47 protein-coding genes (2 of these 47 running past the window's edge) are annotated in these 57671 nt (G+C 70.9%); 26 read left to right on the forward strand and 21 right to left on the reverse strand.

The window, feature by feature from the left end:
* The 6 genes from AB0B90_RS15150 to AB0B90_RS15175 form a co-directional block, all read right to left on the reverse strand.
* A protein-coding gene (locus tag AB0B90_RS15150; protein ID WP_362922941.1) for a hypothetical protein crosses the window boundary here: on the reverse strand, positions 1–291 show its 5' portion. The gene continues 1335 nt to the left of window position 1, outside the view; only the first 291 of its 1626 coding nucleotides appear in the window; its start codon is at positions 289–291; the stop codon falls past the left edge of the window.
* Between the two features lie 183 nt (positions 292–474).
* The gene (locus tag AB0B90_RS15155; protein WP_350946628.1) at positions 475–1029 is read right to left on the reverse strand and encodes a YbhB/YbcL family Raf kinase inhibitor-like protein; all 555 of its coding nucleotides are present in this window, start codon (positions 1027–1029) and stop codon (positions 475–477) included.
* A gap of 231 nt (positions 1030–1260) precedes the next feature.
* Positions 1261–1494, reverse strand: coding sequence for a hypothetical protein (locus AB0B90_RS15160; protein WP_350946629.1), 234 nt, complete (start codon positions 1492–1494; stop codon positions 1261–1263).
* A gap of 1 nt (position 1495) precedes the next feature.
* Positions 1496–4750 carry a DEAD/DEAH box helicase gene (locus AB0B90_RS15165; protein ID WP_362922943.1) on the reverse strand — a complete coding sequence of 1085 codons (3255 nt, stop codon included), beginning with the start codon at positions 4748–4750 and terminating at the stop codon, positions 1496–1498.
* Positions 4751–4835: 85 nt separating this feature from the next.
* On the reverse strand, positions 4836–5645 hold the full coding sequence (locus tag AB0B90_RS15170; RefSeq protein ID WP_350946631.1) for an ABC transporter permease: 810 nt from the start codon (positions 5643–5645) through the stop codon (positions 4836–4838).
* Entirely contained in the window at positions 5642–6628 is a 987-nt protein-coding gene (locus tag AB0B90_RS15175) for an ATP-binding cassette domain-containing protein (RefSeq protein ID WP_350946632.1), read from the reverse strand. Before AB0B90_RS15175 ends, AB0B90_RS15170 begins: the two co-directional genes overlap by 4 nt.
* 178 nt (positions 6629–6806) lie before the next feature.
* On the opposite strand from AB0B90_RS15175, the gene AB0B90_RS15180 reads away from it, so the two are divergent.
* Positions 6807–7406, forward strand: a complete 600-nt coding sequence (locus tag AB0B90_RS15180) for a PH domain-containing protein (RefSeq protein WP_350946633.1) — start codon at positions 6807–6809, stop codon at positions 7404–7406.
* 377 nt (positions 7407–7783) lie between these two features.
* Positions 7784–9466, forward strand: coding sequence for a PH domain-containing protein (locus AB0B90_RS15185; RefSeq protein ID WP_362922946.1), 1683 nt, complete (start codon positions 7784–7786; stop codon positions 9464–9466).
* A gap of 252 nt (positions 9467–9718) precedes the next feature.
* On the opposite strand, the gene sepH is transcribed toward AB0B90_RS15185, so the two are convergent.
* The 3 genes from sepH to AB0B90_RS15200 all read right to left on the reverse strand — a co-directional run bounded on the left by sepH (position 9719) and on the right by AB0B90_RS15200 (position 14929).
* Entirely contained in the window at positions 9719–11692 is a 1974-nt protein-coding gene (gene sepH / locus AB0B90_RS15190) for a septation protein SepH (RefSeq protein WP_362922947.1), read from the reverse strand.
* A gap of 593 nt (positions 11693–12285) precedes the next feature.
* Positions 12286–13599: a D-arabinono-1,4-lactone oxidase gene (locus tag AB0B90_RS15195; RefSeq protein ID WP_362922949.1), complete on the reverse strand. Its 1314-nt coding sequence runs from the start codon at positions 13597–13599 to the stop codon at positions 12286–12288.
* 133 nt (positions 13600–13732) lie between these two features.
* Entirely contained in the window at positions 13733–14929 is a 1197-nt protein-coding gene (locus AB0B90_RS15200) for an MFS transporter (protein ID WP_350946637.1), read from the reverse strand.
* A 126-nt stretch (positions 14930–15055) separates the two neighbouring features.
* Here AB0B90_RS15200 and AB0B90_RS15205 point away from each other — a divergent pair, with 126 nt between their 5' ends.
* Positions 15056–16411 carry a lytic transglycosylase domain-containing protein gene (locus tag AB0B90_RS15205; protein WP_362922951.1) on the forward strand — a complete coding sequence of 452 codons (1356 nt, stop codon included), beginning with the start codon at positions 15056–15058 and terminating at the stop codon, positions 16409–16411.
* 137 nt (positions 16412–16548) lie between these two features.
* Here AB0B90_RS15205 and AB0B90_RS15210 read toward each other — a convergent pair whose 3' ends face one another.
* The gene (locus AB0B90_RS15210) at positions 16549–17511 is read right to left on the reverse strand and encodes a ferrochelatase (RefSeq protein WP_350946639.1); all 963 of its coding nucleotides are present in this window, start codon (positions 17509–17511) and stop codon (positions 16549–16551) included.
* Between the two features lie 129 nt (positions 17512–17640).
* Here AB0B90_RS15210 and AB0B90_RS15215 point away from each other — a divergent pair, with 129 nt between their 5' ends.
* Both AB0B90_RS15215 and AB0B90_RS15220 read left to right on the forward strand, forming a co-directional pair.
* The gene (locus tag AB0B90_RS15215) at positions 17641–19626 is read left to right on the forward strand and encodes a S9 family peptidase (protein ID WP_362922953.1); all 1986 of its coding nucleotides are present in this window, start codon (positions 17641–17643) and stop codon (positions 19624–19626) included.
* Between the two features lie 175 nt (positions 19627–19801).
* Positions 19802–20596, forward strand: a complete 795-nt coding sequence (locus tag AB0B90_RS15220; protein WP_350946641.1) for an inositol monophosphatase family protein — start codon at positions 19802–19804, stop codon at positions 20594–20596.
* 89 nt (positions 20597–20685) lie between these two features.
* Here AB0B90_RS15220 and AB0B90_RS15225 read toward each other — a convergent pair whose 3' ends face one another.
* On the reverse strand, positions 20686–20868 hold the full coding sequence (locus tag AB0B90_RS15225; protein WP_350946858.1) for a hypothetical protein: 183 nt from the start codon (positions 20866–20868) through the stop codon (positions 20686–20688).
* Positions 20869–21075: 207 nt separating this feature from the next.
* Here AB0B90_RS15225 and AB0B90_RS15230 point away from each other — a divergent pair, with 207 nt between their 5' ends.
* The 5 genes from AB0B90_RS15230 (at position 21076) to AB0B90_RS15250 (ending at position 26195) form a co-directional block, all read left to right on the forward strand.
* Positions 21076–21729, forward strand: coding sequence for a response regulator transcription factor (locus AB0B90_RS15230; protein ID WP_350946642.1), 654 nt, complete (start codon positions 21076–21078; stop codon positions 21727–21729).
* Positions 21726–23129: a HAMP domain-containing sensor histidine kinase gene (locus tag AB0B90_RS15235; RefSeq protein ID WP_350946643.1), complete on the forward strand. Its 1404-nt coding sequence runs from the start codon at positions 21726–21728 to the stop codon at positions 23127–23129. The genes AB0B90_RS15230 and AB0B90_RS15235 overlap by 4 nt, the downstream gene beginning before the upstream one ends.
* Before the next feature lie 272 nt (positions 23130–23401).
* The gene (locus tag AB0B90_RS15240; RefSeq protein ID WP_030914836.1) at positions 23402–23701 is read left to right on the forward strand and encodes a DUF4193 domain-containing protein; all 300 of its coding nucleotides are present in this window, start codon (positions 23402–23404) and stop codon (positions 23699–23701) included.
* 81 nt (positions 23702–23782) lie between these two features.
* Positions 23783–24718, forward strand: a complete 936-nt coding sequence (locus AB0B90_RS15245) for a hypothetical protein (protein WP_350946644.1) — start codon at positions 23783–23785, stop codon at positions 24716–24718.
* A 55-nt stretch (positions 24719–24773) separates the two neighbouring features.
* Positions 24774–26195, forward strand: coding sequence for a trehalose-6-phosphate synthase (locus AB0B90_RS15250; RefSeq protein ID WP_350946645.1), 1422 nt, complete (start codon positions 24774–24776; stop codon positions 26193–26195).
* A 135-nt stretch (positions 26196–26330) separates the two neighbouring features.
* Here the strand turns inward: AB0B90_RS15250 and AB0B90_RS15255 are convergent, their stop codons facing one another.
* Positions 26331–26627 (reverse strand): DUF4235 domain-containing protein, encoded by a 297-nt coding sequence (locus AB0B90_RS15255; protein ID WP_362508873.1) that lies wholly within the window; start codon positions 26625–26627, stop codon positions 26331–26333.
* An 83-nt stretch (positions 26628–26710) separates the two neighbouring features.
* Between AB0B90_RS15255 and valS the strand changes: the two genes are divergently transcribed.
* The 7 genes from valS (at position 26711) to AB0B90_RS15290 (ending at position 34115) form a co-directional block, all read left to right on the forward strand.
* Positions 26711–29311: a valine--tRNA ligase gene (gene valS / locus AB0B90_RS15260; protein ID WP_362922956.1), complete on the forward strand. Its 2601-nt coding sequence runs from the start codon at positions 26711–26713 to the stop codon at positions 29309–29311.
* A 538-nt stretch (positions 29312–29849) separates the two neighbouring features.
* On the forward strand, positions 29850–31160 hold the full coding sequence (locus AB0B90_RS15265) for an AI-2E family transporter (RefSeq protein WP_362922958.1): 1311 nt from the start codon (positions 29850–29852) through the stop codon (positions 31158–31160).
* Positions 31161–31171: 11 nt separating this feature from the next.
* On the forward strand, positions 31172–31726 hold the full coding sequence (locus tag AB0B90_RS15270) for a PaaI family thioesterase (protein ID WP_350946649.1): 555 nt from the start codon (positions 31172–31174) through the stop codon (positions 31724–31726).
* Positions 31723–32166 (forward strand): dUTP diphosphatase, encoded by a 444-nt coding sequence (gene dut, locus AB0B90_RS15275; RefSeq protein WP_350946650.1) that lies wholly within the window; start codon positions 31723–31725, stop codon positions 32164–32166. The genes AB0B90_RS15270 and dut overlap by 4 nt, the downstream gene beginning before the upstream one ends.
* A gap of 136 nt (positions 32167–32302) precedes the next feature.
* Entirely contained in the window at positions 32303–32977 is a 675-nt protein-coding gene (locus tag AB0B90_RS15280) for a DUF3710 domain-containing protein (RefSeq protein ID WP_350946651.1), read from the forward strand.
* Between the two features lie 49 nt (positions 32978–33026).
* The gene (locus AB0B90_RS15285; RefSeq protein ID WP_350946652.1) at positions 33027–33419 is read left to right on the forward strand and encodes an OB-fold nucleic acid binding domain-containing protein; all 393 of its coding nucleotides are present in this window, start codon (positions 33027–33029) and stop codon (positions 33417–33419) included.
* Between the two features lie 33 nt (positions 33420–33452).
* Positions 33453–34115 (forward strand): DUF3159 domain-containing protein, encoded by a 663-nt coding sequence (locus AB0B90_RS15290; protein ID WP_350946850.1) that lies wholly within the window; start codon positions 33453–33455, stop codon positions 34113–34115.
* Positions 34116–34262: 147 nt separating this feature from the next.
* On the opposite strand, the gene AB0B90_RS15295 is transcribed toward AB0B90_RS15290, so the two are convergent.
* Positions 34263–34934 carry a TrkA family potassium uptake protein gene (locus AB0B90_RS15295; protein ID WP_350946653.1) on the reverse strand — a complete coding sequence of 224 codons (672 nt, stop codon included), beginning with the start codon at positions 34932–34934 and terminating at the stop codon, positions 34263–34265.
* On the reverse strand, positions 34934–35599 hold the full coding sequence (locus tag AB0B90_RS15300) for a TrkA family potassium uptake protein (RefSeq protein ID WP_350946654.1): 666 nt from the start codon (positions 35597–35599) through the stop codon (positions 34934–34936). The genes AB0B90_RS15295 and AB0B90_RS15300 overlap by 1 nt, the downstream gene beginning before the upstream one ends.
* 116 nt (positions 35600–35715) lie before the next feature.
* Between AB0B90_RS15300 and AB0B90_RS15305 the strand changes: the two genes are divergently transcribed.
* Entirely contained in the window at positions 35716–37758 is a 2043-nt protein-coding gene (locus AB0B90_RS15305) for an APC family permease (RefSeq protein ID WP_350946655.1), read from the forward strand.
* A 67-nt stretch (positions 37759–37825) separates the two neighbouring features.
* A complete protein-coding gene (locus AB0B90_RS15310) occupies positions 37826–39073 on the forward strand; it encodes a class I SAM-dependent RNA methyltransferase (RefSeq protein ID WP_362922961.1) in 1248 nt (415 codons plus the stop codon).
* 127 nt (positions 39074–39200) lie between these two features.
* Here AB0B90_RS15310 and AB0B90_RS15315 read toward each other — a convergent pair whose 3' ends face one another.
* The 3 genes from AB0B90_RS15315 to AB0B90_RS15325 form a co-directional block, all read right to left on the reverse strand.
* On the reverse strand, positions 39201–42410 hold the full coding sequence (locus tag AB0B90_RS15315) for an FG-GAP-like repeat-containing protein (protein WP_362922963.1): 3210 nt from the start codon (positions 42408–42410) through the stop codon (positions 39201–39203).
* A gap of 786 nt (positions 42411–43196) precedes the next feature.
* Positions 43197–43859, reverse strand: a complete 663-nt coding sequence (locus AB0B90_RS15320; protein ID WP_350946658.1) for a response regulator transcription factor — start codon at positions 43857–43859, stop codon at positions 43197–43199.
* A gap of 1 nt (position 43860) precedes the next feature.
* A complete protein-coding gene (locus tag AB0B90_RS15325; protein ID WP_362922965.1) occupies positions 43861–45108 on the reverse strand; it encodes a histidine kinase in 1248 nt (415 codons plus the stop codon).
* A 161-nt stretch (positions 45109–45269) separates the two neighbouring features.
* Here AB0B90_RS15325 and AB0B90_RS15330 point away from each other — a divergent pair, with 161 nt between their 5' ends.
* From AB0B90_RS15330 to AB0B90_RS15340, 3 genes are all read left to right on the forward strand, one after another.
* Entirely contained in the window at positions 45270–45512 is a 243-nt protein-coding gene (locus tag AB0B90_RS15330) for a hypothetical protein (RefSeq protein ID WP_350946660.1), read from the forward strand.
* 283 nt (positions 45513–45795) lie between these two features.
* Positions 45796–46833: a TerC family protein gene (locus AB0B90_RS15335; RefSeq protein WP_350946661.1), complete on the forward strand. Its 1038-nt coding sequence runs from the start codon at positions 45796–45798 to the stop codon at positions 46831–46833.
* A 204-nt stretch (positions 46834–47037) separates the two neighbouring features.
* The gene (locus AB0B90_RS15340) at positions 47038–48387 is read left to right on the forward strand and encodes a HAMP domain-containing sensor histidine kinase (RefSeq protein WP_362923158.1); all 1350 of its coding nucleotides are present in this window, start codon (positions 47038–47040) and stop codon (positions 48385–48387) included.
* A gap of 155 nt (positions 48388–48542) precedes the next feature.
* On the opposite strand, the gene AB0B90_RS15345 is transcribed toward AB0B90_RS15340, so the two are convergent.
* From AB0B90_RS15345 to AB0B90_RS15355, 3 genes are all read right to left on the reverse strand, one after another.
* A complete protein-coding gene (locus AB0B90_RS15345; RefSeq protein ID WP_362922968.1) occupies positions 48543–48725 on the reverse strand; it encodes a hypothetical protein in 183 nt (60 codons plus the stop codon).
* 104 nt (positions 48726–48829) lie between these two features.
* Positions 48830–49627: a Clp protease N-terminal domain-containing protein gene (locus AB0B90_RS15350; protein WP_362922970.1), complete on the reverse strand. Its 798-nt coding sequence runs from the start codon at positions 49625–49627 to the stop codon at positions 48830–48832.
* 65 nt (positions 49628–49692) lie between these two features.
* A complete protein-coding gene (locus AB0B90_RS15355) occupies positions 49693–50754 on the reverse strand; it encodes a hypothetical protein (protein ID WP_362922972.1) in 1062 nt (353 codons plus the stop codon).
* A gap of 148 nt (positions 50755–50902) precedes the next feature.
* Between AB0B90_RS15355 and AB0B90_RS15360 the strand changes: the two genes are divergently transcribed.
* The 4 genes from AB0B90_RS15360 (at position 50903) to mug (ending at position 57103) form a co-directional block, all read left to right on the forward strand.
* Complete coding sequence (locus tag AB0B90_RS15360) at positions 50903–51826, forward strand: LLM class F420-dependent oxidoreductase (protein ID WP_350946665.1); 924 nt, start codon at positions 50903–50905, stop codon at positions 51824–51826.
* Positions 51827–52059: 233 nt separating this feature from the next.
* A complete protein-coding gene (locus AB0B90_RS15365) occupies positions 52060–53811 on the forward strand; it encodes a 3' terminal RNA ribose 2'-O-methyltransferase Hen1 (protein ID WP_362922974.1) in 1752 nt (583 codons plus the stop codon).
* On the forward strand, positions 53804–56302 hold the full coding sequence (locus tag AB0B90_RS15370; protein ID WP_350946667.1) for a polynucleotide kinase-phosphatase: 2499 nt from the start codon (positions 53804–53806) through the stop codon (positions 56300–56302). The genes AB0B90_RS15365 and AB0B90_RS15370 overlap by 8 nt, the downstream gene beginning before the upstream one ends.
* Before the next feature lie 306 nt (positions 56303–56608).
* A complete protein-coding gene (gene mug, locus AB0B90_RS15375) occupies positions 56609–57103 on the forward strand; it encodes a G/U mismatch-specific DNA glycosylase (RefSeq protein WP_350946852.1) in 495 nt (164 codons plus the stop codon).
* 182 nt (positions 57104–57285) lie between these two features.
* Here the strand turns inward: mug and AB0B90_RS15380 are convergent, their stop codons facing one another.
* Positions 57286–57671 carry the 3' portion of a DUF1707 domain-containing protein gene (locus tag AB0B90_RS15380; RefSeq protein WP_350946668.1) on the reverse strand. It continues 199 nt past the right edge of the window, so the window shows 386 of its 585 coding nt (coding positions 200–585); its start codon lies off the right edge, out of view — the gene reads right to left on this strand; it ends in the stop codon at positions 57286–57288.

A 57671-nucleotide genomic window follows, 5' to 3' on the forward strand; every position in this document is an offset into this window, starting at 1 on the left:
GCCGAACTCGTTCATCCCTCGCTTGCCCCGAGAGCTCGGCGGCCGCGGCTGGCGCGGCGGCTTCGGCTCGTCGAACGGGGTCAGATCGGGGGTGAAGTGGTTCATCTTCGGTTCTCTGGTGGCGAAGTCGTCGCTGGACATGGTCTGGGTCAGCGCCTCCTTCTCCGCCATCTCCCGCAGACGCTCCGGGGGAAGGGCGCTCTCTCTGCGGTTCATCGACCGCATTCCCAGTGCCACGACGACGAGCACGAGGAGCACGACGGCGACCAGGCTTACTACGACCGCGATCATTGCACCACCCTCAAGGCCATGGCCTTACAGCGGCGCCGGTGAGGTCGCGCGGCCATCGACGCGACCTTCCCCCATGCATCACCTGCGCTTGGACATTGGATCTGATTGTGTCGGACCACTATGAGCGTTGTCACACCCTAAGTGAAGAATTGGTAACCATTACTACCTCCGGTGTTTGGCCGGTCACTCGATGTGCGCCGCGGTGAGCCGTCCCCAGGCGATCGTCTTGTCCGCGATGCTCTTCAAGGTCTCCTCGAGGAGGGCTCCCTTACGAAGCTCGACCTTGCTGGTGAGCGCGTAGACAGTGAAACGATAGTTCTCCTGGGCGTCGCACGGAGGGCTATAGCCCACCTTGCCGTTCGTCGTGCTCCCTTCGACGGCGCCCACCGGAACGCTACCCTCTGGTAACTCGTTGGTGCGCGGATCGATGTCGAAAACGACCCAGTTCACCTCGCCACCCGTCCGGGAGTTGCTGTCCACCACGATCGCGACGGACTTCGTGCCCTCCGGCACACGCGACCAGCGCAGTGGAGGGTTGCCGACCGAACCCTTGCACGAGTAGTCGGACGGCAGGGGGCCACCGTCTCTGACCTGAGGACTGGAGACGCTGATCGGCTCCAGTTGCAACCGTTCGGCGGAGGCCATGCCGCAGCCCGAGGACATGACGACGAGCGCCGTGGCCACCGCCACTCTCGGGGTGTGCCACGGGCGGCGCGTAGACGTTTTCGGCTGCCCCATGCCCGATGATGCTACGCGTGTCTGGAAGATGCGCAGACCGGATCGCGAGGTTCGGCGGCGGGAAAAAAGCCGGAAATCAGGGTAAATCGAGGGATGGAAGGGGTTGGAGTGACTTCCAAAACGAGTTTCATCGGACCGCTCGAGGGCCACGGCGACTCGTCGGTGTCCCACCGGTGGCCCACCGGCGCCTACCGGTGGCCCATCGCTGATCCGAGGTGAGCCCTGAGGGTCTCAGTCGCCGCCCAGCTCTCGGTAGGGCTTCCTGAGCAGGTCGACCAACGGGATGTGCCGCACCTTGACCGCGGGTGGTTCAAGGGCCCGCAGCAGCAGGTCGGCGGGGGCTCCGGTGCTGTCGGGCCGGGGACGCAGGCGGTGCAGGGAGACGGCGGGGGAGTAGAAGTCCCCGATCCGCTCCTCGAAGGTCCGCTCGCCGAACGGCCTGTCGCCGGATCCGGAGTCGTCCACGTCAGCTCACCGCCCCGGGACCGAGCAGGAACAACTCGCGCAGCTGGTCGGTGGACAGGTCGGTGATCCAGTCCTCGCCGGTGCCGACCACGCTCTGGGCGAGGGCCTTCTTGCGTTCGATCATCTCGTCGATCCGTTCTTCCAGGGTGCCGAGGCAGATGAACTTTCTGACCTGGACGTTTCTGGTCTGGCCGATCCGGAAGGCCCGGTCGGTGGCCTGGTCTTCGACGGCGGGGTTCCACCAGCGGTCGACGTGGACGACGTGGGTGGCGGCGGTGAGGTTCAGGCCGGTGCCGGCGGCCTTGAGCGAGAGCAGGAACAGCATCGGCTCGTCGTCGTTCTGGAAGCGCTCGACGAGCGCCTCGCGCCTGTTCTTGGGCAGTGCGCCGTGCAGCCACAGCACCGGCCGGTCCAGGTGGGCGGCGAGATAGGGCTGCAGCATGGCGCCGAACGCGGCGTACTGGGTGAAGACCAGGGCCTTGTCGCCCTCCTGGACGATCTCCTCGGCGAGCTCCTCCAGCCGGGCGAGCTTGCCCGACCGGCCCGCCAGCCGTGAGCCGTCCTTGAGCAACTGGGCGGGATGGTTGCAGACCTGTTTGAGCTTCGTCATGGTCGCGAGCACGTTGCCCCGCCGCTCGATGCCCCTGGAGGCGTCGATCCTGTCCAGCATCTCGCCGGTCACCGCCCTGTACAGCTCGGCCTGCTCGGGGGTGAGCGTGCACCAGACCTTCATCTCCTGCTTGTCCGGCAGGTCGGAGATGATCGACCGGTCGGTCTTGAGACGCCGCAGCACGAACGGGCCCGTGGCCCGCTTCAGCGCCGCGGTGGCGTCGGGGTCACGCCGCGTCTCGATCGGCTCCTGGTAACGGGTCCTGAAGCGCCTGGCCGGGCCGAGCAGGCCCGGGTTGCAGAATTCCATGATCGACCAGAGCTCCGCCAGATGGTTCTCCACCGGCGTGCCGGTCAGCGCGAGCCGGGTGCGGGCCGGGATGGAACGCACCGCCCTGGACTGCCGCGCCGAGCTGTTCTTGATCGCCTGCGCCTCGTCGCAGACCACCCGCTCCCAGCCCAGGCCCGCGAGCGCCCCCAGGTCCCGCAGCGCGGTGCCGTACGTGGTGACGACCAGGTCGGCCTCCCGCACGGCGGCGGCGAGCTCCTCGTCGCGCCTGCGCGCGCCGCCGTGGTGGACGTGGACACGCAGCGAGGGGGCGAATCTGGACGCCTCCTTCTGCCAGTTGCCGAGCAGCGACATCGGGCAGATCAGCAGCGTCGGGGCGGGCGTACCGCTCTCGCGCTCGGAGAGCAGGAGCGAGAGGGTGGAGACGGTCTTGCCGAGCCCCATGTCGTCGGCGAGGATTCCCCCCAGGCCGAGCCCGGAGAGGAAGCTCAGCCAGGACAGGCCGCGCTCCTGGTAGGGGCGGAGAGACCCGCGCAGCGCCCGTGGCGTGGGCACCGGGGTGAGGCGGCGGTCGGCCTCGCCGGAGAGAAGATCGCCCAGAAGGCCGTCGGCGTCGACCGCGATCAGCGGCAGCCTCTCGTCGCCGCCCTCCACGACCTCGCGGATCACCTCGCCGACGGTCCTCTCGCCGCCGCCACGCTCCCCGATCACCTTCAGAGCCGCCTTGACCTGCTGGTCGTCCAGCTCCACCCAGCGGTCCTCGACCCGCACCAGGGGGATGCGGAGCCCGGCCAGCTCGGCCAGCTCCTCCGCGCCGATCGTATGGTCGCCGACGGCGACGTCCAGCCGGACGCTCACCCGCCCGCCGAGCCCGGCCCCCTCGCCCTCGCCGCCGGTGAGCGCGCGGGTGGTCAGCTTCAGGCCCAGCCCCTGGCGCCCGGCCCAGGAGGGCAGTCGTACGCCGTATCCCGCGGCCCTGAGCATGGGCGCGCCGTTGCGGAGGAACGAGAACGCCCACGCCGTCTCGACCGTGAGGGTGACCGTCTCGGGTGCGCGCAGCGCGATGTGGAGGTCGGGATGGAGACGCACGGCCCGGCCGAGATCGGCCCGGATCAGCTCCTCGGGCCGCTCGGGCAGCCACGGCGCCCGCTCGCCGGCGCGGATCCGCTCGACCGGCAGGTAGGCGTCCGGGTCGCCCGCTGGTGCGAGGCCGAACTCGACCCTCCAGGAGTCGCCGTCGCCGGCGGGCTCGATCAGCCGGAAACAGACCCTGACCGGCCCGCTCAGCTCGTGTGCCGCGTCGAACCAGCCGGTCAGGGCCTTGCCGAGCGCGGCCACCTCGTCCGGCCTCGCACCGGGGAGTGAGGCGTCCTCGGCGGTCAGCGCGTACAGCCAGCGATCGGCCAGGGCGGTCTTGGGGCCGGGACGGTTGCCGAGGATGAGCCGGCCGGGCAGCGACAGCCGCGCCGCGCCGTCGACCAGGGCGTCCAGTGCCTCGGCCAGCACCTCCCCCGGAGGTCTCTCGTGGGCCACGGCCCTGCACACCGGTGGCATCGCGCCGGCGAGGCCGGGCAGCGCGGCCAGGTCGGCGCCGGTCAGCACCGGGCGCCAGCGGGCCGCGTGGACGTCCCCCTCGAAGGCGAGCTGAGGCAGAATCCGGCCGCGCCTGACCAGGCCGCGAGCGTGCTCGGCGACCACGGCGAGGTAGCGCAGGGAGAGGGCGGGCTCCCACACGGGCTCCCACGTGGGGTCCTCCGCGCCGCGTCCGCTCCCGGAGACGAGATCGGAAGGGGTGGGGCCCGGATCCGGCAGCGAGCCGAGCAGACGGAGCGCGTCGGCCGGATGGAAGAGCAGGGCGGGCACCCGCCAGGCGGAGATCCTGGGTCTCCGCGCCCGGCTCGCGAGGCCGGACTCGGGAGAGGGCAGAGGACCCGAGGCCGAACCGGGAAGCAGGACGACGAGCTCCCCTTCGACGGCCGTGGTGTTGGTCAGGACCGTGACGGTCCCGGTGCCCGTGACGCCTGGGAGGTGTGCGGCGGCGGGGACGCCCGCGACGGCGGGGATGCCCGAGATGCCCGGGACGGCCCCCTGAGGCGCCGTCCCGCCCCCGCGGGCCCCGTCGGCACCTCGGGGAAGGGGGGCGTCCGAAACCTTGCTCAGAGTGGCATTTGGCGCCTCTCCGTAATGATCACCTGGAATTCCGCCGATTCCGCTCAGGGCCGCGGCCAGCGCGGCCGTGGACGCCGCGAAGGGATGCGGGCGAAGAGCGGCGCGGGAAACGGACGTCGAGGTCTGGGCGCTGTTCTCCGCCCAGACACCCACGAGCCCGTTCACCCACACGCCATGGACCACGAGCACCTGACCACACCCCTGGTTCTGCTGATTCCGGTTCGTCACCATGTGGCGGACGCGAACACCCCCGCGAGCCCGGCCTGCCGACAGATTAGACGTGGCTGCGGAACGCGCGGATCGCCAGAGGCGCGAAGACCAGGGCGAAACCCGCGGCCCAGAGCAGCGAGAAGAGGGTGGCCTGGCCGATGTCGCCGCCGATGAGAAGACCGCGGATGGCGTCCGCCAGGTGCGTGACGGGATTGATGTCCGACCAGGTCTTCAGCCAGGACGGGAAGGTGGCGGAGGGCACCAGCGCGCTGCTGGTGAAGGTGAGCGGCATCATCGTGGAGAAGGCGATCATCTGCACCTTCTCGGGACTGGAGGCCTTCAGGCCGATCAGCACCGACATCCAGGACATGGCCAGGGCGACCACGACCAGCAGGGCGAGGGCACCCAGCAGGCCGAAGACGCTGGTGGTCACCCGGAAACCCAGCACCATGCCGAAACCGATCAGCAGGGCGAACGCCCACATCTGCTTGACGGTGTCGGCGATGATGCGCCCCGACAGCGGCGCGGTGCGGGCGATGGGCAGGCTGCGCAGCCGGTCGAAGACCCCCTTGGTGATGTCGGTGTTGAGGCCGATGGCGGTGGACAGGGTGTAGAACAGGGCGTTCTGCACGAGCAGGCCGGGCAGGGCGAACTGCAGGTAGTCGCCGGTGGACCCGGAGATGGCGCCGCCGAAGACGTAGGTGAACAGCAGCAGGAACATGATGGGCTGGATGCTCAGGTCCAGCAGCTCCCACGGGTTGTGCTTGATCTGGACCAGACTGCGCCAGGCGAGCGTCATGGTCTGCTGCAGCGTGGCCAGGGGCGTGACGCGCTTGGCGGCCACCTGCGGGATGGTCGTCGTCAGCGTGGTCATGCGAAGGCCTCTTCCTTGCGCGGGCTGTCCTCGCCGCCGGGGGCACCGTCCTCGTCCGGCAGGTGGCCGGTGAGGGACAGGAACACCTCGTCCAGGCTGGACTTGCGCAGCGCGAGCTCCGAGGCGGTGACGCCCCGGTCGTCGAGGAGGCGCACGATCGCGGGGACGACGGCGGGGTCGTGAACGGCGGCGGTGGCCTTGCCCCCGCCGAGGTCGGGCATCTCACCGAGCACGTCGGCCATGATCGTGCCGACGAGCTGGAGGTGCTCGGTGAGCATGGGGCGCACCTCCAGGACCTGGGCGCCGGTGGTCGCCTTGAGCTCGTCGGAGGTGCCGGAGGCGATGACCTTGCCGTGGTCGAAGACGACGATGTCGTCGGCGAGCTGGTCGGCCTCCTCCAAATACTGGGTGGTGAGCAACACGGTCACGCCGTCGGCCATCAGGCCGCGCACCACGTTCCACAGGTCGGTGCGGCTGCGCGGGTCGAGCCCGGTGGTGGGCTCGTCGAGGAAGAGCACCTGAGGACGGCCGACCAGGCTGGCGGCGAGGTCAAGGCGGCGGCGCATGCCGCCGGAGTAGGTCTTGGTGGCACGTCCTCCCGCGTCCGACAGGTCGAAACGCTTCAACAACTCGCCGGCGCGCGCCCGGGACTCGGCACGCGTCTGGCCCAGCAGGCGGCCGATCATCATCAGGTTCTCGACGCCGGTGAGCATCTCGTCGACGGCGGCGTACTGCCCCGTCAGGCCGATCAGCGAGCGCACCTGGTGGGCCTGGCGCGTCACGTCGTAGCCTCCGACGCTGGCGGTGCCCGCGTCGGGGCGCAGCAACGTCGCCAGGACGCGCACCGCGGTGGTCTTGCCGGCCCCGTTGGGGCCCAGCACGCCCAGCAGGCGCCCTTGCGGCACGACGAGATCCACCCCGTCGAGCGCGCGGGTCTTCCCGTAATGCTTCACCAGGCCCTCGGCCTGGATCGCGTAGGTCATCGTTCACGCCTTTCCGTAGTCACGGGTCTCCAGCATGCCCTGCGCCACCGACACTTCTTCGACCTCCGGCCGGGGCGAAGGGGGTGAATCGCCCCGCCTTCTGCACGGTGTCCGCGGGAGCCCCCTTCCGTGACACGACCGGAACGCCCTTCGGGACAGGAGCGTTTAGGCTGACAGCGTGAGCGACCGAGTCGATGAGCACAGCGCGGCCCTCGGGGGAAGCGAGAGGGCCGAGGCGGGCGATCCGCCGGGTGGGCGCCGCATGGGTGTTCCCCTGCGCGCCCCCGCCAACCCGGTCTCCCGCAAGGCCATCGTTCTGTGGCTGCTGGACGGGCTGTTCTGGTCCGTGCTTCTGGTCGTGGGCTCCTTCACCCTGGCCGGGTGGATCGCCGACGACCGGTGGCCCTGGCTACCCGGCTGGGTGCTCGAGAACATCGGGTGGCTGCCGTGGCTGATGGTGTTGCTGCTGATCCCCGGCACGCTCGTCGAGCCGTTCTGGCGGTACGCCGTGCACCGCTGGGAGCTCAGCGGGGACGTCGTCTACGCCCGTTCCGGGTGGCTCAGCAGGGAGTGGGTGTTCGTCCCCGTCAGCAGGATCCAGACGGTCGACAAGGCACAGGGCTGGTTCGAGCGCATGCTGGGGCTGGCCACGGTCGAGATCCGCACCGCCTCGCACGCGGGCTCGTCCACGATCAAGGGTCTTGAGTACGGGGTCGCCGCCGAGCTGGCCGAGGGCCTCGCCCGGCGCGCCGAGGAGCTCAGGGACGACGCGACGTGACCGGCTCCTTCCCCGATTCCCCCGATCGTCCACCGGCAGGGCGTACGCCCGGCGAGCGCCCACCGGCCGGATCCGGTCCGCGGACCGGGCCGGACGGTCCAGAGGCGGGCGCGTGGGTCGCGCCCGACGGAGGCGGGCCGGACGCGCCGCATTCGCCGCCCGTCCGAACCGGTGCGGGACCGGAGCATCCACATGTGCCCGACGGTGACATGGGCGGTGGCGTGGAGGGTGGCATGGACGGTGGCGCGGCAGGCGTCCCACCTGGCCGAGACGGTGCCGGGCCACCCGGCCCACACCTCCAGGGTGGCGCCGGGCCCGGTGTCCCGCACGGCCGGGCCGGCGGCGGCCCGGGTTTCCCGCGTGGGCCGGGCGGTGACATGGCCGGACCGGGAGCAGGACCGGGAGTCCCGCCGACGGAGAGACCTCTGAGGCTCAGCCCGAAGGTCCTGCTGACCGATCCGATCCGGATGCTGCCCTCGCTGCTCCTGCCGCTCGCCGGTCTGCTGTTCCTCGGCGGCTTCTCCCCGGGATCCTTCGGGTGGGCCGGGACGGCGGTCGTCGGCTCCGTCGTGTTCGCGGCCGCGCGCTGGCTCACCTTCACCTACCAGATCGTCGGCGACCGGCTGGAGCTCACCCGGTCACTGATCAGCAGGTCGGTGCGGACGATCCCCCTGGAGCGGATCCGTGGCGTCGACGTCAGCGCCCCGCCGCTGCACCGTCTGCTCGGCATCGCCGTTCTCAGGATCGACACCGGCGCGAGCGGCGACGAGAAGCAGGAGGGCGAACTCGACGGGGTCACCGTCGAGGAGGGGGAGCGGCTCAAGGCCGTGCTGCTCTGGCACGCCCGTGCCCGGACGGCGAGACGCGTCCAGGCGCGTGGAGCGGCGCCGGCGGCCGGTGCCGGCTCCGATGAGCTCGCGGCAGGTGCGACCGATCCATCCGGTGTGTCCGCCGGGGTGCGGGAGGAGCTGGCCGGATCCTCCACCCGCCACGAGGTGGGCGACACGACCCCCGAGCGGGTGTTCTTCGTGATGCCGAGGAAGTGGCTCGTGTACGGCCCTCTCTCCGGCGCCTACCTGCTCACCCCCTTCGCGCTGGTGGCCGGTGCCGTGGGCGCGGCGTTCCAGTGGGGCAGCGAGCTCAGAGTCGACAGACGGGTCGTACTGGACTTCGGGGAGTGGCTCTGGGGGCATCCGCTCCTGCTCGTCGCGGCCCTGATCCTGCTGTTCCTGGCGATGCCGGTGATCGCCGCGATCATGTACGCGGTGTTCAACTGGAACTTCACCCTCCGCGCCGCCGAGGGATACCTGATCGCCGGTCGCGGTCTGGTCACGCACAGGAACGTCTCTCTGGAGCGGCGCAGGGTGCGGGGGTTCGAGTTCGTCGAGGGGCCTGCCGAGCGCTGGGCGGGGCTGGGCCGCGCGTGGGCGATCGTGACCGGTCTCGGCGACTCGGAGACCAGGGGCCAGCTGATGCCCGTCGCCCCGAGGGACACCGTGCTCAAGGTGGTGGGCGAGGCGATCGGTCCGATCGCCTCGGGGCTGCGGCCACACCCGCCGGCGGCGCGCAGGCGCAGGCTGTTCAGGGCGATCTTCCCGTGGCTGGTGATCGCCGCGTGTGCGGTGACGGCCGCCTGGACGTGGTCCGGGTTCTGGTGGGCGCTCGCGGTGCCGGCCCTGCTTCTCGCGCTGCTGGGCGTCCCGCTCGGTCTCGATCGCTACCGCTCCCTCGGGCACACGTACGACGGGAGCCGTCTGTCGGTCCGGTCGGGGTCGCTGCGGCGTTCCCAGGCGGTGGTGGAGCAGCGGGCCGTGGTCGGCTGGACCCTGAGGCAGACCTGGTTCCAGCGTCGCGCCGGTCTGCTGACCGTGATCGCGGGCGTGGGGGCGGGCACCGGGGGCTACCCGGCCGTCGACGTCGGCGAGGCGGAGGGACCGGCCTTCGCCGCCGAGGTCACCCCCGCCTGGCTCGCCCCGTTCCTCGTCCCGCACGCGCCCGCGACTCCGGGGACCTCCGGCAGTCCGGGGCCCTCCCCGTCCGGCGGGCGGCTCTCGCCCTGAGGGGGTCTTTCCGAGGCATTCTCGTTCTTGCGGCAGGCCGGGGTCTCGCGGCGCCGAAACCCGGAAGGCCCGCCTCTCGGGGACCTCTCACCCCCTCGTGTCCACGATCGTCGCCGAGGTCGTGGGGGCGGCCGCACGCATCCGGCGTCCCGGGTCGTCGCCGAGGTGGACGGCCCCTCGGGTCCAGGGCCTGAGACGACGAGGCGGGGGTGACCGGGAACCCCGGTCACCCCCGCCTCGGTGCGGCGCGGTTCAGTCCTGGCGGCGGGCGCCGAACATGATCTCGTCCCAGGTGGGCACGGACGCGCGCCGCCCCCTGGACTTCTTGGCGGGCCGGGCCGGAGCCGGTGCGGGCTTCGGCGGCTCCGCGGGCTTCGGCGGCTCTGCGGGCTTCTCCGCGGCGGGCTTGTCGGCCTTGGTCTCCTGCATCGCCCCCGTGTCCCCCTGTGTCTCCTGCTTGCCAGGCGCGGTCTTGGCCCGCTTGTCCACGCTGACGCGCGCCGCGGGTACGGCTATCGAGCCCTCCTGGGCCGTTCCGGTCTCGGGAACGGGTTCGGAGGCGGGGGTCTCCTTCTCCGCTTCAGAGGGGACCTGCTCGGTGGCATTGCCGGTCGCGGGGGAACGCTGGTCGGCGGGGTCGGACAGGGCGGCGGCCGGAGCGGTCACGGCCGGTTCCGGCGCGGCGGAGGGCGAGGGGTTCGCGCTCTCGGTGCTCTTGGGGGCCTCCGGAGCCTTCGCGACCTCCTCGGGCTCTTCGGCCTTCGTGGCCTCCGGAGCCTTCGCCGCCTCGGGAGGCGGCGTGACCTGCGACTCCTTCGTCGTCTCGGGAGCACGCTCGGTCTCGGCGGCCCTCATCGCGGCGGGCTCGGCCGTACCGTCCTGCCCCGGGATCGCCTCCTCGGGCCCCTGGGGAAGGAGATCTCCCCGCGCGGCGGCGGATCCGCGTGCGACGGTCGCCTGCTCCGGCGTGGTCGCCGTGGACGGCTCGGACGCCGTCACGGAGGGTTGCGAGGTGACGGCGGGTGCCGAGGGCTCCGGCTCCGGAGCGGACAGCGGCTCGTACGAAGCCGGCGCGACCGGCTCGTACGGAGCCGGGTACGCGGCGGGAGGTTCGGGCAGCACGGGCTCGGGAGGCTTGACCCGCGTGACGGGACCGGAGTCCTGGGCCGCGGGCTCCGGCGCCCTTTCCTGCTGGTATCCGGCGGGGTCGGGGGCGCGTAGCGGCGGCACCGTCACCCTTGGAGCCTCGTATCCGGCGGGGAGCGGGGGCATGGGCGGCTGCTGGTAGGCGGCCGGGGACGCCGGAGACGCAGAGGGCGCAGAGGGCGCAGAGGGCAGGGCAGGGGCCGCGGGTGAGGGGGATGCCTGAGGCGCCTGAGGTGTCGGGGACGCCGGGGACGCCGGGGACGCCGGGGACGCCGGGGACGCCGGGGACGCCGGGGACGCCGAGGACGCCGAGGACGCCGAGGACACTGCGGGGTCGGCCTGCGCGTAGGCGGGCCGGGGCTGGGCCGGGGTCTCGTGCCGCAGAACCGAGGGGAAGGCCACCGGAGGCTGGTTCAGCGGCTCCGGCGCCAGCGACGGCACCGGAGCGAGCTTGGCCACGCGCGGGACGAACGGTGTGACCGTGGTGTCCTCGAACGGCTCGACGTCCTCGCCGCTGGACAGCCGCAGCGCCTCGTCGTCGTGGGGCGTTATGTGACGCCGGCGCGGGTCGAAGAGCCACTCGGCGTTGCGCGTGTGACCGTTCCACACGAATCCGAGCTTGATGCGCCACATGTTGTCGTCCCGCTTGGCCGAATCCCACTCGATCTCGTCGGCGGGAACGCCTCGGCGGGTCAGCCGCTCGGCGACCAGGTCGCCGAGGGTGGGACCTGGAGCGGAGTCGCCCGGCAGGCGTACGGCGCAGCGCTGCGCCTGCTGTGCCATGTACTCACGTTCCTGGAGCACGGGGCCCTCGAACCACCGCACGCGCTCGACCGGGATGCCCGCCGTGTTGGCGATCTCCTCCGCGGTCTCGCCGGCACGGATCCGGGCCTGGATCTCCTTGGGGCGCAACGGACTCTCCACTTCGATCTCGTACTGGCCGAGACGGGAGAAGTTGCCGCGGACGGCAGCACGGAGCCGGTCGTCGACGGGCAGCGTGAACCGGGTACCCCGGCCGGCTGTCGCCAGCACGAGATAGGTCCCGTCCTCACTCACCGCGACGAGTCGGAGCTCCTGCATGCGAGTCCCTTCGTCGTCGTGCTCAATCTTCCCCCGGACCCTTGAGTCTCTCGCGTGTGCCGGTTGCCTGCCAGCACCGTACCCGGCATGTCCGAACATCGCCTTCCTGGATGGGGCTCGCAGCGATGTGACGCCGGTCACATTTGCTCCATTCATCTATTACAGGGCACCGGTCTGGAGCAGCGACTTCCGGGTCCTCAGGGGATTCTCACGGATAACTCCGGGAACCGCTGCGGACTTCCACCAAGAACCGGGAGATGGCGGTGAGGCCGGTCCGCCGGTTCGGGGGGGATATGCCGCGATCGCGGTGTTGTGCGGGAGCCGGTCGTCGCGCTCCGTGACGACGGGACGCGGCGGCGGCTGACATGGACGGCGGGAGAAGGTCATCTCCGGCGGACTCCCTCGGGGTCGAGCGGCGCGGGCGTCTGCGAATCTGCCCCTCGTACGCCTCGGGGGAACGACGGGACACGCGGACGCGTCACTCTTCGAGCGAGCCTTTGCGACATCCTTTACCGAAAGCCGGAGAGAAGCGGCCGATTGGGGGGAACGGTGCCCGGCCGACGGCCGTACGGTCACCAGAGGTCCGGGGAAGGTCACCCCAGCACGGTGTCGAGATGGTCGTTGGAAAAGACGCGCCCCGGGTCGAGGGCGTCGCGTACCGCGAGGAAGTCACCGAATCGGGGATAGACCCCGGCCAGGTAGGGCGCGTCCCGGGTGTGCAGCTTGCCCCAGTGCGGGCGGCCGCCGAGCCCGATCATGATCTCCTCGACGCCCTCGAAGTAGGCGGGGTTCGGCGTCGGCCGGTAGACGTGGCAGGCGATATAGGCCGAGTCCCTGCCGTAGGCGGTGGACAGCCAGGCGTCCGAGGCCGGGGTGACCCGCACCTCGACGGGAAAGCTGATCTTCCAGTCTCGCCGTTCCAGCAGGTCGCGAACCTCGTGGAGGGCCTGGCCGAGGTGCTCGCGCGCGACGGCGTACTCCATCTCCAGAAAGCGCACCTCCCGCACGCTCGTGAAGATCTTGTGTGAGGCGTCGACGCAGGAAGAGGCCGAGAGCGTCGCGGCCGAGAGCGCGTTGAGCCGGGGGATGGCGCGCGGGTAGCGTCCGCCGACGCCGCACACCGCGCCGAACAGGGTGTTCTCCATGAGGTGGTTGTCGAGCCAGTACTTCAGCGCGCTCGGCGGCCTGGCCGGTCCGGGGCTGCGGTTGTTGCGCTTGGTCAGGCAGGTGTCGGTGTGCGGCAGCCAGAAGAAGTCGAGATGCTCGTTGCCGGTGACGAGCGTGTCCAGGGAGTCGAGGATCGAGGTCAGCGCCATCGGCTCCCGCACGCTGCGCAGCAGGAAGGCCGGCTCGACCCGGAAGGTCACCGCGGTCACCACGCCGAGCGCGCCCAGGCCCACCCTGGCGGCGTCGAACAGGTCCCGCTCGGCCACCCCCCGGATCTTCCCCTCGCCGTCGCCGCGAACCGTGACGATCTCGCCGTCGGCGAGCACCATCTCCAGCGCCAGCACCTGGTCGGCGAGCCCGCCGACGTCCCTGCCGGTGCCGTGGGTGCCGGTCTGGATCGCCCCGGCCACGGTCTGCGCGTCGATGTCGCCCATGTTGGCCAGGGCGAGCCCCATCCGGTGCAACTCCCGGTTGAGTGCGCCGATCGTCGTCCCGGCCTCGGCCGTCACCCAGTCGTCCCCGGTCTCGCGGATCCCGGTCAGCGCGCCGGGCCGCAGCAGGAGGCCGTCGGTGAGCGCCACCGCGGTGAACGAGTGGCCGCTGCCGGTCATGCGCACCCGGCGGCCCGCCGCGGCCGCCTCCCGCACGGCCCGCGAGACCTCCTCGGCGGAGGAGGGCACCCGGACCTCCGCGGGGGTGGCGGCCTGGTTGCGGGCCCAGTTGCGGAAGGTCTCGCCCATGTTCACTCCTGCCCGGCGGGCGGTATCCCGCCTGCCGGGGGCGTCGACGCCCCGTTCGCGGGGGAGTCCCGCCCACGCTCAGGCGGGCCGCCGGTTCGTGTTCGCGTGCTTCTCCGGCGAATATGAACGATACTCACGATTGCTGCTGTGCGACAGGGGTTCGCAGCCAGGCGGAGCCGCCGACGCCGACCGCGACGGCGAGCAGGGCGCAGGCGAAGGAGAACCCGTAGGCGTTGGAGGCTCCGAACGTGTCGGTGAGCCTGCCCCCCGCCCAGGCGCCGATCGCCACGCCGAACCCGACCGACGTCGAGATCCACGCCATGCCCTCGGTGAGCAGGGCGGCCGGGACCAGCTGCTCGGTCAGGCTGTAGCCGGTGATGACGGTCGGGGAGATGGCCAGCCCGGCCAAAAACAGCGCGCCCGCCATGACCCTGATGTCGCCGATGAGCATGACCGGGGTGATACCGGCCGCGAACGCCGCGAGCGAGCGGACGAACCTGCTGCTCAGCGGGATGCTCCACTGTCGCGCGCCGTACCAGAGGCCGGAGACGAGGCTCCCGCCGGCGAACGAGGCGAGCAGCAGTCCGGCCGCGGCCCGGGAACCCCGCTCCTCGGCGAACGCGACCGTGATCAGGTCGACCGAGCCGAACACCGCACCCATCGCCAGGAAGGCGCACGACATCAGGGCCACGCCGGGAATGGTGATCGGGGTGCCGGAGCGCGCCTCCCTGCGGCGGACGGGCGGCTCCGTGCCGCGCTGCAGGGCGAAGGCGATGGTGCCCACGACCGTGCAGGTCAGAGCCACGACCAGGCCCGCGTACGGGTTGATCATGGTGGCCAGGGCGGTGACCAGCGCCGGGCCCGCGACGAAGATGATCTCGTCGGCGACCGACTCGAAGGAGAACGCCGTGTGCAGCCTCCCCGACCCGGCCAGCAGGTGCGACCAGCGGGCGCGCACGAGCGAGCCGAGTGACAGCGCGGTCGCGCCGACCATGACGCCGGTGGCGAAGAGCGTCCAGAGGGGAGCACCGTACTCGGCGCAGAGCATCATCGCGGTCAGCGTGGCGCCGTGCGCGAGCGTGAACGGGATGACTATCCTGGCCTGGCCGAACCTGTCCACCAGGCGTCCCGACAGCGGGGCCGCGACGGCGAAGGAGACGCTGACGGTGGCCGCGACCGCGCCCGCCGTCGCGTAGGAGCCGGTGAGTTCTTTGATGAGCAGCACGATGCCGATGCCGAGCATCGACATGGGCATCCGCCCGAAGAACCCGGCGACGACGAACCCCTTGGCGCCGGGCATGCTGAACAACCCTCTGTACGGCCCGACCACCGATAATCCCCTTGCTGATCTTCACACGTGGAACATGCCGACGATTTCGCACGGAACCGCCGGTCGGCAAGTGATTTTTTCCGTCAACGGCTCACGGAGCGGTCCGTTGGAGCTAACGTGAGCGCGGTGTCACGTCTTCCCGGGTTGCGGCTGTTTGTCCCAGTAGTGGTCGCGATCACCGCCCTCCTCGCCCTCGGCGGCGTCGCCCTCGCGATGATCAACGCCGGTCGCCCCGCCGCTCCCGCCACCTCCGCGGGAGGCGCCGTGGTGGAGTCCCGCGTTCGCGACCTGGCGGCGATCGCGCCGGTGGCGAGCCCTCCCGCGGCCCCGGTGAGCCCGGCGGACCCCGCCCCGACGGCCCAGGTGGTCCCGGCGGAACCCGACCCGACGACCCCGGCCGTTCCCGTGGGGGACGACCAGGCCCCGCGCGACCCCGTCTCCCAGGGGACGGGAGGCGGACAGGGCTCCGCCCCCGAGCCGGGCGCGACGGGCGCCTCCGATCTCCCCCTCACCCCGCCCCGGCTGCTGGTCATCTCCCCCTCGACGCTGACCGAGCAGACCAAGGAGGACATCTCCCGGCTCAAGCACGTCCAGAAGATCGACTCCTTCGACGGCGGGGCGGTCAAGGTGTCCGGGGTCGGGCTCAACCTCATCGCCGTCGACCCCGCCCGCTTCCGTACCTGGGCACCCAGAAACATCGCCGACCAGCAGAGGATCTGGGACGCCCTCGCCAAGGGGGAGCTCGTCGCCGACAACTCGGCGGCGCGCCGCCTCGGCCTGGTCCTCGGCTCGGAGTACCAGGTGGACGGCGGTCCCCGGCTGCGGGCCGCGGCCTCCGCCTCGTTCGGCCTGCCCGGCGTGGACGGCATCGTCGGGGAGGAGACCGGCCGCAGGCTGGGGCTGCTGCCCGGCGTGGCGCTGCTCGTGCACGGCCCCGAGAAGGCCTCCACCGTCCTCAGGACACGGGTGGGCAGGCTGCTGAGCCCGGGTTCCCAGGTGGTCGCCGTCGGCGGTGCCAGGAAGAGCGCCCGCGAGCCCGCCGCGAAGGCCGCCGACGCCAAGACGGCGGGAACCGGCAAGGTGCGGCAGGTCACGGTCGGCAGGCCGGGTAGCTATCTGGAGCTCTACCGCAAGGCGGCCGAGGTCTGCCCGGGGCTCTCCTGGACGGTCCTGGCCGCGATCGGCCAGGTGGAGAGCTCACACGGGCGAAACAACGGCCCCTCCTCCGCGGGCGCGCTGGGACCGATGCAGTTCATGCCCGCCACCTGGAAGGCCTACGGCGTGGACGGAGACGGCGACGGCGTCGCCGACATCTGGAACCCGTACGACGCGGTCCCCGGCGCGGCCAACTACCTGTGCGCCAACGGGGCGGGCAAGGGCGGCAAGAAGCTGGAGAAGGCCATCTGGTTCTACAACCACTCCTGGTCGTACGTCGCCAAGGTCATGGGCATCTCCCGCGGCTACGCCGCCGCCTACCCCTGAGGCCCCGGCGAGGCACCCGGGACCGGCCGCGGCCCCGGGGACGTCCACGCCCGTGATCACCGGCCGTCCCGTGGACGCCCGCACCGGTGATCTTCGGGGTTTGGCGGCCGTTCCGTGATCGGCCCGCGCCCTCGTGGCTACCCGCGGCGGCGTGGCGGGGCCGGGCAGCAGGTGGCCGCGCACGCCACGGGCTCCGGCTCGGCGAGCAGCTCTCCGACCATCGAGACGAAGCGCGGGTGGGTCCCGGCCGTGGTGGCCCTGACCAGCGGCAGGCCGATCTTCTTCGCGGTCTCGGCGGCCTCCACGTCGAGGTCGTAGACGACCTCCATGTGGTCGGAGACGAAGCCGATCGGCACCAGCACGACCGCGGGGGCGTCGACCGCGAGCAGATGGTCGCAGACGTCGGGTTCCAGCCACGGGATGTGCGGGGCGCCGCTCCGGCTCTGCCAGACCAGGTCCCACTGCCTGCCGCCGCCCACCTCTGCGGTGACCAGCTCCGCGGCCCGGCGCAGCTGCGCCTCGTACGCGCCGCCGCCGGGACCGGCCGTCGCGGCCATCGAGGTCGGGATGCTGTGGGCGGTGAAGACCAGCCGCGCGCGATCCCTGAGCTCGGCGGGCAGCCGGTCCAGGGCCTCACGGGTGTGGTCGGCCATCGCCGCGACGAACCCGGGATGGTCGAAGTAGTGCCGGAGTTTGACGACCTCCGGGGCACCCTCGACCGCGGCCCTGGCGAGCGCGATGTCGTCGATGTACTGACGGCAGGCCGAGTACGAGCTGTAGGCGGCGGTGACGAAGGCCGCGGCCCTGCGCACCCCGTCCGAGGCCATCTGGCGAAGAGTGTCCTCCAGGTAGGGATGCCAGTTGCGGTTGCCCCAGTAGACCGGGAGGTCGATCGTCGGCTCCACGGCCGCGATCAGGTCACGGCACTGCCGGTTGATCGGGCTGGCGCCGCCGAAGCGCTGGTAGTGCGCCTCGACCTCCAGCAGCCGCTCGCGCGGGATCCCCCGGCCCCTGACCACGTTCTCCAGGAACGGCATGACGTCATCTGGTTTCTCCGGCCCCCCGAACGAGACGACGAGAAGCGCGTCGTAATTCCCCATGGCATTTATCAAACCGCATGCCGGGGTGTCCTCTTGCATGGTCACCTTGAGGACTTCGTTATCAACAAGGTTTGTGGATGCGTGTTCGGAGGCGTGTTCGGAGACGATCCCCGAGGTAAGTTCGAAACCGTGACCCCATTTAACGACATCCGCGATTATGTCGGCGTGCCGCGGGTGACATCCCTGCGGCTATCCCCCGATGGAGCGCGCCTGGTCAGCGTGGTGCAGGCGCTTAATCCCGACGGAAGATCCTACGGAACCTCCCTGTGGGAGATTCCTCTCGACGGCCGCCGACCGTACCGGCTGACCAGATCCGTCAAGGGCGAGACCGGGGCCGAGTTCACGCCGGAGGGCGACCTGCTCTTCGCCTCGCGCCGTCCCGACCCGACCGTGAAGGAGGCGGACGAGGAGGTTCCCGCCCTCTGGCTGCTGCCCGCGACGGGAGGAGAGGCCCGCCAGATCGCCTCCAGGCCAGGAGGCGTCGCCGGGTTCGCGATCGGCGGTGGGACCGTGGTCTTCTGCTCCGACGTGCTCCCCGGTGACGAGGCGGGCGAGGCCGAGCGGCGCAAGACACGTAAGGACGCGGGAATCAGCGCGATCCTGCACGAGAGCTACCCGGTGCGCTACTGGGATCACGACCTCGGCCCCGGAGAGCCTCGGCTGTTCGCCGGCACCCTGGGCGACGGCGAGCGGCTGACCGAGGTGAGGGACCTCACCCCGCAGCCGGGCAAGGCACTGTCGAGCCACAGCGCCTGCGACGTGGCGCCGGACGGCTCCACGGTCGTGACGACCTGGGGCGTGTCCATGCCGCAGGGCGAGCTCCGCTTCGAACTGGTCGCCATCGACACCGTCGACGGCGGCGCCCGGCGGGTCCTGGCCGCCGCCGACGACCACGACTTCGACGGGCCGGTGAGGATCTCTCCGGACGGGCGTCTGGTCGCGTGCGTACGGAACAACCACGCCGACACCGAGCGGATCCCCGAGAGCACCCTGTGGATCGTCGACCTGGCCACCGGGGAGGGCCACCCTGCGGGCGGCGGGCTCTGGCCGTCCGACATGGTCTGGGCGCCCGACTCCCGCTCGCTGTTCGTGGTCGCCGACGACCACGGCCGCCGTCCGATCTTCCGCGTCCCGGCCGACGGGAGCGCACCGGAGCGGCTCACCCTCGACAACGCCGCCTACAGCTCGCTCAACGTCGCGCCCGACGGCGCCGTCTACGCGCTGCGCGGGGCCGTGGACGCGCCCGCGGCCCCGGTCAGGGTGGCGCGGGACGGGACCGTGGAGAAGCTGACCTCTCCCGTCCCCGACCTGGAGCTGCCGGGCACGCTCACCGAGGTCACCGCGACCGCCGACGACGGCGCGGAGATCAGGGCCTGGCTGGTGGTGCCCGAGGAGGCCTCCGCGAAGAACCCCGCACCGCTCCTGCTGTGGATCCACGGCGGCCCGCTGGGCAGCTGGAACGACTGGTCCTGGCGCTGGAACCCGTGGATCATGGCCCAGCACGGGTACGCCGTGCTGCTGCCCGATCCGTGCCTGTCCACCGGCTACGGGCCGGACATGATCCGGCGCGGCTGGGCCGACTGGGGGCCGCGCACCCACGCCGACCTGATGGCGATCACCGACGCCGCCCTGGAACTCCCCGAGCTCGATCCCACCAGGACCGCGGCGATGGGCGGCTCGTTCGGCGGCTACATGGCCAACTGGGTCGCCGGGCACACCGGCAGGTTCAGGGCGATCGTCACCCACGCCTCGCTGTGGAACCTCGACCAGTTCGCGGGGACCACCGACGCGTCCATGTACTGGCAGCGGGAGTTCGGCTCCCCGGGCACCGGCCTGTACGCGAAGCTCTCCCCGCACCGGTCACTGGAGAACATCTCCACCCCGATGCTGGTCATCCACGGCGACAAGGACTACCGGGTCCCCATCGGGGAGGCGCTTCGCCTGTGGTGGGACCTGCAGCGCTCGGAGGTGGAGTCGAAGTTCCTGTACTTCCCCGACGAGAACCACTGGGTGCTCAAACCGGGCAATGCGGTCGTCTGGTATGAAACGGTTCTGGCCTTTCTCGATCAGCATGTCCTCGGGCGCGAGTGGAAGCGCCCGGAGTCGCTGTCGTGAGCCCGTCGTGAACACGGCACGGTGGGCGGTGCCGTCCACCGTGCCGAGAACGACGAGGATGGACCCGTACTTCGGCGGGGCGGGCGAGGACTGCCGTACGTCCGGCCGGGCATGTGGGAGGGCGGGTCCCGTCAAGGAGGACCCGCCCGAATGAGCGAGGAGTGGTGAGGGGATCGTGGACAGCGCCGTGACCTTCGGGCGGCTGACGGAGGAGATCGCCAGAGAGGCCGGTGAGATGCTGCTGGCCAAGCGACCGGCCCGGCCCGAGGTGCTGGTCACCAAGTCCAGCCCCACCGACGTGGTGACCGCCCTCGACCGGGCCTCGGAGGAGCTCATCCGCGACAGGATCAAGGCCGTCAGGCCCGACGACGCGATCCTCGGCGAGGAGGGCGGCGCGACCGGCGAGGGCAGGATCCGCTGGATCGTCGACCCGATCGACGGGACGGTCAACTTCCTGTACGGGGTGCCCGAGTGGGCGGTCAGCATCGCGGTCGAGGCGGACGGCGAGGTGATCGCGGGAGCGGTGAACGTCGTGCCCCGCGGCGAGGTGTTCACCGCCGTCAAGGGCGGGGGAGCCTGGCTGGCCGGAGAGCGGCTGAGCTGCAACACCGGGGTGCCGCTCGATCGGGCGCTGATCGCCACCGGGTTCGGCTACGAGAGCGGGCGGCGCGAGGTGCAGGCCGAGGTGCTCCGCCACGTGCTGCCGCGCGTGCGCGACATCCGCAGGGGCGGCTCGGCGGCCTCCGACCTGTGTTCGGTGGCGGCGGGGCGGGTGGACGGCTACTACGAGCGCGGTCCTCAGTACTGGGACTACGGGGCCGGCGGCCTCATCGCCGCGGAGGCCGGGGCGAGGGTCGGCGGGCTTGAGGGCAGGCCGGCCAATCCCGGTCTCCTGCTGTGCGCGGCCCCCGGCCTGTTCGAGGAGCTGCACGACCTGCTGCTCCCGCTCGACCCGGAACGCGACGCCTGACCTTCACGAGGGCCGGTCCCCTCGGATGAGGTGGACCGGGTGAGGACGTGAAAGAGCCCCCCGGCGGTCGGCCGGAGGGCTCCTTCCCATCAGCGCTGGACGGGGACGCCGTTATCTGTGGCCAGACGGCGGAGATCCTCGATCTCGGCGGTGAAGGTGTCGGCGAGGTAGTCGTCGCCGGAGGACCTGGCCTCCTGCAAGTTCTTGTATGCCTGGTCGAGGCGGTGTTCGATTGTGGCGGTGAACTCGCCCATCTTCACCTTCTTTCTCACGGGCTCATGGGGAACGGAGGATACCGTTATGGAGACTGGAACCGGCTGTACCCAGGGTGAACCAGGCGCTAAACCTGCGTGTTTCCGACATCACATGGAGTGCCCCCTCCTGTGAAGGGCTTACCGTGTGCTTACGGGTGGTGAGGGGAGAATGGGGAGGCCGTCCCAGCGGCTGCTCTGGGAATGTGACGGGAGGTGCCATAGGCCATGCGAGTGCTTGTGGTCGAGGATGAGCGGGTGCTCGCCGACGCGATCGCGACCGGGCTCCGGCGCGAGGCGATGGCCGTGGACGTGGCCTACGACGGTGCGGGGGCGCTGGAGCGGACGGGTTACATCGACTACGACGTGATCGTCCTGGACAGGGATCTGCCCAAGGTCCACGGCGACGAGGTCTGCCGTCGCCTGGTGGCCTCGCGCACCGCCTCCAGGATCCTCATGCTGACCGCCTCCGGCGACGTCGACGACAAGGTGGAGGGGCTGGGGCTGGGGGCCGACGACTATCTGGCCAAGCCCTTCGTGTTCGTCGAGCTGGTGGCGCGGGTGCGGGCGCTCGGCCGTCGTTCCGCCCCGGCGCTGCCGCCGGTGCTCGAGCGCTCCGGGGTGCGTCTGGATCCGGGTAAGCGGCTGGTGACCAGGGACGGCGCGGAGGTCGCGCTCACCAAGAAGGAGTTCGCGGTCCTGGAGGAGCTGATGCGCGCCGAGGGCGCGGTCGTCAGCCAGGAGGACCTGCTGGACAAGGCGTGGGACGAGAACATCGACCCGTTCACCAACGTCGTGCGCGTCACCATGATGACGCTGAGGAAGAAACTGGGCGAGCCCCAGGTGATCGAGACGGTGCCAGGGGTCGGGTACAAGCTGTGAACGCTCCGGCAGGTGGGGGAGAGGAACGCCCGACGTTCGTCCCGGTGGGAGAGAACCGCGACACGGTGCCGACCCATCCGATGATCAGTCCTCACTCCGAGCGGGGCGCCTGGAAGAACGAGCGGCTGGAGTCCGGGCCCGCCGGAGAGCGGAGGCAGGACGAGCAGCCCCCGCCGCCGACCGGCCCGCCGGCCTGGGACGGGCCGCCCCCGGCGGGCGCCGCCCCGATGGAGAGGACCCCGCTGGAGCGGCTGAGGTCGATCATCGACCGGATCAGCATCCGGTGGCGGCTCACCATCACCTACGCCGTGCTGTTCTTCACGGCCGGCGCCCTGCTGCTGGCCGTGATCTACCTCCTGGTGGGCTGGGCGCTCTACGGGGCGTGGCCGCCCTTCCCGTCCGACCTGGACGGGCTTGTGGGGCCGCAGTTGGCGACAGAGATCAAGCGGCAGTGGTACTGGCAGCAGCACGTCGCGATCACCGGGGCGCAGCGGGAGCTGCTGGCCCGCTCGCTGCTCGCCCTGCTGGGGGTCGGCATCCTCGCCGTCATCATCGGCTACATCGTCGCCGACCGGGCGCTCAAGCCCATCCAGCAGATGACCGCCACGGCACGCAAGCTGTCGGGCTCCACGCTCGCCCACGAGCGGATCGACCTCAAGGGTCCCGACGACGAGCTGAAGGAGCTGGCCGACACCTTCGACGCGATGCTCACCAGGCTGAATGTGGCCTTCGACACACAACGAAGATTCGTGGCCAACGCCTCGCACGAGCTGCGCACCCCCCTGACGATCAACCGGACGGTCCTGGAGATCGCTCTGGGCGATCCGGAGGCCTCGGGTGACCTGAAGGCGCTGGGCCGCACGCTCCTGGAGGTGAACGCCCGCAACGAGCGCCTGATCGAGGGCCTGCTGCTGCTCGCCCGCAGCGAGCGCGAGCTGAGCGTGCGCAAGCCGGTGGACATGAAGGACGTGGCCGAGACCGTCGTCGACCAGCTCGCCGCGCGGGCCGACAAGGCCGGGGTCACGGTGATCCCCGACCTTCGGGGCGCCGAGACCGTCGGGGATCCGGTGCTGCTCGAGCGGTGCGTGGCCAACCTGGTGGAGAACGCGATAAAGCACAATCTCCCTGATTCCGGACGCCTGTGGGTGAGGACGGGAATGGTGGAGGGGGCGTTGGTTGTTCAGGTGGCCAACACGGGGTCGCATGTGCCCGCGTACGAGGTGAACAGCCTTTTCGAGCCGTTCAGGCGGCTCAATGCCGACCGGGTCGACTCCGACAAGGGGGCGGGTCTGGGGCTCTCCATCGTGCGCGCGGTCGTGCGCGCCCACGGGGGCAACGTGACCGCCGTACCCAGGGACGGAGGGGGTCTCGTGGTCACCGTGCGACTTCAGCCACGTTGATCCGGCGGGGGGCGTCTCGTTCACGCCGCACATGTGGTTGGATGTGCCGTCGAACACGGTGGTGCATGCCGCCGATGCTGTGGTTTACGCCATATTTGGCTAACCGTGGCCATTGGCAGTACGTCCCTCACGTGTAGGGAGGTTCAGTGACCATTCCGGCGGGGTACCGAAGCAGGAATCTCTCTGGCGGATCGGGCACAAGTCGTGCCTCCCAAGCGTTACACACGCGCGAGTCAGCGCAGACAGATAGATGAGGGGGATGGATCAGACCGATGGCTACCGATTACGACAGCCCACGCAAGACCGACGACGACCTCAGTGAGGACAGTCTTCAGGAACTGCAGGCCCGCCGTACCGACAAGTCCTCGGGCAGTATCGACATCGACGAGACCGATCTCGCCGAGTCGCTCGAACTGCCGGGCGCGGACCTGTCGAACGAGGAACTCTCGCTCCGGGTGATTCCTCGTCAGGCCGACGAGTTCACCTGCGCGCGCTGCTTCCTGGTGCACCACCGCAGTCAACTCGCCGTTGAGAAGAACGGCCAGCAGATATGCCGGGAATGCGCGGCTTGAGATGATTCCGATGGCCTGTCCGAGGTGTGCTCTTCCAAGTACGGGTAGGGCCCCAGGACAGCCTTGAGGAGGTTCCGAGACATGACGTCAGAGAACAGGCAGAGCGGTGCCGCGCCGGACGACTCCACGGCCGAGGAGTCGGACGGCGCGCCTGATCACAAAGCGGCCCCCCGCGACGAGGCCGGGCGGGAGGCGACCCCGGAAGGCGGTCCCGATCGCAGGACGACCCCGGAAAGCCGCCCCGATCACGGAGCGGCCGCGGCCGACGGCCCCGGCCGATCCGACCAAGAGGTGGCCGAGCTCGTCGGCAGGCTCGCCGAGCCGGGCGACATGGACGCGGCCGAGCGGCGAAAGTTGCTCGGCCGCCTCACGAGATCACTGGCGCGAGGGGCGAAGAGGGCCAAGGCGTCGGGAGAGAACCGGGGTCGCTGGCTGACCGACGTGTTCATGGCCGTGGCGCCCCGCATCCCCATCCGCGACCTGCAGACCCTTTCCGAGCATCACCGCGGCCTCACCTCCGAGGCGCTCGCCGACGACCTGGTACGCACCGCGACCAAGGGAACCATGACGGTCGGGGCGATCGGCGGGGCCGTCGCCGCCGCCGAGTTCGCAGCTCCCCCTCTCCTGCTCTCCGCCCCCGCCCAGCTCGTCGCCGAGACCCTTGTCGTGGCCGCGATCGAGGTCAAGCTCATCGCCGAACTCCACGAGGTGTACGGGATCCAGGTGCCGGGCACCGGCTCCCAGCGCGCCATGGCCTTCGCGATGGCCTGGTCCAAACAGCGCGGCGTCGACCCCATGGCGCCGGGGACGATGACCGTCGCCCTGGGCACCGCGGCCAAGACGGCCCTGCGCAACAGGCTGATGCGCACCCTCGGACGCCACCTCACCACCTTCGGCCCGTTCCTCACGGGCGCCGTGGCCGGAGGATTCCTCAACCGCGCCGCCACGAAGAAGCTCGGCGAGGTCGTACGGGCCGATCTGAGGGTTCACCGAGCCCTTCCACCAGGTAAGCCATAGAAACCTCGCAAACGGGTAGTTAGTTCGGTAAGCCCCCGACTACCTGGAGGAATTTGTGCTGGGCCGCAGCGCATTCGTGATCGTCGCCAACCGCCTGCCCGTCGACCGCGTCGGGGAGGACATGTGGAGGCGTAGCCCCGGCGGCCTCGTCACCGCGATCGCCCCCGTCCTGCAGCGCAGGGAGGGGGCCTGGGTCGGCTGGCACGGCGCTCCCGACGAGACCCTCGAACCCTTCGAGCACGACGGGATGCAGCTCGTCCCCGTCCCGCTGTCCAGGTCCGAGGTCGAGCTCTACTACGAGGGCTTCTCCAACGCCACCCTCTGGCCGCTCTACCACGACGTGGTCGCCACGCCCGTCTACTCCCGGGTCACCTGGGACGCCTACCGCACCGTCAACGAGCGCTTCGCCGAGGCCGCCGCGCAGGAGGCCGCGGAGAACGCCGTCGTGTGGATCCAGGACTACCAGCTCCAGCTGGTCCCGGCCATGCTGCGCAAGCTCCGCCCGGACCTGCGCATCGGCTTCTTCCTGCACATCCCCTTCCCGCCGGTCGAGCTGTTCTCCCAGATGCCGTGGCGGCGCGAGATCGTCGAAGGGCTGCTCGGCGCGGACATGGTGGGGTTCCAGCGCCCCGGCGGCGCGTCCAACTTCATCCGGCTCTGCCGCCGCCTGCTCGGCCTCCAGCACCACAAGCACGAGATCTACGTGGGGGACCGGGTGGTGCGCGCCGGGGCGTTCCCCATCTCCGTCGACTTCGGCGAGCTCGACTCCCTGGTCAGGGAGCCGCACATCATCTCCAGGGCGCGGGAGATCCGCGCGGAGCTGGGTGACCCAGAGTGCCTGCTGCTCGGCGTCGACAGGCTCGACTACACCAAGGGCATCGGCCAGCGCCTGAAGGCGTTCGGCGAGCTGCTCTCCGAGGGGGCGATCAAGCCGGGTGAGGCGGCGTTCGTACAGATCGCCACGCCGAGCAGGGAACGGGTCGAGGAGTACGTGCGGCTGCGCGACTCGATCGAACTCCAGGTCGGCCGGATCAACGGTGAGCAGGGAGAACTCGGCCAGCAACCCGTGCAGTACATGCACCAGTCGTACGGCAGGGACGAGCTCGCCGCGCTCTATCTCGCGGCGGACGTGATGATGGTGACGCCGCTGCGCGACGGGATGAACCTGGTCGCCAAGGAGTACATCGCCTGCCGCAACGACCTGCGCGGCGCGCTGGTGCTCAGCGAGTTCGCCGGGGCGGCCGACGAGCTGCGCCAGGCGTTCATGGTCAACCCCTACGACATCGACGGTCTCAAGCGGACGATGCTGACCGCGATGCGGGCCACCCCGCACGATCTGTCGCGCAGGATGCGGTCGCTGCGCCGCAGGGTGGCCACCTACGACGTGGACCGCTGGGCCAAGGAGTTTCTCACCTCACTGGAGTCATCCGGCTCCCAGGACTCACCGGAACCTTCCGAAGTCCCGGAGTCCTCCTGACGGCGACCTCGCCGCCCTCGGGCAGGGCGAGCGGCGCGGCGGGTCCTTGACGGCGGCAGGGGACGACGGGTCCTGAAACACCGGGGCAACGCCGGTGACCCCGGCCGGGGTCACCGGCGGGGCACGGTCTCGCCGTCAGGTGGTGACGTCCTTGGCCGCGTCCTTCATGGCCTTCCAGGCGTTGTAGCGCTTCTTGGCGGTGCGGGCGACCACGATCTGCGTCACCTGCATGCCGACCCCCATCACCACGGCGTAGCCGATCGCCTCGCCGAGGCTGATCTCCAGGGACTCGTTGTCGACGGGAGGCTTCTTACCGGTGGTCTTCTCCCAGGCGAACCCGATGACCTTCTTCGCCCCCCACGCGGTGGCGAGGCCCAGGAGGCCGCCGATCGCCCTCCACGCCATGTCCTGCTTCTCGCTCTTGTCGGCCATAGGGTCCTCCCGTTTCGTGGCTCGCCCCAAGAACACTAGTCTCCCCGAGCGTCGTATCGCGTGAAGCCATACCATAGGGAGGCATGACACATCAGCGTCCGCGCCCTGCGACCATGCCCGAGAAACCGACTCTCGACGGCCTGGAAGTCGTATGGTCGGGCCGTTGGGAGACCGGGGGGACCTACCGTTTCGACAGGTCGCGCACGCGCGAGGAGATCTACTCGATCGACACCCCGCCGCCGACCGTCTCCGGTTCCCTCCACGTCGGCCACGTCTTCTCCTACACCCACACCGACACCGTCGCCCGCTTCCAGCGCATGCGCGGGCGCGAGGTCTTCTACCCCATGGGCTGGGACGACAACGGCCTGCCCACCGAGCGCCGGGTGCAGAACCACTTCGGCGTGCGCTGCGACCCCTCCATCGCCTACGACCCCTCGTTCGAGCCCCCGGCCAGACCCGATCCCAAACGGCAGATCCCGATCTCCCGCGGAAACTTCATCGAGCTGTGCGAGCGGCTCACCGTCGAGGACGAGAAGGTCTTCGAGGAGCTCTGGCGCCGCCTGGGCCTCTCGGTGGACTGGTCGCTGACGTACGCCACCATCGGCGAGGCCGCGCGGGCCGCCTCCCAGCGCGCCTTCCTGCGCAACCTCGCCAGGGGGGAGGCGTACGTGGCGCAGGCGCCCACGCTGTGGGACGTCACCTTCCGCACCGCCGTCGCCCAGGCCGAGCTGGAGGACCGGGAGTGGCCCGGTGCCTTCCACCGGCTGGGCTTCGGCCTGTCGGAGGAGCAGCGGGCCAGGGGGTTCGGCGATCGGGTCTGGATCGAGACGACCCGCCCCGAGCTGCTTCCCGCGTGCGTCGCGCTCGTCGCCCACCCGGACGACGAGCGTTACCGGCCCCTGTTCGGCACCACGGTCAGGACACCGCTGTTCGGCGTCGAGGTGCCGGTGCTCGCCCACCACCTGGCCGAGCCGGACAAGGGTTCGGGCATCGCGATGATCTGCACCTTCGGCGACGTGACCGACGTCGTCTGGTGGCGCGAGCTCGACCTGCCCACCCGCGCCGTCATCGGCTGGGACGGCAGGCTGCTGCCGGACGCGCCCGAGGGCGTGCCGGAGGAGCCGTACGCGGAGCTGGCGGGCAGGACCGTGCACGGCGCCCGTGAGCGGATCGTGGAGCTGCTGCGCGCCTCGGGTGACATGGAGGGCGAGCCGCGGCCCACCAGGCGCGCGGTGAAGTTCTACGAGAAGGGCGACCGGCCGCTGGAGATCGTCACCACCCGCCAGTGGTACATCCGCAACGGAGGGCGCGACCTCGCCCTGCGCGACGCGCTCCTGGCGCGCGGCGCGGAGCTCTCCTGGCACCCGCCGCACATGCGGGTCCGCTACGACAGCTGGGTGCAGGGCCTGGCGGGCGACTGGCTGATCTCCCGGCAGAGGTTCTTCGGCGTGCCCATCCCGGTCTGGTACCCGCTGGACGACGAGGGCGAGCCCGACCGCTCCGCGCCGATCATGCCGCCGGAGTCCGCGCTGCCGATCGACCCGTCCAGCGACGTTCCGCCCGGCTACACCGAGGACCAGCGCGGCAAGGCAAGTGGTTTCATCGGAGACCAGGACGTGATGGACACCTGGGCCACCTCCTCGCTGACGCCGCAGATCGCCGGGGGCTGGGAGCGCGACCAGGACCTGTTCGAGCGGGTCTTCCCGATGAACCTGCGCCCGCAGGCCCACGAGATCATCCGGACCTGGCTGTTCTCCACCGTGGTCCGCGCGCACCTGGAGCAGGGCACCCTGCCCTGGAGCGATGTCGCGATCTCCGGGTGGATCCTCGATCCCGACCGCAAGAAGATGTCCAAGTCCCGGGGCAACGTGGTCACCCCGCTGGGCCTGCTGGAGCAGTACGGCTCCGACGCGGTCCGCTACTGGGCGGCGAACGGCCGCCCCGGCACCGACACGGCGTTCGACACCGGTCAGATCAAGGTCGGCCGCCGCCTGGCCATCAAGATCCTGAACGCCTCCAGGTTCGTCCTCGGCCTGGGCGAGGAGGGCGGGGAGGTCACCGAGCCGATCGACCTGTCGATGCTGGCCCGGCTGTCGGAGGTGGTCCACGAGGCCACCGAGGCGTTCGAGGGCTACGACTACACCCGCGCGCTGGAGCGGACCGAGCGGTTCTTCTGGGAGTTCTGCGACGACTACCTGGAGCTGGTCAAGGCGAGGGCCTACGACGACGCGAACACCGGGACCGGAGGCGAAGGAAACGCCGGAAACGCCGGGAACGCCGGGAACGCCGGAAACACAGCGGCGCGTTCGGCGCACGCGGCGCTGCGCGAGGCGCTCGACGTCATGCTCCGGTTGTTCGCCCCCTTCCTGCCCTTCGTCACCGAGGAGGTCTGGTCCTGGTGGCGTGAGGGTTCGGTGCACCGGGCCGCCTGGCCCGAGGCGGGTGAGCGAGGAGGCGACCCCGAGTTGCTGCCCGTGGTGGCCGCGGTCCTCGGCCGGGTCCGCAAGGCCAAGTCCGACGCGCGCCTCTCCATGCGCGCGGAGGTCTCCCGGCTGACCGTCACCGGTGCGCGGGCCGCCCTCGTGCGCCAGGCGCAGGACGACCTGTGCGGCGCGGGCGTCATCGACGAGTTCGTGCTCCACGAGGGCGAGGGGGATCTGCTCGTGGAGGTCGCTCTCACCTGACAGTGGGCCCGAGGTGCGGAGGTACGCCTCCCGGTGAGGTCCGGCTCCTCGCCCGGCCGGGGGTCCCGGGCGGGATCCGCGCTCCGGGCGCGCACGCGAATCTGTCCTTCCCGTCGGGGCGTCCTGCCGTACGGTCGAGGCAGGACAGGTGAGAGGAGGACAGGCATGCCGCCAGGATGTGGCAACTGCAGCTGCTACCTCGAAGACAGGGTGATCTCGCGCCCGCCGGATGAGCGCTGACCCCTGCCGGTGAGCGCTCATCCGGTGAGTGGTGACCGGGGGGCGTCGGCTCGGGATCGGTGGGCATCGGCCCGTGACCAGGGGCGTCGGCTCCCGGTCGCGGGCGGAGGCCGATCCCGCCGGGGTGTGTCACCGACCAGGCAAGGCGGGTGCCCACCCCGGCGGGATGGGCACCCGCACGCCCGCCGGGTCGGCGCGGGACGGGCGCCGGCACTCGGCGCACGGACGAACCATCGCGTTTCGTGTTCCTGTGATAACCCCCGCGCATTCATCCTCCCGGCGTGACAGTCTTGAACATGTGATTTCCGACCGGGAACGCCTCACCAACCTGGTGCCTCGCACGCTGCTGCGCATCGCGATGTGGAGCCTCTGCCTGATCATCATCGGCTGGGCGGTCCTCTACTTCGCGCAGTTCATCGCGACGCTGCGCATCGTGGCGCTGCCGGTGGCCGTCGCGCTCCTGCTGACCGCGCTGCTGTTCCCGCTCACCCGGAGGTTCGGCGCGATGGGCATGCGGCCCATCTACGCCACCTGGCTCACGATGATCATCGCGCTCGCCGTGCTCGGCGGCACCGGATGGATCATCGGGGTGCGTGCCAACGACGAGTTCCCCGGTCTTCTCGACCAGTTGCGCGTGACGGTCAAGAGCGTCGAGAACTGGCTCTACACCGGCCCCCTGCACCTGCAGCCGACCCAGATCTCCAGCTGGGTCGACGAGATCGGGCGGCAGATCACCACCCAGCGCAACCAGATCACCCAGACGGTCCTCACCGGCGCCACGGTGGCACTGGAGGTGCTCGCCTCCATCGTGCTGCTGCTGTTCGTGACGTTCTTCCTGCTCAAGGACGGCGACCAGATCTGGTCGTGGTTCCTGAAGGGCTTCGGTGACGTCGCGCCCCGTGTCGACAGGGCCGGCCGGGCCGCCTGGGTGACGCTCTCGCACTACGTGCAGGGTACGGTCGCGGTGGCCGCCGTGCACGGTGTGGTCATGGGCATCGTGCTCGCGGGGATGGGCGTGCCGCTCTGGGCGCCGCTCGCGGTGCTGATCTTCCTGGCCAGCTTCATCCCCATCGTCGGAATCTTCTTCGCCGGTGCGGTGGCCACCCTGGTCACCCTCGGTGCCAAGGGCCCGATCTACGCTCTGATCTTCCTCGGCATCCTGGTCGTGGAGCAGCAGCTGGAGAACCACGTGCTCCAGCCGCTGATCGTCGGCAGGGTGCTGCACTTCCACCCGCTGGCGATCATTCTGGTGCTCGCGGTGGGCGGCATCCTGGCGGGCATCGCCGGGGCCGCCGTGGCGGTGCCGGTGGCCGCGGTGATCTACCGCGCGCTGCCGGAGCTCCTCGGGGGTGGTTCCCGGCCCGCCCTGCCACCTGCCCCGCCACACCCCGATCCCGGGGAACCTCACGGTCCCGGCGGTCCCGAGGGCTCCGGCGGTCCCGAGGGCTCCGGCGGTCCCGAGGGTCCCGAGGGTCCCGGTGGTCCCGAGGGTCCCGGTGGTCCCGAGGGTCCCGGTGGTCCCGGGGGGCCGAGCAGCGGTTCCGGCGGGCCGGGGGCCGGTGCGGAGGGAAAGCCGGCGAATGAGGAATCACCGCAGCCCAGGCGGTAACGTTCTGCCCCGTGACCCGTTCCGCCCTGACCACCCCTCCGCCGGACGCGACCCGCCCGGCGCCGCACCCCGGCGCCCCCGCTCCCGGCACCCCGCTCGGTCCCCACTACAGCCGCTGCTTCGGCTGCGGTGCCGACCACCCGAACGGCCTGCGCCTGACCGCTCTCACCCCAGACGGGATCACGGTGGTCGCCGAGTTCACCGTGGAGGAGACCCACCAGGGCGCGCCGGGCCTGGCGCACGGCGGTGTGCTCGCCGCGGCGATGGACGAGGTCATCGGTATGTCCGTGTGGCTCTTCCAGCGCCCCTACGTCACCGCCCGGCTGGAGACCGACTATCTCGCGCCGGTTCCGGTGGGCACCGCCCTGCATTTGCGCGCCTGGTGCAACGGCATGTCCGGCAGGAAGGCGTACCTTGAGGCTGAGGGCCGGATCGGTTCCCCGGACGGTCCGGTCGCCGTGCGGGCCGCGGCCCTCTTCGTCGAGGTGGGCATGGAGCATTTCGCCAAGCACGGTGACATTCAGAAGATCGCCGACGAGCACCACGAGTACGAGGTGAACCCGTGACCCACACCGTCGAGGTGTTGATCCACCGGCTCGATCCCGACCTGCCGCCGCCTTCGTACGCCCATCCGGGCGACGCGGGCGCCGACCTGCACGCCGCAGAGGACGTCGAGCTCCTCCCCGGAGAGCGAGCCGTGGTCGGCACCGGGCTGGCGATCGCCCTGCCAGACGGGTACGCCGCGTTCGTCCACCCGCGTTCGGGCCTGGCCTCCAGGTATGGGGTGACGCTCGTCAACGCGCCCGGCACCGTCGACGCGGGATACCGGGGGGAGATCAAGGTGACACTGATCAACACCGACACCAAGAGCGTCGTACGGCTGCGCAGGGGAGACCGGGTCGCGCAGCTGGTGATCCAGAAGGTGGAGAAGGCGGCGTTCCACGAGGTGGACCGGCTGCCGGGTTCGGTGCGAGGCGCCGGCGGGTTCGGGTCCACCGGCCACTGACAGGAAGTGATCCCGGCGAGGTGGACGGAACGGCCGGCGATCCGAGGGCGGGGCATCCTCCCGGCCCCGGAGAGCGACCGCCGCCGTGCCCGGCGGGTGACGAGTGACGAGTGAATCTTCAAGGAGCGTGAGAGAAGTGTTCGGACGCAGCCGTCGTGAGAAGTCCCCGGCCGCCAAGGCCGCGGTGGAAGAGGTCGAGCGGGTACCGTCGCGGGAGTCGGGGCCGTGGGACGCGGACGAGCCCCACCCCGAGCGCGAACGGGTCGACCTCGGAGGCATGCGCCTGCCGGTGGACGCCGGTTTCGAGGTGCAGCTCAACCTGGCCGGCGACCAGATCGTCGGTGCCGTGGTGCTGTTCGAGGGGAGTGCCCTGCAGGTGCACGCCTTCGCGGCGCCCAAGCGCAGCGGGATCTGGGACGAGGTCAGGGCCGAGCTGGCCGAGGGGGTCAAGGGTGCGGGAGGCACCGCCGAGGAGCGGGAGGGGCCGTTCGGTGTCGAGCTGGCCGCGAGGATCCCCGCGGAGGGCGGCGAGCAGCCGGTCCGCTACATCGGGGTGGACGGGCCGCGCTGGTTCCTGCGCGCGGTGATCAGCGGTAAGGCCGCCGACGACGCCGGGGCCGCCGAGACGCTGGAGGGTGTCGTCAGGGACATGGTCGTGGTACGCGGCGACGAGCCCATGGCTCCCAAGGAGGCGATCGAGCTCCGGCTGCCGCCCGAGGCCAAGCAGGCCGCGGAGCAGCAGGCCGCCGGGGGAGAGGTGCCCGATCTCAAGCCGTTCGAGCGGGGGCCGGAGATCGCCGAGATTCGCTGACGGGCCGGATCGCGTACGCTGGTTCGACTCGGGTGTGAAGGAGAGGTCCGTGGGTTCTCAGGAGCCGCACAAACAGGGCGGTCTGCGGGGATTCTTCCGTCGGTTGACCGCCGGTCAGGACGAACTGGAGGCCGACGAGCTCCAGCAGGACCTCGATCGTCACGGTGCCACGCCCATCGTCTCCTGCGGTATGCGCCGTCGCTCCTGCGTCACCGGCACCCTGCGGACGGTGACGCTGCGTCCTCGCGGAGGCGCTCCGGCACTGGAGGCCGAGCTTTACGATGGTTCCGATGTGATTGACCTGATATGGCTGGGCCGCAGGAAGATCGCCGGTATCGAGCCGGGGCGCCTGGTGCTGGCGGAAGGGCTCGTCAGCGTGCAGGATGGCCGCAAAGTCATGTTCAATCCGAGATACGAGCTGCGCCCAGCGGGCGGTGCGTGAGTGATTGACGATCCCAAGACGGTGAGCGAGAAGATGACCACCACCGGTGAGACCGCCGCGCACGACACGGTCGAGGCCGCGATCCGCAGCCAGCTTGCCAAGGCCTTCGGCGGAGTGCGAGGCGTGATCGAGGCCGCCGTGCCCACCATCGCCTTCACCGTCATGTGGATCACCACCTCGGAGCTGAGGCCGTCACTGACCGTGAGCATCTCGGCCGCGGTGCTGCTGCTCGTGGTGCGGCTGGTGCAACGCTCGACGCCGCAGTTCGTGATCAACAGCTTGATCGGCATCGGCATCGGCGCCTTCTTCGCCTCCCGTACCGGCCAGGCGGAGGACGTCTTCCTGCCGGGCATCCTCTACAACGCCGGATACTCCGTGGTCATGCTGCTGTCGATCATCACCCGGTGGCCGGTCGTGGGCTTTCTCATCGGATCCGTCACCGGCGACCCGACCGCGTGGCGCGCGGATCCGGCCGTGGTGAAGTTGTGCATCAGGCTCACCTGGCTGCTGATGATCCCATGCGTGATCCGGGTGGCGGTGCAGCTCCCCGTCTATCTGATCGGCAGGGACGACGCGGTCGCCCAGCTGGGCATCCTCAAGATCGCGATGGGCTGGCCGCTCCAGGTCGCGGCGCTCGCGGCCATGGTGTGGCTCCTCGCCCGCGGCAGGACCCCGGTGCGGCCCGCGGCCTCCTGACCGCCACGCCGGCCTTCGCGAAGAGCTTCTCGGTCCGCCGGGCGGCGACCCGTCCGGTCCCCAGGAGGTCACACACGGCTTCCCGGCGCCGATCCCCCGGCACGCGGTGCGGGAGGACCGGCTCGCCCGGTGCGCGGGAGCGCGGGTTCAGCGGGGCGTGCGGTGCGGGGACAGGAGCTCGGCCAGCTCCTCCTCGACCTCTTGGCTGGCCACGAACATCAGCTCGTCGCCGGCCTCCAGCGGGTCGTCGGCGGTGGGCACCAGCACCCGGCCCTCGCGCAGGATCGCGACCAGGGCGGTGTCGTTGGGCCACGGAACCGAGCCGGCGCGCTGGCCGACGACCGGCGCGTCCTCGGGCAGGGTGAGCTCGACCAGGTTGGCCTGGCCCTGGCGGAAGGTCATCAGCCGCACCAGGTCGCCGACGCTCACCGCCTCCTCGACCAGCGCGCTCAGCAGGCGCGGGGTCGAGACGGCCACGTCGACGCCCCACGACTCGTTGAACAGCCACTCGTTCTTGGGGTGGTTGATCCTGGCGACCACGCGAGGCACGCCGTACTCGGTCTTGGCGAGCAGGGACACCACCAGGTTGACCTTGTCGTCACCGCTGGCGGCGATGACCACGTGGCAGTCGGCGAGGCCCGCCTCGTCCAGCGAGGAGATCTCGCAGGCGTCGGCGAGCAGCCACTCCGCCCGCGGCACGGTATCGATCTTGATGGCCTTGGGGTCGATGTCGACGAGCAGGACCTCGTGGCCGTTCTCCAGGAGCTCGGCGGCGATCGACCGGCCGACCGCCCCCGCGCCGGCGATGGTGACGCGCATCAGTGCTCCTTCTCCGGCGCTCCGGACAACACCTTGTTGATGCGGTCCATGTCGGCCTCGACCGCCATGACGTGCAGTATGTCGCCCTCCTGCACCACCGAGTCGTTCCTGGGCAGCAGGGTGTCGCCGATCCGGTTGACGAACGCCAGGCGGGTGCCCGCCGCCGCCTCCAGCTCCCTCGTCAGGGTGCCGATCCAGCCGGGGTGGTAGGCCACCTCCGCCAGTACCACGCGCCCGCTGGGGTCGCGCCAGAGCGGCTCGGCGCCCTCGGGCAGGACGCGGCGCAGGATCTGGTCGGCGGTCCAGCGGACCGTGGCCACGGTGGGGATGCCCAGCCGCTGGTAGACCTCGGCGCGCCGGGAGTCGTAGATCCTGGCCACGACGTTGTCCACGCCGAACGTCTCGCGGGCGACCCTGGCGGAGATGATGTTGGAGTTGTCTCCGCTGCTCACCGCCACGTAGGCTGCCGCGGCCTCGATGCCCGCCTCCTCCAGGACGTCCCTGTCGAAGCCGACCCCGGTCACCCGGCGACCCCTGAACCCCGCCCGCAGGCGGCGGAACGCCTGCGGGTCATGGTCGATGATCGCGACCGAGTGGCCGCTGTCCTCAAGAATGTGCGCCAGGGTCGAACCGACCCGCCCACACCCCATGATCACGATATGCATGCTCCCCCGCCGGTCGCTGTGAGGCGGATCTTGTTCCCGATGTATTCAGCCAGTATGGACCGCCCCGGGAGTGCCGCGTGAGTGGGGCCGAGTAATAACGGCTAGCATCTGCAGACGTGTCGAAGGTGACGGACCTTGTCAAACGCCTTTTCATCGGGCGGGCGCTGCGCAGCACGCAGCTACACGAGCAACTGCTCCCCAAGCGCATCGCGCTACCCGTTTTCGCGAGTGACGCCCTCTCCTCCGTCGCGTACGCCCCGCAGGAGATCCTGGTCATCCTCTCCCTCGCGGGACTCTCCTTCTACCACTTCAGCCCCTGGGTGGCCGTCGCCGTCGTCGTGGTGATGCTCACCGTCGTGGCGTCGTACCGGCAGAACGTGCACGCCTACCCCAGCGGGGGTGGCGACTACGAGGTCGCCACCGTCAACCTCGGCCCGAACGCCGGTCTCACCGTCGCCAGCGCCCTGATGGTCGACTACGTGCTCACCGTCGCGGTCTCGGTCGCCAACGGCGTCGACTACGTGGGCGCCACCATCCCGTACGTCGCCGAGCACAAGACGCTGGTCGCGATCGTCATCGTCGTGCTGCTGACCGTGGTCAACCTGCGCGGTATCCGCGAGTCGGGCGCGGCCTTCGCGATCCCCACCTACACCTTCATGTTCGCGGTCCTCGGCCTGATCGCGTGGGGCGGATTCCGGGTGCTGATCCTCGGTGACGAGCTGCACGCGCCCACCTCCGGGTACGAGATCATCGCCGAGCAGACGAACCTCACCTCTTTCGCGGCGGCCTTCCTGATCCTGCGCGCGTTCTCCTCCGGCTGTGCCGCCCTCACCGGCGTCGAGGCGATCAGTAACGGCGTGCCCGCCTTCCGCAAGCCCAAGAGCAGGAACGCCGCGAACACCCTGCTGATGATGGGCCTGATCTCGGTGACGATGTTCGTCGGCATCATCACCCTCGCGCTCGCCTCGGGCGTCAAGGTCGCCGACCCCGCCGTCGCCTACCGCGACATCCTCATCGACGGCCGGCCCGCCGGGCCCGACTACTACCAGCAGCCGATCATCGCCCAGGTGGCGGACGCGGTCTTCGGGAACGGCTCACTCCCCTTCTTCTTCATCGCCGCCGTCACCGCGCTGATCCTGTTCCTCGCCGCCAACACCGCCTTCAACGGTTTTCCGGTGCTCGGCTCGATCCTGGCCCAGGACCGCTACCTGCCCCGCCAGCTGCACACCAGGGGCGACCGGCTCGCCTTCTCCAACGGCATCGTGATCCTCGCCGCCGGGGCCTGCCTGCTGCTGTGGGGCTTCGACGCCGACGTCAGCCGCCTGCTCAACCTCTACATCGTGGGCGTCTTCGTGTCGTTCACGCTGAGCCAGATCGGCATGGTCAGGCACTGGAGCAGGCATCTGAGAACCGAGACCGACCCCAGGGTCCGCCACCAGATGCACCGCTCGCGGACGATCAACTTCTTCGGCGGCGTGATGACCGGCCTGGTGCTGGTGGTGGTGCTGGTCACCAAGTTCACCCACGGGGCCTGGATCGTCTGCGTGGCCATGCCGGTGCTCTTCCTGATGATGAAGGGCATCCACCGCCACTACGAGAACGTGGCGGCCGAACTCGCCGTCGCCGAGGACTCCCAGGTGGACGAGACGATGCTGCCCGCGCGCAACCACGTCATCGTCCTGGTCTCCAAGATCCACAAGCCGACCCTGCGTGCTCTCGCCTACGCCCGCGCCACCCGTCCCTCCACCCTGGAGGCGATCACCGTGGGCGTGGAGGGACCGGAGGCCAGGGCGCTGCAGGAGGAGTGGGAGCGGCGCGGCATCCCGGTGCCGCTGAAGATGCTCGACTCGCCCTACCGCGAGATCACCAGGCCGATCCTGGAGTACGTCAAGTCGCTGCGCCGCCGTTCCCCCCGGGACGTGGTGAGCGTCTACATTCCCGAATACGTCGTCGGCCACTGGTGGGAGCACCTCCTGCACAACCAGAGCGCGCTGCGCCTGAAGGGCCGCCTGCTGTTCCAGCCAGGCGTGATGGTGATCAGCGTGCCCTGGCAGCTGCACTCCTCCGACCGGCTCAAGGGCCGCCCCGAGCCCCTCGCGCCGGGCGCCGTACGCCGTCCACCCCAGGAGGCGGCGCGAGACGAGGACGTCAAGGCATAACCTTTCGTAGGTGCTCCTGACGCGAGGAGGCTCGACCGACGACGATTTACTCTTGGGGGCGACGGCCATGGCGATCGAACTGACGGTGGGACCGGTTGCGCACGGTGGCTGGTGCGTCGCCCGCCATGACGGACGGGTCGTCTTCGTGCGGCACGCGCTGCCCGGCGAGCGCGTCGTCGCCGAGATCACCGAGGAGACCTCCCGGTTCCTGCGGGCCGACGCGGTCGAGATCCTGGAGCCCTCCACCGACCGGGTGACCCCGCCGTGCCCGTTCGCGGGCCCCGGCCGCTGTGGCGGCTGCGACTGGCAGCACGCCTCCCTCGACGCCCAGCGCCGGCTGAAGGCCGATGTGGTGGCCGAGCAGCTCAAGCGGCTGGCCTCGATCGACTGGAAGGGCATCGTCGAGGAGGTCCCCGGAGCCCCCGACGGGCTCGGCTGGCGCACCCGCGTCCAGTTCGCCGTCGAGCGGGACGGGAGCCTGGGCCTGCGCCGCCACCGCTCCCACGACATCGAGCCGGTGGACGCCTGCCTGATCGCCCACCCCGAGGTGGAGAACGTCGGCGCCGAGGTGATGAACTGGCGCAACGCCTCATCGGTGGAGGTCATCGCCTCCAGCGCCGGTGACCAGGCGGTCGTGGTCGCCCCCAGGCCCAGGCGCACGGTGGCGATCCCCGACCTCGACACGAGCGTGGCCGTCTTCGTCGACGAGGGCAAGGGCCGCAGCCGCGTCGTCCACGGCCGCAACCATCTCGTCGAGCGGGTCGCCGGCCGAGACTTCCAGGTCACCGGCAGCGGTTTCTGGCAGGTGCACCCCGGTGCCGCGGCCACCCTCCTCGACGCCGTCATGGAGTTCGCCGCCCCGCGCCCCGGCGAGTGGGCCCTCGACCTCTACTGCGGCGTCGGCCTGTTCGCCGCGGGGCTGGCCGAGGCGGTCGGTCCCGAGGGAGCCGTGTTCGGCGTCGAGTCCGAGTCCGTGGCGGTCCGCGACGCGGAACGCAACCTCCGCGACCTGCCCCAGGCCCGTTTCGCCAGGGGACGCGTGGAGAACGCCCTCGACCGCTTCGGCATCGAGCGCGCGGACCTGGTCGTCGTCGACCCGCCCAGGGCGGGCCTGGGCCGCGACGTCGTCGAGAACGTGACCACCCTCCAGGCGACCCGGATCGTGTACGTCTCCTGCGACCCGGCCACCCTCGCCCGCGACCTGGCCTGGTTCGCCGAACGAGGCTACCGCCTCGCCGACCTGCGGGCCTTCGACGCCTTCCCGATGACGCATCACGTGGAGTGTGTGGCGCTGCTGGTCAGCGAGTCGATCTAGGCTCTGCCCCGCGGCGATGCGCCAGGCCATACCGCCGGCGGTCGCAGGGCTTCGCCGGAACGGTCTCCGGCGAAGCCCGTGATGGGAGTTTCGGTTCCGCTCTGATCGATCAGGGCGTCTCAGATCATCAGCATCGGTTGGCCACGCAGAGCGGCAGGCCCCCCGGCGGCGGCGGTTGGGGGTCGTTCGGCATGGGGCTGGTCATGCCGGTCATGCCGGCGCCGTTGTTGAACCAGGCCTTCACTCCGCCCCGGCTGTCGTGGACGAGGTAGTCGGCCCGGCGATCACCGTTGATCTCGGCCAGGCCGATGTTCGCGCGGGCCACGCCGACGCCGGAGGCGACCTCGCCGGCCGACAGCCAGGTCGACCCGGATCCGCCCCGGTTGTTGATCCACGCGCGGATCTGGCCGTGGTCGCCGAGGACCAGGTAGTCGTCACGGCGGTCGCCGTTGACGTCGGCGAAGGTCACCGTGGGACCGGTCGCGCCGACGCCGGAGGCGGCCTCGCCCTGACTGACCCAGGAGACGGCATCGCGGGTGCCGGTGTTGCGCCAGAGCCGGACCCTGCCCTGGTCGTCGACCACGAGGTAGTCGTCGCGGTTGTCGCCGTCGATGTCGGCGAACCTGATCTGGTCGCGGGGGGCCGAGCCCGAGGCGAGCCGGCCCTTGCTCGTCCAGGCGACGGCATCACCGGTGCCGCTGTTGAACCAGGCATCGACCTGGCCCTGGTCGCCGACCACGAGGTAGTCGTCGCGGTTGTCGCCGTTCAGGTCGGCGAAGCGGATGTGGTCGCGCGGACCCGATCCGGATGCGACCACGCCGCGGAAGTTCCAGCCGACGCGATCGGCCTCCCGGACGTTCAGCCAGGCCTCCACCCTGCCGTTGTCCTTCACCAGAAGGTAGTCGTCGCGGCCGTCGCCGTTCAGGTCGGCGAACCTGACCTCCTGGCGGGGCGCGTCGGTGGAGGCGATCTGGCCCTGGTAGTCCCACGGGTCGGCACGGCCCCAGCGTTCGTTCAGCCAGGCCGCGACCTCGCCTGCGGCGTTGACGGTCAGGTAGTCGTCGCGGCCGTTCCCGTCGATGTCCGCAATGACCACATCGTCGCGGAAGGCGCCCACGCCACCGACGACGGCGCCCTGGTAGATCCACGGCCGGTTACCGCCGACGTTGTTCAGCCAGGCCTTGGTATAGCCCGTGTCGTCGAACACCAGGTAGTCATCGCGGCCGTCACCGTCGAAGTCGTGGAATCGTACCTGGTCACGGGTGGCGCCGACGCCCGAGGCGATCTCGCCCTGGTACGACCACGCCACGCCGCCGCCGGTGAACTGGTTCAGCCAGGCGCGCACCCGGCCCTGGTCGTCGACCACCAGGTAGTCGTCGCGGCCGTCGACGTCGACGTCGGCGAACCGCACCTGGTCACGCGTCGCGCCGACATCCGTGGCGACCACGCCCTGAGCCACCCAGCTGACGGCGTTACCGGTGCCGGCGTTGCGCCACATCGAGACCTGGCCCCGGTCGCCGACCGAGAGGTAGTCGTCGCGGCCGTCGCCGTTCACGTCCGCGAATCGCACCTGCTGCCGGGGGGCCGCTCCGGTGGCGATCTCGCCGATGTAGTTCCAGCCGCCGCCCTGACCGGCGCGGTTGTTGAGCCAGGCCTTGACCTGGCCCTGCTCGCCGACCAGGAGGTAGTCGTCGCGGCCGTCGCCGTTCAGGTCGGCGAAGCGGACCTGCGCACGGCTCGCGTCGGGAACCGAGGCGATCTTGCCGACGTAGTTCCAGCCCGCGGGAGCGGGGCCCGTGGGGGGCGGTGGCGGCGGGTTGGCCGGTGCCGGGGTGCACGGCCGGTTGTCGCCGGGGAGCGCGGGCATGATCAGGCCTTCGTTCATCGCGGATTTGATCGCGTTGTGGTAGGCGTTGGCCATCTTGCGGTAGCCGTCGTTGTTGGGGTGCAGCGAGTCGGCCAGGTCGGCCGTGGTGACCCCGAGAGCGCCGTTGTTGACCAGACGGACGCGTTTGCCCTCGGCGCGGAGGAGGTTGACGATGTTCGGCAGCCTGGCGTTGTACCTCGCGATCAGCGTGTTGTCCCACTCGTCCTTCGCCGGTACGAGGCTGGAGACGAGGACCGTGGTGAGCGGCGCGATGTCCGTGATCCTGTCGACCATCCTGCTGAGGCGGATGTGGGCCGTTTCGGGCTCCTCGTCGTTCGCCAGGTCGTTGGTCCCGATGTGCAACACGACGACGTTGGGCCGGTAACGGGCGATCACGCACTCGGACGCGAGGCTGTCGAGCCGGCTGATCCGCCAGCTGGGATGGCCTTCGTGGTCGGTGTCGGGGATGTTGCCGTGCCCGGAGTCCACGGAGCCGACGAAGTCGATTGCGTTCGCGTCGTCCTGTAACAGGTCCCACAGGCGGCCTCGATAGCCGACGCCGCCAGGGGTCCCACCGACGCCGTGGGTGATGGAGTCGCCCAGCGGCATCACCCGCAGGAGCCCGGGGGCCGCGCCGCGCCGCGCGGCGGCGAGCTCGATCGCATCCATGTACCGGGGGACGTTGTGTTGAATGGTTCCGCCCACGTTTTCCATGGTCAGGCCGATATTGCCCGCCCACCACCAGGACTTTACCTTGCTGCCGGCATCCCGCACATTTCGCGCCATGTTCGAGAACCACTGCGCTCCGGAGGCGTTGAGGCCGGGCGCGAAGTAGCCCTCCCATACAGCCGCGGCCGCGCCCAGGACGAAAGAGTTGATGAGGAGGTTCCACCAGGCGTCCGGATCGGGGTTGTCCTCGAAGGCGATCGTGAGTGCCCCTCTGGCGAAAACCGAAAAGAACGTCGCTATCCCTGAGCATGCCGCGCTGGCGAGAGGCGCCAGCGGACCCGATTCGGGAAGGAAGAACAACGTGCAGGTAATGAGGATGGAGAAGTAGACCGCCACACCGGCGATGGCGATGCCGAGGGCCCCCCACGGGGACACCTCGCTGAGCGCGATGTCACTCTCCAGCGTGAACGCGAGTTTGGAACCCCTCACCGCGATGGTTCCGTCGAAGTCGACCCAGCCGTCCAGTGTCGTAACCGGCAAGGCCCCCCTGTTGTTCAGCCATTCCTCTTTGATGGCGTCGCTGAGCAGGCCGTCGCGGTCGTTTATTGTGTCGATCCACTCGTCGATCTCGGTACGCTCGGCCCCCTGGGGGAGGTCGAATTCCATCGACACCGTGGTCGCGGCCTTCGCGGTGGGCTGGAAGCCCACCTGGAGCAGCAGTGACAGGGTGACCAGCAGGGTCGTCAGGACCCTGCCTCTTCCTCTTGGTCGGGTGAACATCCTGCCGCGGGATGCGGGCACGGTCCCTCCACCTGTTCATCCGCCGGCGGCTCGCCGAGCGGGTGGGTCGATCAAAGATGCTTGCCGGGATACTGGGCGGTCAGGGCCCGCGCCCGGCGCAGGGCGTGTGAGGCTCCGCTTCCGGTCACGTTGGTCGCGGATGCGGGGCGAGGCGCATCGACGACCGCGGCCCCGCCGGCGGTGGACGGGCGGAGACGACCTCCTTCCGCAGCCTCTCCATTTCTCTTGAACCCACACACAACCGTGACAAAAATGCCATTTGATGTACGCCAGGTGAATAATTTATTTTTTAGGGGGCGACAAAGAGCGTCAATGGCTGTGATCTCGCGCCGGGTCGCTGTTCGATCACACTTTGTGATCATGTTTCCGACGTGTTGAAAGAGTGTGGCCGGACCGTTTCGGTCGCCAGAAGAAATGAATACCGAGATGGCGTGGGAATTCATTTAACGCGGTGAACGAGCCGTGCGTCCTTTGGGTGTGGCGACCATTGAACCGACGTCCTGCCACGCAATCCGTTCTCATCGCATGCGGGACATCGGAGCCGGCCTTTCGGTGATTCGCCGGAGCCGTGCAGGTCGACCGGCCTTCGGTGCGGGCATTGTGTTCATGCGAGGGCGAACTGTTGGACGGAGAATCGGCCCAGGCGAACGAACGCGGCCGAGGCGGGGTTTCACCCTTCGGGTGAGCCGGGGCGACGTGAATTCGATGTGGTCCCGATGATCCACCACGTGGAGTGTGTGGCGCTGCTGGTCGGCGAGTCGATCCAGGCTCTGACCGGCGGCGGTCTCACAGGTGTTCCGACGCGCCCGCGTCGTGGACCAGCAGGGCGATCTGGACCCGGTTGTTGAGATCCAGCCGGGTCAGGATCCGCGACACGTGCGTCTTCACCGTCGGCAGCGCCAGATGCAGCTCCCGCGCGATCTCGGCGTTGGAGCGGCCGCGTCCGACCGCGAGGGCCACCTGTCGCTCCCGTTCGGCCAGCAGCGCCAGCCGGGCACGGGCGGCGGCGGCCCGGTCGCCCTGCCCCGAGCCGTCCGCCACCTGCTCGATGAGCCGGCGGGTGACGGCGGGGGAGAGCACCGGATCTCCGGCGGACACCGTCCGGATGGCCGTCACGATGTCCTGCGGTGGGGTGTCCTTGAGGAGGAACCCGGCCGCGCCGGCGCGCAGTGCCCGCAGCACGTGCGCGTCGGTGTGGAAGGTGGTCAGGACCAGCACCTCCGGGGCGCCGGGCCCGGCCCGGAGCCTCTCGGTGGCGGCCAGCCCGTCGACGCCCGGCATCCGGATGTCCATCAGCACCAGGTCGGGACCGTGCGCGGCGACCAGGGCGGGCACCTCGGACCCGTCGGCGGCCTCCGCGACGATCTCGATGTCCGGGGCGCCACCCAGCATCAGGCGCAGCCCGGCCCGTACGATCGCGTCGTCGTCGACGAGCAGGACGCGGATCACCTCATTCCCCCTTCCCGCTCGCGGAACTCCGGTACGCGGGGGACGCGATGCCCGTCGTGGACCAGGGCAGCCAGGCATGGACCAGGAACCCGCCGTCGGCGGGGCCGGCGGTCAGCTCGCCGCCCGCCAGCCTGGCCCGTTCGGCGAGCCCGATCAACCCCTGCCCGCCCGCGCTCCCGCCCCTGTAGCTCCCGTCTCCGCCTGCGCTCCCGTCCCCGCCCTCACCCAGGCCACGGACCGAAGCCGATCCCGGTGGCGGTGCGTTGCGGACCTCCACCGTGAGCCGGCCGTCAGGGGACCCGCTCACCGCCACCGCCACCGCCGCGCCGGGCGCGTGCTTGCGCGCGTTGGTCAGCGCCTCCTGCACGATCCGGTACGCCGTGCGCCCCACCGCGGGCGGCGGTATCCGCCCGTCCGGCGGCCCGGTCAGCTCGATCCGGCCGCCCGTCGCCCGTGCCTCCGCCACCAGCCGGGCCAGGTCCGCGAGTTCCGGCTGCGGTCGCTCGCCCTCGTCCGGCCCGGCCCGCAGTATCCCGATCACCTCGCGCAGGTCGCGCAGGGCGAGGTGGGCGCTCTCCCGGATCACCCCGGCGGCCCGCGCGATCTCCTCCCGGGGCGCGCCCGGGTTGAACTCCAGCGCTCCGGCGTGCACGCTCAGCAGTGACAGCCGATGGCCGAGCACGTCGTGCATCTCGCGGGCGATCTCCTCCCGCGTCTCCCGCCGTGCCCATTCGGCCCGCAACTCCGCGTCCGCCTCGGCCAGCTCCGCGCGCTCTCGCAGCGAGGCGATCAGCTGCTGCCGGGAGCGCCGGAACAGTCCCCACCCGATCGCCCCGGCGATCAGCGCGAAGTACGTCAGCGCCGATCCCGTACGTTCCCCGGACAGCTCGGCCACCTGCCACAGGAAGACGGGCAACGGTGCGAAGGCCAGCGCCGCCACCCACGCGGTGACCCGCCACGGACGGGTCGCGGCCACCGTGAACACCGCCACCATCGCCGGACCGGTCAGGTAGTGCGCCCAGGTGCCCGCCACCAGCAGCACCACCGCGAGCGGTACCGGCCATCTCCGCCGCAACAGCGTCGCGGCGCACCCCAGCCCGCCGACCACCTGGTCGACGTCCCGCCACACGGGGTCGAGGGTCTCGGGGACCGGTATGGACTGCGAGCTGACGGCGGCGAAACAGGCGGCGAAGAGGAACAGCGCCACGTCGGTGACCCGGTCGCGGCGGGTGCGGTGGATGCGGCGCATACTCCAGGAATTTACGCGGCCTCCGGCCCGTGTCCCGGCGTCCGTGCCGCGACCGGATACTTAAGTACGACCGCAGGGCCCGCCGACGGCCATCCTTGGTCACCGCCCGGCCATCCTCGGCCCGATCCCGAGCCGGGCACCGCGCGCCTACCGTCGGGGTCATGACCTCCACCACCCCGCCGAAGCCCCCTCTGGCGGCACTGTCCGGCCTGATCTGCTTCGTCCTCGTCGTCGGCGGCGCGAGCGGCCTTCTGCACGAGTGGTTCGGCTGGATTCATCTCATGGGATTCGTTCGGTTCCTCGCCCCCGGCGGTTACGAGATCTACAGCTACGTCATCATGATCGTCCTCGGCCTCGCGGTGGGCGCGGCCGGTGACGCGGTCACCCGGCGAGGTCGCGGATGACCGCGCGAAGCGGGGAAACGACGGCCCCCGGCCCTCCGAGGCGGCTCGTCGCGCCCTCGGCGGGTGGGGTTTCCTGCCGGCCCGAAAATCCGGGTGGCTCAGAGGTCGCGCGAACCCCGGGGTAGAGCACCGCTCGAGAAACGGTCTAACCTAGGACGACGAGGGGAGTACTTCCCAAGAGCCGACCCGGTCAATACGGACGTTTCATAACGGCCCCGGGCGGCCGCCTGCGAAAACAGGCGAAGGAGACCTCGAACAGCCGAGCGCGCGTTCGAGGAGGGTCATGTCCGCTGAGACAGTCCTGTCGGTAGCCAGTCTTGAAACCATCGGTTCGCCGCAACTGTGGGCGATCACCGTAGCCGCCCTGATATTGCTGCTGGCCGTGGACTTCATGATCACCCGGCGCCCGCACGAGGTGCGTATGCGCGAGGCGGTGGGCTGGTCGGTCTTCTACCTGGTGCTGCCTCTGATCTTCGGCTTCTACGTGTGGGGGGCCTTCGGGTCCGGGGTGGCGGTGGAGTTCTTCACCGGATACGTGGTGGAGAAGTCGCTGTCGGTGGACAACCTGTTCGTGTTCATGCTGCTGCTGTCGGCCTTCGCGGTCCCGCCCGCGCTGGCCCAGCGAGTCCTGCTGTACGGCATCGTCGGGGCGCTGGTGCTGCGCGCGATCTTCATCGCGCTGGGGGCGGCCGTCCTGCAGAGCGGCACGTGGGCGTTCCTGCTCTTCGGCGGGATCCTGCTCTTCACCGCATGGAAGATCTTCAAGGACGCGCTGAGCGGGGAGGAGCACAAGGTCGACGTCTCCTCCATGCGCTCGGTGCGGCTGCTGCGGCGCTTCATGCCGGTCACCAACGACTACCACGGCTCCCACCTGGTTGTTCGCCAGGACGGCCGCCGGGCCCTGACTCCGCTGGCGTTGGCCATCGTGGCCGTCTTCGCCACCGACATCGTCTTCGCCGTCGACTCGGTGCCCGCCGTGTACGGCGTGACCGAGGACCCGTTCATCGTCTTCGCCACGAACGCCTTCGCCCTGATGGGCCTGCGGGCGCTCTACTTCGTGCTCCAGGGCGTCCTGGCGAAGCTGCGGCACCTGAACCACGGGCTCAGCATCATCCTGGCCTTCATCGGGATCAAGCTCGTCCTGCACTGGGCGCACGGTGTCTGGTCGTGGGTCCCGGAGATTCCCACCCCGCTCTCGCTGGGGGTCATCATCGGGGTCCTGGCCATCGTCACGATCACGAGCATGTACGCCAACCGCCGCGACCCGAAGCCCGTCCCCTCACCTGCCGAACGAGAACCCCAGCCGGGACCGAAACCCTAGGCGTACCGCCCGGTCCGTCTCCACGACGGCCACGCTCGAACCTCGGTTCGAGCGTGGCCGTCGCGGGTTTTTCGGGGACGGCGACCGTGTCTTCCCGTCCGCTCCGTTCTCTTGATTCACAGTTTGCGCCTCCTTGCCTGGTGGTCGCCGCTTCCTCGCGCGACACGCGTTTAGCGTGATCGTCAGGGATGGAGGACGGTGAACATGCGGCGCGACTGGTCCGTGCGGGCCCGGATGACGGTGCTGGCCGCTGTCCTGATGGCACTGATGTGCGCGACCTTCTGCGCGTTGATCCTGGTGGGCGCCCACCAGGACGCGACGGAGGACCGTGCCGACCGAATCCTTCGGGTGAAGCTGCGCGTGCTTCCTCTCCTCCTGAGCGACCGGCTGCCCCCGGTGCTCCCCGACCTGGGCATCGTGGCCCTCCAGGTGGTGGGCCCGACCGGCCGGGTCGTGGCGGCGAACTCCCGGATGACCGGCAAGCCGCGGATGGCCTCCTTCGTCCCCCCGGAGGAGTTCTCGCCGAAGGGCGGGGTCGTCTGCGGCACGCCGAACCCCGACGCGTGCGTGATCGTCGTGGGCCTGCGGGTCCACGCGCACGGAGGCCACTGGATCATCTACGGCGCCGAGCCCGTCGTCCCGCCGTACGTTCACCATTTCCTGCTCGCCGCGCTGCTGGGCGGATCCGCGCTGCTGGTCGGAGTCACGGCGGTCGGCACCTACCGCACGGTCGGCAAGACCCTCGCCCCCATCGAGGCGATGCGCACCGAGCTGGCCGAGATCACCTCGACCGACCTGGGCCGCCGAGTGCCGGTGCCCGAGCACCACGACGAGATCCGGCAGCTGGCCGAGATCGTGAACCAGACCCTGGATCGGCTGGAGGCGGCGCTTCAGCGGGAACGGCGTTTCGCCTACGACGCCTCCCACGATCTGCGCAGTCCCATCACCGCGATGCGCGCCCAGGTGGAGGAGGCGCTGCTGCATCAGGAGGAGGCCGACTGGCCCGCCACGGCGGACGCCCTCCTGGGCAGCCTCCACCGGCTGCAGGCGATCGTCACCAACCTGCTCGAACTCGCCCGGGTCGACGCCGGCGGCGTCGACTTGGGGGAACGGGTGGACCTGAGTGAACTGGCCGATTTCGAACTCGCTCGCCGTGTCCGCCGGGCGAGGGTCGTGACCGACCCCCAACCGGACGTGGTGGTCACCGCGGATCGGCTCCAGCTCGCCCGGCTGATCGCCAACCTCCTGGACAACGCGGAGCGGCACGCCACCTCCACGGTCACGGTCTCGGTCCGCCGGGAGGGGGACGACGCCGTGCTGGAGGTCGGCGACGACGGGCCCGGGATCTCTCCCGACCAGCGGGAGTACGTGTTCCAGCGCTTCGCGCGGCTGGAGGCCGCCCGCAGCAAGGACCAGGGGGGCACCGGACTCGGCCTCGCGATCGCCAGAGGGATCGCCGAGCGCCACGGCGGGACGCTGACCATCGAGGACTCCGAACGCGGCGCGCGCTTCGTGGCCAGGATCCCCATCCGCGACCCCGAGGAGAGCGGGTAGCGGTCCCGGGGCACCGGTGATCCTTCGCCGCGCTCCGGGCAACGGCCCTTCGACGGTGTCACTCCGTTGGCCCGTGGGAGGACGGGTGTGGAGTCGCGAGCATCCCGCCAGGTGTGAGCAGGTGTGAGCAGGTGTGAGCGGTGCCGGTCGGCCGGTCATCGAAGGGATCTTCGGTGCCGCGCCCTCTCCGCGTACGGGAGACGCACGAGCATGCCCGCGATCATGCCCGCCGGCACCCCGGCGAGCACGCCGGAACCCATCCCCACGAGCACGCCGACGGCCACCCCCGTGACCAGCCGTGCGATCACGCCCGCGGCCAGGCAGAGGACCGGGTGCACGGCACGGGGGGTGGCCGCGGACGGAGACACGGACGGAGACACGGACGGAGACACGGACGGAGACGCGGACGGAGACACGGTCGCGTGGGTGGGCGTGTCCACGACTACGCCTCGTCCGCCGGGCCGAGGCGCTCCTCCAGTCGTTCGAGCCTGAGCAGGACGGGGCGCAGCTCCTCGCGTACGGCCGCCGACAGGGCGCTCGCCGCGTCGGCGGGCAGGACCGGGGGAGTGACCGGGGGAGCGGTGGTGGCCCGGGTCTGTGCTCTCAGGTGGACGTATCCGGCGAGTGCGGCCGAGACCGCGTGGCGGGTCAGCCGGTGCTCGGCGCCCAGTTCCCGCAGGATGCGCCCGGCCGCACCGTCCGGTTCCGCGACCAGCCCGAGGAGCAGGTGCTCGCAGCCGACGTAGTTGTGGCCGAGCGAGGTGGCCTCGGTGACGGTCATCTCCAGGGCCGCCGCCGCGGGCCCGCCGAAGGTGAGGGTCTCGGAGGAGCCGGAGGAGGTGGTCTCGGCGACAGGGGCCGGGGCGTCGCGGCCGAGCCGGTCCAGGCGCCGCCGCACCTCCTCGGGGTCGATCTCCAGGGCACCGAGAACCTGGAGCGCTAGATTGCCTCCTTCGGCGAGCATGCCGCCCAGCAGGTGCTCGGTGCCGACCTCCGTCGCGCCCAGTGCCCTCGCCTGCTCCACCGAGAGCTTCACCACCTCCCGGGCCCGCGGGGTGAAGTGGGTGAGGCGCGCCGTCAGGTCGTCGAGGCCGGAGGCGCCGAGCGCCGTCTCGCGGATGGCGGTCACCCGCCGTACCGCCTGTTCCAGAGCCCGCTGGCAGACGGCGGAGACCGGCACCCCCGCCTTCTTCACCGCCTCGGCCAGCTCGTCCGGCAGGTAGACATTGATCTTCGGCATCAGGTCGCCCCTTTGGGGTTAGAGAAGGGTTATAACCCATTCATAACCCCAAAGGAGGTGCCTGTCTAGCGCGTCGCGCCGATGAGGAACCTGGCGATGCCGGGGGAGAGGGCCGCGCCCCTGGCGGAGAGCCACGCCAGATGGTTGCGGCTGCTGAAGGCGGCGAGCCTGCGGGCCTCCAGCCGGGTGAGGTCGCCGGACCTGGCGAGCACGGGCGTGAGGGCGATCCGACGCCAGGCGGTGCTCTCGCCCAGGGAACGGGCTATCTGCGGATGCGCGGCACGGACGGCCGAGGCGATCGGGCGCAGGCGGCTCTCGGTGACCGGGGCGGTGCCGAGGGGGGCCAGGAGGTTGACGGCGGCGATCTCGGCGCCCGCCGACCGGGTGGCCCGGAGCATCTCCTGGTCGCCCGGGGACAGGCCCGCTCTCGTGATCGGGAGGGTGAAGCTCACGGTGAGGGAACGGCCCTCGCGGGCGGCCTCGCGCTGCAGGGCCGCGATCGCCCTGGCCCGCCGCAGCACGACGGCGTCATCCCCGGGGGCGGAGACCTCGAAGTCGATGTAGGCGGCACCGAAGACGCCGATCGCCCGGCGGTAGGCGGCGGTGAGCCTGGCCGGATCGGAGCAGGCCGCGGCGAGCTCGCGCCCCTCGGGGCCGCCGAAGGCGATGCCCGCGTTCCCGCCCGCGGCGCGCAGCGGGGCGAGCCGATCGGTGAGCGGGCCGCCGACCCGCGCCCCGAGCCCTCCCCACCTGGGCACGCAGCCTTTCTGTCCGGCGGTGAGGTGGCCCAGCGTGAACCAGCGCACGTGGCCCCTCCGCACCTCCCTCGACAGGTTGAAACGCGGCCCGCGGGCCGCGTCCACGAAGGTCACGAAGCCCGACGGGCGGGCGACGGCAGGTGTGGCCGACGGTGTGGCCGTCGGCCGCGAGACCGGCCCCGAGGACGTCGCACTCGGCCCGGCCCGCCCGACGACGGCCCACTCGCCGTGCGCCCTGGAGGGCAGCAGCCAGACCGCGGCCCCGGTGCCCGCGGCGAGCGCGATCGAGGCGAGCACCACGAGGGGCCGGGGTGGAGTGCCGGGCTCGCGGGTCCTGCGGGTGCCGGGGCGTTCGGTCGCCACAGACATGTGATCCCCTCCTCGACGGCCAGGGGACGATCGCTGTGAGTCGTCGGCCCGCTACCCGTTGCGTCAGAGGCCAGAACGTTAGCAAGCGTTCCCGCCACGGCGCGGGCTTTCAACGGATGCCGTCCGGAGTGCCCGGATAATGGCTCTCATGAAGTTGAGGATCTTCACTGAACCGCAGCAGGGTGCCACCTACGACGAGTTGCTGGCGGTAGCGCTGGCCGCGGAGCGGCTGGGGTTCGACGCCTTCTTCCGCTCCGACCACTACATGCGGATCGGCCCCGGCGAGGCGGGGGCCGGCTCCACCGACGCCTGGACGACCCTGGCGGGCCTGGCCAGGGACACCTCCACGATCCGTCTCGGCACCATGGTCACGCCGGTCACCTTCCGGCTGCCGGGCCCGCTCGCGATCAGTGTGGCCCAGGTCGACCAGATGAGCCGCGGGCGGGTCGAGCTGGGCCTGGGCACCGGCTGGTACGACGCCGAGCACATCGCGTACGGCATTCCGTTCCCGCCGGTCGGCGAGCGGTTCGGGCGGTTCGAGGAGCAGCTGGAGATACTGGTCGGGCTCTGGACCACGCCGGTGGGCGAGACCTTCTCCTTCGAGGGCGCCCACTACAGGCTGGCCGACTCGCCCGCGCTGCCCAAGCCCGCGCAGAGCCCGAAGCCGCCGATCATCATCGGCGGCACCGGCGCCAGGCGCACCCCACGTCTGGTCGCCCGGTTCGCCGACGAGTACAACGTGCCGTTCCGCACTCCCGAGGACACCTCGGAGGCCTTCGACCGGGTCAGGAAGGCGTGTGAGGCGGAGGGCAGGGAGCCGGTGCTCCTGTCCGTGGCGCAGACCGTCTGCGTCGGCTCCGACGACGCGGAGATCGAACGGCGGGCCGCGGCGACCGGGCAGGACCTCGCCGCGCTGCGGGCGGCGGGCCTGGCGGGCACCCCCGCCGAGGTCATCGAGAAGATCGGCCGGTTCGCCGAGCTGGGCGCCGAGCGGATCTACCTGCAGGTGCTGGACCTGGACGATCTCGACCACCTTGAGCTCATCGCGGACGAGATCCTGTTCCGCGTGTAGGTCACCGGCCTTCGCGTCGTCCGCGTCCACGTCACCGCCCGTGGACGGGGTCCGTCCCTTCCCGGCCTCTCCTGTCGCCAGAGGTCACCGCGTCACCGGCGGACCGAACCGGAGCGGGGCGGGGCACGGGCTCGCGGGAGATGGGGTGCGCGTCGTTCACGGGCGGGTCGGCCGCGGACCGGCCCGCCGTTAACCGATGGCCGTCCAGGAGGGCGTGCGGCACACTGGGCGGGGTGTTACTGACGATCTCCACCACCGTGCGGCCCGCCACGGACCTCGGCTTCCTGCTGCACAAGCATCCCGACCGGGTCCAGGAGTTCGGGCAGTCGTACGGCGTGGCACGTGTCCTCTACCCCGAGGCGGGCGAGGAGCGTTGCACGGCGGCGCTGATGCTCGACGTCGACCCGATCCGCCTGGTGCGCTCGCGCGACCGCGCCACGCCCGACTACACGCTGGGCCAGTACGTCAACGACCGGCCCTACGCCGCCTCGTCGCTGCTCGCCGTGGCGCTGGCCGACGTGTTCCGCACGGCGCGCACCGGGCGCTGTGCGAGCCGTCCCGAGCTGGCCGCCGGGCCGATCCCACTGGAGATCACCTTGCCCGTGCTGCCGTGCAGGGGCGGTCCCGGGCTCGCGCACCGGTTGTTCGAGCCGCTGGGCTGGCGGGTCGAGGCGACCGCGCTCCCGCTCGACGAGGAGTTTCCCGAGTGGGGCGACTCGCGCTACGTGCGGCTGGTGCTGCGCGGTGAGGTCCGCCTGGCCGACGCGCTCAACCAGCTCTACGTGCTGCTTCCCGTGCTCGACGACGCCAAGCACTACTGGGTGGCCCCCGACGAGGTGGACAAGCTGATCAGGGCGGGCGGGTCGTGGCTGGCCTCCCACCCCGACCGCGGTCTGATCACCCGCCGCTACCTCGGCCGCCGCTGGGCCCTCACCCGTACGGCCTTCGCCCGCCTCGCCGAGGTCGGCGACGACGTGGAGGAGGACCTCGAACCCCCGGTCGAGGAGGACCCCGCGGCCGAGCTCGCCACAGAGGATCACGCCGGGAAAGACGGGGAGGACGGGGAGGACGGGGAGGACACTGCCGCGGAGAGGGCCGCCGAGGAGGGCTCCGCTGCGGAGCGTTCCTCGGGGGAGGACCCCGCCGCGAAGGAGTACGCCGGGCGGAGCGGTCCCGCGCGTGGGGCCTCACAGGAAGGTTCCGCGCCCGCCGACGCCGTCAGGCGCCCGTTGAACACCCTGCGTCTGGAGGCCGTGCTCGCCACCCTGGAAAGGCTGGACGCGGGCACCGTCATCGATCTCGGCTGCGGTTCCGGCCGGCTGGTCGGGGCGCTGCTCGAACGGCCCCGCTTCACCAGGGTGACCGGGGTGGACGTGTCCTCCCGGGCGCTGGCGTTCGCGGCCAGGCGGTTGAAACTCGACCGGATGCCGGAGCGACGGCGAGAGCGGCTGGAACTGTTCCAGGGAGCGCTCACCTACACCGACGCCCGGTTCGCCGGATACGACGCCGCGGTGCTGATGGAGGTGGTCGAGCACGTCGATCCACCGCGTCTGGACGCGCTGGAGCGGGTGGTCTTCGGAGCGGCGCGGCCGGGGCACGTGATCGTCACGACCCCCAACGTCGAGCACAACGTCCGCTACGAGTCCCTGGACGGCATGCGCCACCCCGACCACCGCTTCGAATGGACTCGCGCCGAGTTCCGCGCGTGGGCGGCGAAGGTGTGCGGCGAGTACGGCTACCGCGTCGAGTTCCTGCCGATCGGCGACGACGACCCCGAGGTGGGCCCACCCACCCAGATGGCCCTGTTCGGCCTCGCGGGCGCGTCGGGCGGTTCCGGAGGCACGGAGGGTTCCGCGGGCACGGACGGGTTCGTGAGCGTCGGAGGCGCTGCGGGCCGTACGAGCGTGAGAGGTCCTGTGAGCGCGGGCAAGGATGGGCGCGCGGGCACGGGAGGCGCGGGAGACGCGGGAGGTGGAGATGACTGAGATCGCCGTACCGGAGATGTCGCTGGTCGTGCTCGTGGGGGTGTCCGGCAGCGGCAAGTCGACCTTCGCCGCCAGGCACTTCGCGCCGACCCAGGTGATCTCCTCCGACTTCTGCCGGGGTCTGGTCGCCGACGACGAGAACGACCAGGCCGCCACCCCCGACGCCTTCGACGTGCTCCACTACATCGTCGGCACCCGGCTGCGGCGCGGGCTGCTCACGGTCGTGGACGCCACGAACGTCCAGTGGGAGGCGCGCAAGCAGCTGGTCGAGCTCGCGAAGTCGCACAACGTGCTGGTCGACGCGATCGTCCTGGACGTGCCGGAGGAGCTGGCGGTCGCGCGCAACGAGACCAGGCCCGACAGGGACTTCGGGGCGCGCGTGGTCGTCAGGCAGCGTAAGGAGCTGCGCCGGTCCATGAGCAGGATCTCGCGCGACGGTTTCCGCCGGGTCCACGTGCTGCGCGGGGCCGAGGAGATCGAGGCCGCCACGGTCGTCACCGAGAAGGCGTGGACCGACAGGCGTGAGCTGACCGGCCCGTTCGACATCATCGGCGACGTGCACGGCTGCCGCGCCGAATTGGAGGCGCTGCTGCGCGACCTCGGCTGGAAGATCGACCCCGGTGGTGCGGGGGCCGTGCACCCCGAGGGCAGGACGGCGGTGTTCGTCGGCGACCTGGTGGACCGGGGGCCCGACTCGCCGGGCGTGCTCCGGCTGGTCATGGGCATGGTCGCGGCCGGGACCGCGCTGTGCGTGTCGGGCAACCACGAGCAGAAGCTGGCCCGCGCGCTCAACGGCCGCAAGGTCAGGGTGGCCCACGGCCTTCAGGAGTCGCTGGACCAGCTGGCCGCCGAGCCGGAGGAGTTCAGGCGCGAGGCGCTCGCCTTCATGGACGGGCTGATCAGCCACTACCAGCTCGACGGGGGCAGGCTCGTCGTCGCCCACGCCGGGCTCAAGGAGGCCTATCACGGCCGAGCCTCGGGCAGGGTCCGCTCCTTCGCGCTGTACGGCGACACCACCGGTGAGACCGACGAGTACGGCCTGCCGGTGCGCTACCCCTGGGCACGCGAGTACCGGGGCCTGGCCATGGTCGTCTACGGTCACACGCCGGTTCCCGAGCCCGAGTGGATCAACAACACGCTCTGCCTGGACACCGGGGTGGTCTTCGGCGGGCGGCTGACCGCGCTGCGCTACCCGGAGCGGGAGATCGTCTCGGTACCCGCCGAGCGTGTCTGGTACGAGCCGGTCAAACCGCTCACCGCCCCCGGCCACCGCGACCCCGGCCTGCTCTCCGTCGACGACGTGCGGGGCACCCACCACATCGAGGTGCGCCACGGCGGTGGCCGCGTCAAGATCCGGGAGGAGAACTCGGCCGCGGCCCTGGAGATCATGAGCCGGTTCGCGGTCGACCCGCGCTGGCTGGTCTACCTGCCGCCGACGATGGCGCCCCCGGAGACCTCCCGCCTGGACGGATACCTGGAGCACCCGGCCGAGGCGTTCGCCGAGTTCGCCGCGGCCGGGGTGACCCGGGTGGTGTGCGAGGAGAAGCACATGGGCTCGCGGGCGGTGGCCGTGCTGGCCGCCGACCCTGAGGTGGCGGCGGCGCGGTTCGGGATCACCGACGGCACCGCCGGAACGGTCTACACCCGTACGGGAAGGCCGTTCTTCGCCGACACCACCGAACTGGTCGACAGGCTCAGGCGGGTGTGCGCGCCGCTGATGGAGGAGCTGGGGTCGAACTGGCTCGCCCTCGACTGCGAGCTGCTGCCCTGGTCGGCCAAGGCCGAAGGGCTGATCCGCGGCCAGTACGCGTCGGTGGGTGCCGCGGCCCGTGCGGTGCTGCCCGAGGCGGTCACCGTGCTGGAAGCGGCGGCCGGGCGCGGTTTGGATGTGGGCGATCTGTTGGACCGCACCCGACGCCGTTCCAGCAACGCTGCCCGTTTCAGGCAGGCATATGCGCGTTACTGCTGGCCTGTCTCCGGGGTGGAGGACCTTCGCCTGGCACCGTTCCAGATCCTCGCCTGCGAGGGCCGGGCGACCGCGGTCCAGGAGCCGCACTCCTGGCACCTGGACCTGCTGTCCCGGCTCGACGACCCGCTGATCGCGCCCACCAGGCACGTGTTCGTGGATCCGACCTCGCCGGAGTCGATGGAGGCGGCCACGGCGTGGTGGTCGGCGCTGACCGCCGAGGGCGGCGAGGGGATGGTCGTCAAGCCGGTGGACCTACCGGACGGGCGCAGCCGGGTGCAACCCGGGATCAAGGTGCGCGGGCGGGAGTACCTGCGGATCATCTACGGTCCCGACTACACCGAGAGCCTGGACGTCCTGCGCCGCCGCTTCCTGGGCCGCAAGCGCTCGCTCGCCCTGCGCGAGCACGCGCTGGGGCTTGAGGCGCTCTCCCGGCTGGTCGAGGGGGAGCCGCTGTGGAGGGTGCACGAGGCGGTCTTCGCCGTCCTGGCGCTGGAGTCCGAACCGGTCGACCCCCGTCTTTGATCTCCCTGTCCGGGGTGAAGGCCGGAGTTCTCCCGTCACGGGTGAGCGGGGCGGGGGTGACGCTTCACGGACCGGGTACCCCCGAGGTCTCCCCGCCCCTGCCCCCCGTGTTCCGGTAGTCCTCCTCCTCCGGAGAAGGACGAAGCGCTCGGCTTTTCCGCCGGGGCGGGGGAGGAGATGGGTTAGGTTCGCATCGTGCCGTCCAGGAAACAGCGGGGTGCCCCGCCCGCGAGACGCCCGCCCTCCGAAGGGCGGGCCGTCGCGCGGCCGAGCCGTGCCGAGCTTGAGGCGGCGGGGGAGGCGACGATCGAGGACGTCCTCGGGCCTTCGCTGGAGGTGCTGTTCTGCGGGATCAATCCTGGCCTGTACTCCGCCGCCACCGGCCACCACTTCGCCCGGCCGGGCAATCGTTTCTGGCCCGCGCTGTACCGCTCGGGCTTCACCCCCAGGCTGCTGTCCCCGGCCGAGCAGGACCTGCTTCCCTCCTACGGGCTGGGCATCACCAACGTGGTGCGGCGGTCCTCCGCGCGGGCGGCGGAGCTGTCCGCCGAGGAGTTTCGCGCGGGCGGGGAGCGGCTGGCGAGGCTGGTCGCCGAGGTCCGGCCGAAGGTGCTGGCGGTGGCGGGGGTGACCGCCTACCGGCAGGCGTTCGGCGTTCCCAAGGCGGTGATCGGGCCGCAGGAGTCCCGGATCGGCGGCGCGGCGGTGTGGGTGCTGCCCAACCCGAGCGGTCTGAACGCGCACTGGACGCTGGACGGGATCGCGCAGGAGATGCGGCGGCTGCGGGAGTCTCTCACCTGACGGGCCGGAGCCCCTCGTACCGGTCGTTACGAGTCGAGACGTTTGGCCGGCTGCGCGGTGGCTTCTTCCTGTCGGGCTGTCGGGGCCCCTCGTACCGGTCGGTACGAGGGGCCCCGAGGAACGGCGGGCCGCCCGCTCGCCCGGAGCCGATCGGGGCAAGGGCGGAAGCGCCCGGGAGGAGATCAGAACGAGGCAGGGGGGCCGATCCGGTCGTGGCGCCTCCCGGAGCGTCCCCGTCCGCGGCGGAGCATTCCCAGCACGGCGATCACCAGCCAGGCGAGGAAGACGAACTTGAGCACCCCGAATCCACCGATCAGCACCCCGGCCACCAGCACCAGGAACATGAGGGGGAAGAGCGGAGGCCCGCCACGGTGGCCCAGGTGGTGGCCCATGCGGTGGTGGCTCCAGCCGGGGTGGTGACGGCGGCCCCCGTGCCGGGGAGGGCCCCAGGAGTGGGCATGCCCGCGGCGCCCGTCCGGCCCCCACGGCCCTCCGCCCGGCCCCCACGGCGATCCGGGGCCCCAGGGGGCTCCCGCGCCCCAGGGACCCCGGGAGTTCTCGGGCTCCT

The sequence above is a fragment of the Streptosporangium sp. NPDC049078 genome, assembly GCF_040648855.1.
Classification (GTDB): Bacteria; Actinomycetota; Actinomycetes; order Streptosporangiales; family Streptosporangiaceae; genus Streptosporangium.

Excerpts from the sequence above, each read along its gene's own strand:
- AB0B90_RS15155 (WP_350946628.1), bottom strand. The coding sequence starts at position 1,029 with ATGGGGCAGCCGAAAACGTCTACGCGCCGCCCGTGGCACACCCCGAGA.
- AB0B90_RS15170 (WP_350946631.1), bottom strand. The coding sequence starts at position 5,645 with ATGACCACGCTGACGACGACCATCCCGCAGGTGGCCGCCAAGCGCGTC.
- AB0B90_RS15175 (WP_350946632.1), bottom strand. The coding sequence starts at position 6,628 with ATGACCTACGCGATCCAGGCCGAGGGCCTGGTGAAGCATTACGGGAAG.
- AB0B90_RS15185 (WP_362922946.1), top strand. The coding sequence starts at position 7,784 with ATGGCCGGACCGGGAGCAGGACCGGGAGTCCCGCCGACGGAGAGACCT.
- sepH (WP_362922947.1), bottom strand. The coding sequence starts at position 11,692 with ATGCAGGAGCTCCGACTCGTCGCGGTGAGTGAGGACGGGACCTATCTC.
- AB0B90_RS15195 (WP_362922949.1), bottom strand. The coding sequence starts at position 13,599 with ATGGGCGAGACCTTCCGCAACTGGGCCCGCAACCAGGCCGCCACCCCC.
- AB0B90_RS15210 (WP_350946639.1), bottom strand. The coding sequence starts at position 17,511 with ATGGGGAATTACGACGCGCTTCTCGTCGTCTCGTTCGGGGGGCCGGAG.
- AB0B90_RS15230 (WP_350946642.1), top strand. The coding sequence starts at position 21,076 with ATGCGAGTGCTTGTGGTCGAGGATGAGCGGGTGCTCGCCGACGCGATC.
- AB0B90_RS15240 (WP_030914836.1), top strand. The coding sequence starts at position 23,402 with ATGGCTACCGATTACGACAGCCCACGCAAGACCGACGACGACCTCAGT.
- AB0B90_RS15245 (WP_350946644.1), top strand. The coding sequence starts at position 23,783 with ATGACGTCAGAGAACAGGCAGAGCGGTGCCGCGCCGGACGACTCCACG.
- AB0B90_RS15255 (WP_362508873.1), bottom strand. The coding sequence starts at position 26,627 with ATGGCCGACAAGAGCGAGAAGCAGGACATGGCGTGGAGGGCGATCGGC.
- valS (WP_362922956.1), top strand. The coding sequence starts at position 26,711 with ATGACACATCAGCGTCCGCGCCCTGCGACCATGCCCGAGAAACCGACT.
- AB0B90_RS15290 (WP_350946850.1), top strand. The coding sequence starts at position 33,453 with ATGACCACCACCGGTGAGACCGCCGCGCACGACACGGTCGAGGCCGCG.
- AB0B90_RS15295 (WP_350946653.1), bottom strand. The coding sequence starts at position 34,934 with ATGCGCGTCACCATCGCCGGCGCGGGGGCGGTCGGCCGGTCGATCGCC.
- AB0B90_RS15300 (WP_350946654.1), bottom strand. The coding sequence starts at position 35,599 with ATGCATATCGTGATCATGGGGTGTGGGCGGGTCGGTTCGACCCTGGCG.
- AB0B90_RS15310 (WP_362922961.1), top strand. The coding sequence starts at position 37,826 with ATGGCGATCGAACTGACGGTGGGACCGGTTGCGCACGGTGGCTGGTGC.
- AB0B90_RS15325 (WP_362922965.1), bottom strand. The coding sequence starts at position 45,108 with ATGCGCCGCATCCACCGCACCCGCCGCGACCGGGTCACCGACGTGGCG.
- AB0B90_RS15330 (WP_350946660.1), top strand. The coding sequence starts at position 45,270 with ATGACCTCCACCACCCCGCCGAAGCCCCCTCTGGCGGCACTGTCCGGC.
- AB0B90_RS15335 (WP_350946661.1), top strand. The coding sequence starts at position 45,796 with ATGTCCGCTGAGACAGTCCTGTCGGTAGCCAGTCTTGAAACCATCGGT.
- AB0B90_RS15340 (WP_362923158.1), top strand. The coding sequence starts at position 47,038 with ATGCGGCGCGACTGGTCCGTGCGGGCCCGGATGACGGTGCTGGCCGCT.
- AB0B90_RS15350 (WP_362922970.1), bottom strand. The coding sequence starts at position 49,627 with ATGCCGAAGATCAATGTCTACCTGCCGGACGAGCTGGCCGAGGCGGTG.
- AB0B90_RS15355 (WP_362922972.1), bottom strand. The coding sequence starts at position 50,754 with ATGTCTGTGGCGACCGAACGCCCCGGCACCCGCAGGACCCGCGAGCCC.
- AB0B90_RS15360 (WP_350946665.1), top strand. The coding sequence starts at position 50,903 with ATGAAGTTGAGGATCTTCACTGAACCGCAGCAGGGTGCCACCTACGAC.
- AB0B90_RS15370 (WP_350946667.1), top strand. The coding sequence starts at position 53,804 with ATGACTGAGATCGCCGTACCGGAGATGTCGCTGGTCGTGCTCGTGGGG.